The organism is Streptomyces lateritius, assembly GCF_014649715.1.
Taxonomy (GTDB): Bacteria; Actinomycetota; Actinomycetes; order Streptomycetales; family Streptomycetaceae; genus Streptomyces; species Streptomyces lateritius.
The window spans coordinates 1-56,803 of the sequence record NZ_BMTO01000024.1; the positions used below are offsets into that span (position 1 = coordinate 1).

The following is a 56,803-nucleotide window of genomic DNA, read 5'->3' on the forward strand; positions in this document are numbered from 1 at the left end:
ATGAAGGCGTAGACGTCCTTGGCGGAGCCGTCGATGTGGACGGAGTCCTCGAAGGAGAACGTCACGTCCGCCGTCGCGTGCGCCAGCTCCACGTTCTCCTTCAACGCCGCCAACTGCGCGACGGCGTCGCGCGCGACGCCGTCGGCGATCCGGTCGAGCGTGGCCGGATCGTCGTCGGCCGCGCGGAACTCCTGCAGGAGCCGTACCCGGGAGGAGTTCTCGTCGAGCGGCTCGACGAGCCACGCGCCGCCCAGCGAGGCGAGCGGCGGATCGGCGGCCAACAGCTCGAAGTTCACCCGTAGCTCGGCGTCCTGGACGATGCGCCGCAGGCCCCAGGACCGCGGCACGCCGCCGTCGCCGCCCTCGGCCGGGCCGGCGGTGTCCCAGACGCGCAGCCGCTGCTCGCCCTCGGGGGCCTCCTCATGGGCGACGTGGACGGTCGCGGGGAACGTCCGTGGCCAGTTCTCCACCTCGGAGATCAGCCGGTGGACCGTGGCGGCGGGCGCCGCGACGGTGGTCTCGTGTGCGCTTCGGCGCACTCCCGCTGGATTCATGCGCGGACTCCTCGTCCTCGAAGGGTTTCGAAGGGTGCGGGAATCGCGGGCTACGGCCCGCTTCGCCCGCAAGGGAAAGGGGGCAGGGGCGTAAAGCCAGAAGTGCCGCCGCCGGGTGGGGGGTCCCGGCAGCGGCACTCCGGCGGTGAGCGGCCGCCCGGGGGACGGGACGGCCGCTTCGCTCAGGGGGTCACTCGCCCGCGGAGCGGGTGTGGACGACGCGGTAGGTGTTCTCGTCCTGCCAGGTCGACAGGGCTGCGACGCGGGCGTCGACCTTCTGGCGCTCCGGGCTGCGGTGCGCCTCGGGGGCGCCGCGGAAGGCGTCGTACGCCTCCTTGCTGTCCCACTGCGAGTAGGAGACGACGAACTTGCCCTCGATGCCGCGGGCGCGCAGGCCGCGCAGCACGGTGTGGGTGCGGTAGCCAGGGACGTCCACGAGCCACTCCTGGGAGGTGCCCAGCGCGTCGATCAGGTCCTCCTGGTCGGCCTCGGCGACACCGAAGAGCTCGATGGCCGTGTAGTCGTCACGGTCGGGGGAGATCTCCGTGCCGCCCAGCTCCGGCTTCGCCTGGGTGAAGGCGATCTCGTTCTGCAGCAGGCGGATCGAGGTGGTGATCTCGCCGAAGAGCGGCAGCGTGCGGTGCTTGAACTCCTCACCGGCGTAACGGACCTCGAGGTCCTCCGTGCTGCGCCACTGGATGAAGTTGGCGGTGCCCGGCTTGTCCTGACCGGCGTGGACGGTGCTGGAGATCCAGCCCTCGTACGCCGCGGAGTCGACGATCTCGCGCATGGCGGCGAGCAGCTTGACCTGCTTCTCGGGAGCGTCGGTCGAGAACAGGTTGAGAACAGTCAGGTGCTGACCGTCGGCTGCAATCTTCGGCATTCTCTTCTCTTCCATTCGAGGAAATGGTGCACGAGCGGCGACGGCCATAACCACCGGGCCGGCGTTCTCGTCGCAGCATGGCAAGAGGAAAGCGGGCGGAGAAAGCCCCCGACGTTCAGAATTGGGCGCGGTTCTGTCAAGTTTTTCCGACCCTTTTAAGATCTTCCACAACTTCGTCAGGTCTCTGAAAGACGGGCTTGGTCGCCCATTGGAATGCGCGCCATGCTCGGGTAATGCATCCAGGACAGGCAATAGGCGACGACGTACGTTCCCAGGACGAGGTGCGCACTCGGGACGACGTACGCACTCTGCTGGACCGATATCTCATCGGTCTCGACGACGAGCAACCGACCGACGCGTGGGCGGCGCGGCTGTTCACCCGCGACGCCGAGGTGGCGTTCCCGATGAGCGCCCACCGGGGCCTCGAAGGACTCGCCGCGTACCACCGTGACGCCCTGGCGGCCTTCGCTGCGACGCAGCACCTGGGCTCGCCGGCGGTCGTGGATCTCCTCGGCGAGGGCCGGGCCCGGCTGCGCGCCAACCTCGTGTCGACCCACGTCCACCACCCCGGCGCGGCCGCCGGGCCGTTGTTCACCGCCGGCACCCTGACGACGGGCGAGGCGGAGCTGACCGACGACGGCTGGCGGCTGTCCTCGTTGTCGTTCCGGGTCCTGTGGACCGACGGCGCTCCGCCGTCGGCGAAGGAGTCCCGGTGAACGTACTGGCGGCGGGGGGCCTCAAGGAGTCGACCCTCGCGATGCTGCTCCTCGACATCGGGGTGGTGCTCCTCGCCGGCGCCGCGCTCGGCCGGCTCGCCCAGCGGCTGCGCCAGCCCGCCGTGGTCGGCGAGATCGCCGCGGGGATCCTGCTCGGCCCGAGCATTCTCGGCCTGCTGCCGGGAAACCTGACCGAGCGTCTCTTCCCCGCCGAGGTCCGTCCGCTGCTGTCGGCGGTCGCCCAGGTCGGCCTGATCCTCTTCATGTTCGTGGTCGGCTGGGAGTTCGAGAAGCGGCTGATCCGCCCGCACGCCGGTCTCGCGGCCGGCGTCTCACTGTCGTCCATCGCCACGGCCTTCGGCCTGGGCGTGGCGCTCGCGCCGTTCCTCTACCCCGACCACGCCACGGTGGCGGGCAAGGAGATCTCCTTCATCGCCTTCGCCACCTTCCTCGGTACGGCGATGTCGGTGACCGCCTTCCCGGTGCTGGCCCGCATCCTCACCGAGAACCGGCTGCTGGAGACCCGGGTGGGCACGCTGTCCCTGGCCAGCGCCGCCATCGACGACCTGCTCGCCTGGTGCCTCCTGGCGTACGTGTCGGCCCTGGTCACCTCCGGCGGCGACTACACCGACCTGGCATGGATCGGCCTGCTCAGCGTCGGCTTCGTCGCGCTGATGTTCCTGGTCGTCAAGCCGCTGGTGGCGCGCCTGGTGTGGCGCTGGGCCGCCGCGGAGCGCTGGCCCGCGCTGGTGGCCGTGCTGTGCGCGGGCGCGCTCGGATCGGCCGTGCTCACCACCTGGATCGGGATCCACGCGATCTTCGGTGCCTTCCTGTTCGGCTTCGTGATGCCGCGCGAGCCCGCCCGGGTCCTCGCCGAGCACCTGCGCAAGCCGATGGACAACGTGAGCGTCGTCCTGCTGCCCGTCTTCTTCATCGTCACCGGCCTCGGCGTGAACCTGGGCGCGCTGAGCGGCAAGGACTACGTGGCGCTCGCCCTGATCGTCACGGTGGCCTGCGCCGGCAAACTGATCGGCGCCATCGTGCCGGCCAGGATCGCGGGCCTTTCGTGGCGGGAGTCGCGGGACCTCGGCCTGCTCATGAACACCCGCGGCCTGACCGAACTGATCATCCTCAACGCGGCCGTCAGCCTCGGCGTCCTGGACGAGCGGATGTTCACCATGCTGGTGATCATGGCGCTGGTCACGACGGCGATGGCGGGACCGCTGCTGTCCCGGCGCTCCGCGGCCGAGACGCCGAAGACGTCCCAGGCGTCGAAGACACCACCACAGACACCGCAGGTGTCGGAGTCGGCCGCGGACTTCATCACCCCACGCACCTGAGAGAGGGCCTGTCGTGATACCCGTTCAGTCAGCAACCAGCAGGAACCAGGCGCCGGTCGATGGTCGCGCGCTGCGTGACGTGTGCGGCAAGTTCGCCACCGGCGTCACGGTCATCACCTCCGGCACCGGGCAGGACGCGGCCGGGACCACGGTGAACTCCTTCACGTCGGTCTCGCTGGATCCGCCGCTGGTGCTCATCTGCCTGCACCGCAACTCCCGCCTGCTGCCGGTGGTCCACCGGTCCGGCGGCTTCGTGGTCAACGTCCTGACGCAGCAGCAACGCGGCCCCGCCTGGGCGTTCGCGGGCCGTGAGTCGGCCCGGATCGAGGACGTTCCGCACCACCGCTCCGAGGCCGGCCTGCCGGTGCTCAGCGAGGCGCTGGCCTTCCTGGACTGCCGGCTGATCGCGGAGTACGACGGCGGCGACCACGCCATCCTGCTCGGCGAGGTCGTCGAACTGGGCGCCCCGGCGGCCGACGAGGAGCCGCTCATCTTCTTCCAGGGCGCCATGCGCGAACTGGACCGCGACGCGGCCTGACCCCCGCGTCCCGCCGGGCTCTAACGGCCCGGCGTCACCTCTTCCGCGAGGTCGAACTCCTGCCGCGCCCGCTCGACGCGGGGCAGGTTGTCGGCCGACCAGTCCGCGAGGTGGGCGAAGAGCGGCGCCAGGCTGAGACCGAGTTCGCTGATCTCGTACTCGACCCTGGGGGGCACCTCGGGGTAGTACGTCCGCACCACGAGACCGTCCCGTTCCATCTGCCGCAGGCGCTGCGTCAGCACCTTCGGCGTGATCGTGCCGATGTTGCGGTGCAGCACCACGAAGCGCTGGCGGCCGAACGCGTGGAGCGTCCACAGGATCGGCGTCGTCCAGCGACTGAAGACGATGTCGAGCACCGGGGAGATGGGGCAGGCCTGCTGCGAGCCGCCCTGCGCGGCGTGGGCTGCCGCGTCGGCCGACATGGCGGTGCTGCTGTTCATGGGAACCCTCCAGGAAGCCACTTTCCTCTAGGTACCTACTTTACTGAGGATGCTAGCTTCCTGAAAGTCGCTACGGAGCGCGGCCGTTGACCGGCCGTCGCCCCCCTGTTTTCCCTGCTGCGCACGCCCCCGCACTCCGCAAGCCCCCGCACTCCGCAGCCCCGTGCTCCGTGATTCCCGCAGTCCCCATCCGTTCATCCGTGCTCCGAGGAGTGACATGTCTGTCCAAGAGTCCCTGCGCACCACCGCGACGGAGTCGGCCTCAGGGCCCGCCCGCCGCCCCGGTCTCCTCCTGGCCTTCCTCTGTCTGGCCGGCTTCATGACCTTCCTCGACGTGTCGATCGTCAACGTCGCACTGCCGACCATCGAGGACGAGCTCCACATCTCCCAGACGGCCCTGCAGTACGTCGTCACCACCTACGGCATGCTCCTCGGCGGCTTCCTGCTGCTGGCCGGCCGGCTCGCCGACACCCTCGGCCGCCGCCGGATGCTCCAGACCGGTCTCGTCCTCTTCGCCCTCTCCTCGCTCCTCGCGGGCCTCGCGCAGAGCTCCGAGATGCTCATCGGCGCCCGTGGCGCGCAGGGTCTGGCCGCCGCCTTCATCGCCACCGCCGCGCTCAGCCTGCTGACCAACAACTTCGAGGAGGGCCCGGCCCGCAACAAGGCGCTCGGCGCATGGGGCGCCCTCAGCGGTGTCGCCGCCGTCGCCGGCGTGACCCTCGGCGGTCTGCTCACCGACGGTCCCGGCTGGCGCTGGATCTTCTTCATCAACGTCCCGATCGGCCTCATCGGCGCCCTGATCGCCCCGATGATCGTCGGCGAGAGCCGCGCCGCCGAGCGCACCCGCAGCTTCGACGTCACCGGCGCCGTCGTCCTCACCGCCGGTCTCATCCTGCTGATCTTCACCCTCGGCCAGACCGTCGACGACTCGGACGTCCCGGTCGCCCGCATCTACGGCGGATTCGCCCTGGCGGCCGTCCTGCTGATCGCCTTCCTGTTCATCGAGCGCCGCGCCAAGTCCCCGCTGATGCCGCTCACCATCTTCCGCCGCCCGTCCCTGCGGGCAGCCAACATCATCGCGATCCTGCTCCTCGGCACCTGTGTCAGCCTCTTCTTCTTCGCCAGCCTCTTCATGCAGCAGGTCCTCGACTACTCCGCGATCACCACCGGTCTGGCGTACGTCCCTCTCGCCCTGACCACCGCGGTCGGTGCGGGCATCGCCTCCCAGGTCGTCACCAAGGTCGCCGCCAAGCCCGTCCTGATGGTCGGACTGGCCCTGGTCGCCACCGGCATGATGCTGCTGTGGCGCGCCCCGTCCGACGCCTCCTACCTCGTCGACCTGCTGCCCGCGTTCGTGATCTGCGGACTGGGCCTGGGCGCCTCCTTCGTCCCGCTGCAGGTCTCCGCCTTCGCCGGCTCCGAGGAGCACGAGTCGGGCCTGGCCGCCGGTCTCATCAACACCTCGCAGGAGATCGGCGGCGCCCTCGGTCTCGCCGTCGCCGCCACCTTCGCCTTCCGCCGGATCCCCGAGCTGGAGGCCCAGACCCGCGGCGTTCCCGAGCTGGTCAAGGAGGCCCGTACGACGGTCTTCCACGACGCCTTCCTCATCAGCGCCGGCTTCGCCGCGGTGGCCCTCGTGGTCACCCTCGTCCTGCTGCCCCTCACCAAGGCCAAGGACATGCCGGCCGGCACCCCCGCCCACTGAGAACGGAACACCCTCATGGCACCGTCACCGCGACTGTCCGCAGAGGTCGAGGCCTTCCTCGACGAGAACCACCTGTGCACCTTCACCACGCTGCGCCCCGACGGCAGCCCCCACACCGCGCCGGTGCGCTTCACCTGGGACGGGGACGCGGGCCTCGCCCGGGTGATGACGACGGTCGCGCGCCGCAAGGCGCGGAACGTGCTCGCCGCCCCGGGCAGCCGGGTGTCGGTCTGCCAGACGGCCGGCTGGCGGTGGGTCACGCTGGAGGGCACGGCCGAGGTCTCCACCGACCCCGACCGGGTCGCCGAGGGGATCCGCCGCTACACCAAGCGGTACTGGGCCCCGCCGCCGATGCCGCCCGGCCTGGCCGTCGTCGAGATCCGGGTCGACCGGATCCTCGGCGGCTGAACCGGGCGACGTACGAGAAGACCTACGAGAAGACGTACGAAGGAAAGGGTGCCGGAAGCGTCGCTTCCGGCACCCTTTCGCGTCCCCCCGCCCCACTCCCTGACACACGTGCCGGAGATCTGACGGAACTTGTCATAACCCTGTACCGGAGCCCATTCAGCTGCCCCCGCTCCGTCGGAATACTGAAGAAAACGCCAGCGGGAGAGGGAACATGGACAGCTTTAACGCCGATGTCATTGTCGCCGGAGCGGGCCCCGCGGGGCTCATGCTCGCCGGTGAGCTCCGCCTTTCCGGGCTCTCCGTCATCGTGCTCGACCGTCTCACGGAGCCCATGCAGCAGTCGCGCGCGCTCGGTTTCTCCGCCCGCACCATCGAGGAGTTCGGGCAGCGCGGACTCCTCGCGGAATTCGGCGATCTGGACACCATTCCGGGTGGCCACTTCGGCGGACTCCCGATCGACTACCGGATCATCGAGGGCGGCAACTTCGGTGTCCGCGGTGTTCCGCAGTCCCGCACCGAGGCCATCCTGCACAACTGGGCCGTGGGCCTCGGCGCCGAGATACGCCGCGGCCACGAGGTCGTCGGCCTGACCGACGGCGCGGACGGCGTCGAGGTCGAGGTCGTCGGCCCGGAGGGCACCGAACGCCTTCGCGCCGCCTACGTGGTGGGCTGTGACGGCGCCCGCAGCGCCGTCCGCCGCCTCGCGGGCATCGACTTCCCCGGCATCAACGCCACCATCGAGATGCAGATGGCCGACGTGACCGGCGTCCCGCTGCGCATCCGTCCCACCGGCGAGATCGGCGAGGCCGGCATGGTCGTCGTCCTCCCGCTCGGCCCGCACGCCACCCGCGTCGTCGTCTTCGAGCGCGGCGCCGGAGTCCGCCCCACGCAGGAGCCGCCCACCTTCGAGGAGGTCGCCGCGTCCTTCCAGCGGGTGACCGGCGAGGACATCAGCGGCGCAACCCCGCTGTGGACGAGCTACTTCACCGACGCCAGCCGGCAGGCCGCCGAGTACCGCAAGGGCCGGGTCTTCCTGGCCGGCGACGCGGCCCACATCCACCTGCCCATCGGTGCCCAGGGCATCAGCGCCGCCGTCGGCGACGTCGTCAACCTCGGCTGGAAGCTCGCGGCCGTCGTCAAGGGCCAGGCCCCGGACAGCCTCCTCGACACGTACCAGGCCGAGCGCCACCCGGTCGGCGCCCGCATCGTCGCCAACACCCTGGTCCAGCGCTCCCTCTACCTCGGCGGCCCCGAGATGCAGCCGCTGCGCGACATCTTCGCCGAGCTGGTCCAGATCGAGGAGGTCCGGCGCCACCTCGTCGGCCTCGTCACCGGCCTGGACATCACCTACGGCGCCGCCGCCGGCGACCACCCGCTGCTCGGCCGCCGCCTGCCCGACCAGGAGCTGATCGTCGGCGACGAGAAGTCCAGCACCTACGAGCTGCTGCACCGCGGGCGCCCGCTCCTGCTCGACCTGCACGACAGCGCGGAGCTGCGCGCCGCCGCCGCCGGCTGGTCGGACCGGGTCGACGTCGTCACGGCGACCCGCGCCGACGCCGACGCGCCCTCCGCGAGCCTCCTGGTCCGCCCCGACGGCTACGTGGCCTGGGCCACCGTCGACGGCTCCGCCGAAGGACTCGAGCAGGCCCTGACCGACTGGTTCGGCGAGCCCCGCCGCGCCGCCTGACCCCGTTGACCGGCCGGCGTCCACGCAAGCGCCGAGTGAATCCGAGAAAGAGGAGTGCGGTCTTGCCCACCAAGGCTGAGGCAGTGAACGAGGCCCCCGAGGCCGAAGAGTGGAACGAGTGCGACGTCCTGATCCTGGGATCGGGCCTCGCCGGCTCGATCACCGGCGCCATCCTGGCCCGCCAGGGGGCGAACGTCGCTCTGATCGACGCCGGCCAGCACCCCCGGTTCGCCGTGGGGGAGTCCCAGAACCCGCAGCTCGTGGAGTGGCTGCACATTCTCGCCGCACGCTACGACGTGCCCGAGATCAAGCACATGCTGGACGTCAAGGCCATCACCGAGCACATGGGGCCGCACCACGGCCGCAAGCAGAGCTTCGGCTTCGTCTCGCACAAGAAGAACCGCGAGCCGGATCCGCGCGAAGCGACCATGTTCGTGATCCCCAAGATGCTCACCGAGGCCGTCCACCTCTACCGCCAGGACACCGACTCGTACTACCTGAACGTGGCCGCGAAGTACGGCTGCACCATCCGGCAGAACTGGCGCGCCACCGACCTCGACTTCGACGACGACGGCGTCACGGTCACCGGCCAGAGCGGTGAGGTGTTCCGGGCGAAGTTCCTCATCGACGCGAGCGGCTTCCGCTCCCCGCTCGCCGAGAAGTTCGACCTCCGCGAGAACCCGCCGCGCCACAAGCACCACGCGCGCTCGCTCTTCACGCACTACGTCGGCGTCAAGCCGTACGACGACGTCTGCAACTACCCCGAGGCGCTGCGCCCGCCCGCCGAGTCGCCCTTCCACGGCGGCACGCTGCACCACCTCATCGAGCGCGGCTGGTTCTGGATCATCCCGTTCGACAACTACAAGGACTCCAAGAACCCGGTCTGCAGCGTCGGCCTCACCTTCGACGAGCGGCTGTACCCCAAGCCGAAGGACATGACCCCCGACGAGGAGTTCAACCACTACCTCGACATGTACCCGGCGGTGAAGCGCCAGTTCGAGGGCGCCAAGCGGGTCCGCGAGTGGGTGTCCACCGACCGGATCCAGTACTCCTCCAAGCAGACCGTCGGCGACCGCTGGTGCCTGATGTCGCACGCGGCCGGCTTCATCGACCCGCTGTACTCGCGCGGTCTGTCCAACACCTTCGAGGTCGTCGACGCCCTCGCCTGGCGGGTCCTGGACGCGCTGCGCGAGGACGACTTCAAGGCGGAGCGCTTCGCGTACGTCGAGAAGCTGGAGCAGGGCCTCCTGGAGTACAACGACAAGATCGTCAACAGCTCCTACATCGCCTTCTCCCACTTCCGTCTCTGGAACGCGGTCTTCCGGGTCTGGGCCTGCTTCACCACCCCGGCCACCATGCGGCAGATCATGGCGCGGCAGAACTTCGAACTGGACGGCGACGACCGCCACTTCAAGGAGATGGAGAACGCCCCCTACACCGGGCTGTGGTGGCCGGACAGCCATGCGTTCAAGCACCTCTTCGACGTCACCGCCGAGACCTGCGAGCGGTACGAGGCCGGGGAGATCGACGGCGACAAGGCGGCCGACATCGTCTTCGACGCGATCCGCGACTGCGAGTCCGTCAATACGCCCTTCGGCTGGAAGGACCCCGAGGACCACCGGTTCTTCCGGGCGACCACGCCCACGATGGTCAAGTTCATGTGGTGGGCGAGCACCTCGGGTCCCAAGGAGATGCGCGACCTCGGGCGCTCCATGCTCAAGGGCGTCGTCAGGCAGGGCCTGCGCGGCCGCAAGGTCTCCTGACCTCCTTCCGTACCCGTACCTCGTACCCGGCGCCGGAGCCACCGGCCCCCCGCCCGTCCCTCCGGGCGGCGGACCAGGTGGCCCCGGCGCCGCCCTCCGCCCATCCACCGCATCGACCATGGGACGCCCCGTGATCACACGTAGAACCCTTCTCGGCGCCGGTACGGCCGCCGCCGGTCTCGCCGTTCTGCCCGCCACCCCCGTCGTGGCGAGCACCGACGGCGGCCGGATCCCCTGGAGCCAGCTGGACACCAACATGCATGGACGGCTCGTCCTGCCGTCCGACCCCTCCTACGGCGTCGCCAAGCAGCTCGAACTGGCCCAGTTCGACAGGGCCAACCCCAAGGCGGTCGCGTACTGCGTCAACGCCCGCGACGTCTCCGTCGCCCTCCGGTTCGCCCAGGACAACTGTCTGCCTGCCGCCGTCCGCAGCGGCGGCCACAGCTTCGGCGGCTATTCGACCACTCCCGGCCTGATCATCGACGTCTCCGGCCTGAACGGCATCACCGTCGGCAGCGGCGCGGTGAACATAGGTCCCGGCGCCAAGAACGTGGACATCCTGAACGCCCTGTCCCCGCACGGTCTCGTGGTCAGCGAGGGCGGCTGCCCGACCGTGGCGGCCGGCGGCTTCCTGCAGGGCGGCGGCTACGGCTTCCTCACCCGGCCCATGGGCATGGCCTGCGACGCCGTGACGTCGGCCGAGGTCGTCCTCGCCGACGGCAGGATCGTCGTCGCCTCCCCGACCCGTTACAGCGACCTGTTCTGGGCGATCCGCGGCGGCGGTGGCGGCAACTTCGGCGTCGTCACCCGCTTCACGGTGACCCCGCACGTCGGCGACCAGATGGCGATCGCCAACCTGATCTTCCCGTACGACCGTGCCGCCGACGTCCTCGACGCCGCGACCCGCTGGCTGGTGGACGCGCCGCGCACCATCGGCGGCGGCGGTTACGTCGTCCAGCCGGACGCCGCCGCGGGCTCGGTCCCGAACGTCAACATCATGCTGGCCTCCCGGGGCACACCGGCCGAACTCGCCTCCGAGACGTCCCGGTTGCTCTCCATGACCGGCGCTCCGGCGGCCCGCCAGGACGCCGTACTGACGTACCAGCAGCTGATGATGATGATCTTCGGTTGCGGCACGCTCAGCGCCGACCAGTGCCAGCGCTCGGAGAAGACCCCCACCGGCGTGCTGACCCGCCCCGAATTCGGCCTTGAGCGCACCCGCCTCGGCACCACGCCGTACAGCCGCGGCGGCTGGGCGGACGTGATGTCGGCCTTCGACGCGGACCGCGCGGCCGGCCAGGCCCGCTACCTCGACCTGCACTTCTTCGGCGGCGCGGCCAACGACCCGGCCCGCACCGACACCGCGTACGTGCACCGGGATTCGCTGTTCTCGGTGAACTACCGGGCCCTGATCAACGATCCGACGCGGAACACCGCCGAAGCCCGGGCCGTCGCCACCCGCTGGATCGACAACGGATTCGCGGTCATCGACCCGCTGTCGAACGGCGAGACGTACCAGAACTGGATGGACCCGGCTCTGACGGACTGGAAGCAGTCGTACTACGGCGAGAACTACTCCCGGCTGGCCACGGTCAAGGCCAAGTACGACCCCTGTCGCTTCTTCTCCTTCGCCCAGGGCATCGGATCCGCCGGCTGACCGGACCGGACCGCGGCACTGCCGCACGCCCGCGCGAGCGGGACGGAAAAGGGCCGCCGTCGCACGACGGCGGCCCCGGGCCCCGGAGCCGTCAGGGACGGCGGCCGTACCAGCCCACGAGCTTGTCGATGTCAGGAGCATCCTCGTGAACCTCCACCACCGGACCGAACGGCACCTGGCCGCCACGGGGCTCGGCGGGCACGGCGCGGCGCATGTTCGCCAGCGGCGCCGCCAGCATCTCCGGGTCCCAGAGGGGGCTCTGACCGGTGGCCTTCGCGAGGTCCCAGATGTGCAGCACGAACTCGTTGGTGTAGATGACGGAGGCGACCGCGCCGGGGACCGGACCCCACGGCAGGGCGATCTGCCGGCCCAGAACCGAGGGGTCGGACCAGACGGTGTGGAATTCCTTGGCGGACGCCTTCCAGGCCTCGGCCCAGTCGCCGTCGGCGACGTCCTCGGCGAAGTGCGGAACGCTCATGAAGGAGCCGCCTGCACCCAGCACGGCGACCCGGCGCAGCACCGACACGAGGTGGTTGGCCAGGTCACGGACCGTGTAGTCGGGACACGGCGTGACCGCGTCGTACTGGTCGGGGCGGAGGGCGGCGAGCACCTCCGCGGCCAGGTCCACGGCCTTGAACAGGCCGTCGCGAGGGTCGGCGGAGGGACGGGCGGAGGGGGCGCCGGAGGCGTGCGCGGTCTCAGTCATGACTCCATCGTCCCGGCGAAACAGGCCACCTCATGGCCTATTAGAAAGAGCAAGGCGAAATGAAGGCCGACCGCCTGATGGCGACACTGCTCTTCCTCCAGTCGCGGGGGCGCGTGACGGTGCGGGAGGTTGCCGCGGAGCTCGAGGTCTCCGAGCGCACCGCCCGCCGCGACCTGGAGTCGCTGACCGTCGCCGGTGTGCCCGTGTACTCGCAGCGCGGGCGGGGTGGCGGCTGGAGCCTGGTGGGAGGTGCCCGTACCGATCTGACGGGCTTCACCCAGCGCGAGATCGGGGCGCTGTTCCTGGCCGCGGGACCGCTCTCCGCCTCGCCGGAACTGCGCACGGCGTTACGCAAGTTGGTGCAGGCGGTCCCCGCTCCGATGCGGCGGCACGCCGAGGCGGCGGCGAAGGCGCTCGTCGTCGACGGCCTCGACTGGTCCCGCGCCGCGGTGCGGGCCGGCGGCGGGCCGCACCACCACGCCCTGGAACAGGCGGTCCTGGACCGGGTACGGATCACCCTCGGATACGCGGACGCCGAACCGGCCCCCGCCGCTGCCTCCGTTCCGGCCCGCGCCCCTGCCTCCGCGCCGGAGTCGCCCCCGGCTCCCGGACCGGAGCCGTCCCCGGACGCCTCGACGGTCCGTGAGTGGACCGTGGATCCCCTGGGCCTGGTCTGGAAGGCCGGGTGCTGGTACCTGGTGGCCGCCACGGAGGAGGGGCTTCGGTCCTTCCGCCACACCCGGGTCATCTCCGTCGTCGACACCGGCGAACCCGCGCGCCGGCCGGAGGGCTTCGATCTGGCGGCGGCCTGGCAGTCGCTGGCCGCCGACGTCGAACGGCGGCTGCGCACCACCACGGTCCGCGCGGTGGCCGACCCGTCCGCCCTGCCCGTCCTGCACGAGCTGCTCGGCGAGCGGCTGCGCACGGGTCGCGAACTCTCCGACGGGCGACGGCACTTCGAGGCCGATGGCCCTTCGCTCGACCTGCTCGCCGCCCAGTTGGCCGGCTTCGGCGCCCGTGTCGAGGTGCTCGGCCCACCCGAGGCGCGTGCCCGTATGGCGCGCCTCGGCCATGAACTCACCGCTGCTCACGCGGGGAGCGGTCGCCCGGAGGCTCATGTGCCCCCGAGCGAAAGCCACTTTCCTCTAGGTACCTACTATCCCGAGGATGCTAGCGTCGTTCACGGCACGGCGAGGAAGCCCGCCCGGCCATCGCGGCGACACCCCCGGCAGCGGCTGTCACCCACCAATTCCCTTGATGAAGGAGCCGTTTCATGATTGTTGTCACCGGAGCCACCGGCAACGTCGGCCGTCCGCTCGTCGCCGCCCTCTCCGCGGCGGGCGCCCAGGTCACGGCCGTCTCGCGGCGGCCGCTCCCCGTCGACCTGCCCGAGGGCGCCCGCCATGTGCAGGCCGACCTGAGCCGGGCCGAGAGCCTGCGGGAGGCGCTCGAAGGTGCGAAGGCACTGTTCATCCTGCTCGGCCCGGAGCTGCTCGGCCCCGGGGAGAGCCCCCACACGCTGCTCGGTCTCGCCAAGGAGGCCGGCGTACGCAAGGTCGTCCTGCTCTCCTCGCAGGCCTCCGGCACCCGCCCGGAGGCGGTCTCGCACGACCGGCTCCGGGAGTTCGAGGCGGCCGTCCGCGCCTCGGGCCTGGAGTGGACGATCCTGCGCCCGGGCGGCTTCGCCTCCAACGCCTTCGCCTGGGCAGAGTCGGTCCGTACCGAGCGCACCGTGATGGCCCCCTTCGCCGACGTGGCGCTCCCCGTGGTCGACCCGGCGGACATCGCAGCCGTCGCCGCGGTGGCGCTGCGCGAGGAGGGCCACGCCGGCCAGACCTACGTCCTGACCGGCCCGGTCGCCATCAGCCCGCGCGAGCAGGCCGCGGCACTCGCCGAGGCTCTCGGCGAGGAGGTCTCCTTCGTCGAGCTGACCCGCGAGTCGGCCTTCGCCCACATGTCGCGGTTCATGGAGGAGGCCGTCGTGAACGGCACGCTCGACATCCTCGGCCTGCCGCTCCCGTCCGAGCAGCAGGTCAGCCCGGACGTGGAGAAGGTCCTCGGCCGCCCGGCCGCGCCCTTCTCCGCCTGGGTCGAGCGCAGCCTGCCGGCCTTCAAGTAGGTCCGGAGCGGTGGCCGCCCCCGGGAGGGGGCGGCCACCGGCCCTTGTCCCTCCGTCCGCTTCCACGGTCCGCACCCGCGCGGGCGCGGGTTGACGCTCCCCGAGGGCGGACATAGCGTCGGCCGCCGGTACCGAGCGAGTGCGGGGAAGAAGAGATGACGGCGGCCGTGCCACACACCGATCCGGACGGAGCCACGGGGACGGCGGCGATGGTGGCCGCACGCCTCGCGGCCCCCGGCGCGCCCTTCGCCGTCGAGGACGGCGTGTACGTCGAGGGTCCCCGCACCCTGCGCGAGTTCGTCGAGGCGACCTGGGCGTACGGCGAGCGGCCGTTCCTGGTGTCCGGGGACGGTGACGGGGGCGAGGCCCGGGTGGTGACCTACCGGGAGTTCTTCGACGCCGCCTGCGGACTGGCCCGGCGCTTCGTCGACGACCACGGGCTGCGCCCCGGGGACCGGGCCGTCGTCGCCATGCGGAACCACCCCGAGTGGCAGATCGCCTTCTGGGCCGCCCAGCTCGCCGGCCTCGTCGCCGTCCCGCTCAACGCCTGGTGGACCGAGGAGGAGTTCTCCCACGCCCTCGACGACTGCACGCCCGGGATCCTCCTCGTCGACGGGGAGCGGGTCGGGCGGGTCGAGCGCTGGGCGCGCGAGCACCGGGTGCCGGGCATCGTCTTCCACCCCGAGCGGAAGGCCGAGCCCGGCCCCGCGAGTTCTTCGGGGCCCGCGCACGCGGCGCGGCTCCCGGACGGATTCCGGGTGTACGTGCCCGACACCGATCCGTACCTCGGTCCGCCGCCCGTCGACGTCCTGCCCGAGCACGACGCCACCATCATCTACACCTCAGGCACCACCGGACGCCCCAAGGGCGCCGTCGCCACCCACCTCGCGCAGGCAGGGGCGGCGATGAACCCGCGGTACTACGCCGCCGCCTCCGCCCTCGGCCGCGGCACCGTCCCCGGCCAGGGCCCCACGCCCGTGTCGCTGACGACGTTCCCGTTCTTCCACGTCGCCGCGTTCACCTCCTTCTACTCCGTCATGGCCGCCGGCGGCTCCCTCGTCCTGATGCGGAAGTGGGACGCGGCCACGGCCCTGGAGCTGATCCGGCGCCACGGCGTCACCCACTACGCCGGCGTCCCCACGACCGCCCTCGGACTGCTCGACCTCGCCGAGCGCGTCGGCGACCCCCTCGCGAGCCTCGTCATGTTCAACACCGGCGGCGCCGCCGCCCCGCCCGAGATCGTCGCCCGCCTCACCGCCGCGTACGGCGAACGCGTCGAACCGCGCAACGGGTACGGCCTGACCGAGACCTGCGGCGGTGTGCTGGCCAACTTCGGTGCCGAGTACCGCGCGCACCCGAGGAGCGTGGGGCGGCCGACGCCCGCGACCGAGGTGCGGATCGACCGGCCCGACGCCGACGGGATCGGCGAGCTCTGGCTCCGCGGCCAGTCCCTGGTCCGCGGCTACTGGGGGGACGAGGCCGCCACCCGGGAGGCGTTCACCGAGGACGGCTGGTTCCGCACCGGCGACCTCGCCCGGGTCGTCGACGGCCGCGTGACCGTCGTCGACCGGCTCAAGGACATGGTGATCCGGGGCGGCGAGAACGTGTACTGCGTCGAGGTCGAGGCCGTTCTCCATGACCACCCCGACGTGCTGGACGTGGCTGTCCTCGGCGTGCCGCATCCCGCCCTCGGGGAGGAGGTCGCGGCGGTGCTGCGGCTGCGGGAGGGGGCGGCCGTCACCGTCGAGGAGCTGCGGGCGCACGTCGGGGCGCGCCTCGCCGCCTTCAAGGTGCCCGCCCACGTCCACGTACGGCAGGAGCCGCTGCCCCGGAACGCTACGGGCAAGATCCTCAAGCGGGAGCTCAGGGAGCGGATCGGGAAGCGGGCGGGGGAGCGGATCAGCTGCGGGTGACGCGGACGCGGTAGGCGCCCGCGTCGTCCTCGTCCACGACCGTGATCCGGATGCCGTTCATCCGGTCCGTGAAGGTCTCGCCCGGCCGGTACGGAGCGTCCGACAGCTCCGCGTGGACGTTGGGCCTGCGGGTGCAGCCGCCGCTGTCCTGGTCGCTGTCCGACACCGTGACGGGGCCGTGCCCGGTGTCCACGTCCGACTCGACCCGGTAGATCAGGACGCCGGGCTCGCAGACGGCCTCGTCGTTGCCGTCCCGGGTGCGGACCTCGACGGCGTACCCCGACCGCTCCGACAGCGGTACGAAGGCGAGCTTCCGGCCCCCCTTGGTGGCCAGCGGGGTCAGCGTGTATTCACTGGTGCCGGTCCTCGACGCGCAGCCGATCTGGCTGTCGTCGAGCCAGCCGAGCTTCCACTTGTGCCAGCCGAGGAAGTCGTTGTTGGCCCCCCAGTCCTCGGACATGATGTCCCAGTGGCCGACCGTTCCGCCGCCTTCGACGGTATAGAGGTCGGGCAGCCCGAAGACGTGCCCGTTCTCGTGCGGCAGGACTCGGTAGCCGGTCTCGGCGTAGGTGCCCGAGCCGTCGTCCTGGCGGCTGTAGACGAAGGACGTGTTGGAGAGCGGGACGCCGTCCGCGTAGGGCGCCTCCGCGTTGCCGGAGAAGGTGACGGACAGGACGGTGTCCAGGGCCGAGGGTCCGGCGTTCGGGGTGACCAGGATGTTGACCAGGTCGTAGGCGCTGAAGTCCACCTTCGCGTCGGCGGCCTTCACGATGTCCTCGACGAGCCCGCGGTAGCCCGGTTCGTACGGTGAGCCGCGCTCTATCCCGTACGAGGAGAACGCCTGCGGCATCCGCAGCCAGTCGGATATCGGGGCCTCGGGAGTGTAGTGGAGGCGCCCGTACGAGCTGGTGCGGAACCAGTCGGCCGTCTTCGGGAAGAACTCGGACAGGCGCCCGAGGGCCGTGCCGTCCCCGGGCGCGTCCGGGAAGTCGATCATCAGGTTGAGAGCCTTGATCCGGCCGGTGGAGCGGACATACCCCGGGGCGGTCGGCAGCCCCTCCGACATCTGCACACCCATCGTCGTCGCGATCCTGCACGGGGAGAGCGGCGCCTCACCCGGGGCGGAGGCCACCGGTCCCGCCGAGGCGGGGGCGGATCCGCGCAGGTTCGAACTGGCGGAGGCCAGGGCGGCGAGCGCGAGGGCCGCCACCGCTCCGAGGGCGAGGGGGCTGCGAATCCGCCGGCGGGTCTGCTGCATGCGGTCGCCTCCCTGATCGCTCTGTCCGATCAGCCTGTGTCGACCGCTCCGGGGGCGCGCGCCGGATTGGACCGATCGTGGGTATCCGGCCGACGGGCAGGGCTGTGACTCAGGTCACAGTCGCAGTGGGAAATAACCGGGGAGACGGTCCCCGTTTACGCCTGTGTTCCAGGAAGTGGGGACTCGCTCCCCGGATGACTCGAAGTGAAGGAGAGGTGGCGTGAGCATCACCGCCGACACCGCGGCCGGCACCGCGCCCACCCGCCGCGCACCCCGCCCGCGCGCCGACGCCCTGCGCAACCGCGAGCGGATCGTGACGGCGGCCCGCGAGATGTTCGTCGAGTTCGGCCCCCAGGTGCCGCTCGACGAGATCGCGCGCCGCGCCGGAGTGGGCAACGCCACGCTCTACCGCAACTTCCCCGAGCGCGCCGACCTCGTCCAGGAGGTCGTCCTCTCCGTCATGGCCCGCACCACCGACCGGGCCGCGGAGGCGGCGGCGGAGGAGAGCGACACCTTCGAGGCGCTGCGCCGCTTCACCCATGCCGCCGCCGACGAGCGGATCGGCGCCCTGTGTCCGATGCTCGACGGCGCCTTCGACCGCGACCACCCCGAACTGTGCGCCGCGCGCGAGGGCCTGGAGGGGGCCGTGCAGGGCCTCGTCGACCGCGCGCAGCGGGCGGGCCGGCTCCGTACGGACGTCGGCGTCGGCGACCTGATGGTGGCCGTCTCGCAGCTGACCCGCCCCCTGCCGGGCACCGCCTGCGTGAACATGGACCGCTTCGTCCACCGCCATCTGCAGCTGTTCCTGGACGGCCTGGAGGCGCCCGCGCGTTCCGTGCTGCCGGGCTCGGCCGCCACCCTGGAGGACTTGCGGAGGGACTCCCGCATCGAGTGACCGTCCCTGGACCGCCCGCCGAGCCCGCCCTGATCTCGCACTGACTCTTCCGTAATTCCGTTACCCCGTACGTCCGTTCTTTCCCTTACGCACCAAGAGGTGGCTACCCCCATGCCCGAAACGGATCCCAGGCGCTGGAAAGCGCTGGTCTTCATAGCCCTCGCCCAGCTGATGGTCGTGCTGGACGCGACGATCGTGAACATCGCGCTGCCCTCCGCCCAGCAGGATCTCGGGATCTCGGACGGCAACCGGCAGTGGGTCATCACGGCCTACGCGCTGGCCTTCGGCGGACTCCTGCTCTTCGGCGGCCGTATCGCCGACCTGTGGGGCCGTAAGCGCACCTTCGTGGTGGGTCTCATCGGCTTCGCCGCCGCCTCCGCACTGGGCGGCGCCGCGACCGGCGAGGCGATGATGCTCGGCGCCCGCGCGCTCCAGGGCGCCTTCGGCGCGCTGCTCGCCCCGGCCGCGCTGTCGCTGCTCGCGGTGATGTTCACCGACGCGAAGGAGCGCGCCAAGGCATTCGGCATCTACGGCGCGATCGCCGGTGGTGGCGGCGCCGTCGGCCTCATCCTCGGCGGCTTCCTCACCGAGTACCTGAACTGGCGCTGGACCTTCTTCGTCAACATCCCGTTCGCGATCATCGCCGCCGCCGGCGCGTACTTCGTGATCCGTGAGCCGGCCGGCGGCCGCAACCGCTCCCCGCTCGACATCCCGGGCGTGGTCCTCTCCACCCTCGGTCTGGTCACGCTCGTCTACGGCTTCACCCGCGCCGAGTCCGAGGGCTGGTCCGACGCGACGACGATCGCCCTCTTCGTCGGCTCGGCCGTGCTGCTCGCCGCCTTCGTCCTCACCGAGTCGAAGGTCAAGTCCCCGCTGCTGCCGCTGCGCGTCCTGACCGAGCGCAACCGCGGCGGTGTGTACCTCTCACTGGGGCTCGCCGTCATCGCGATGTTCGGCCTGTTCCTCTTCCTCACCTACTACCTGCAGATCGTGAAGGGGTACTCCCCGGTCAAGACCGGCTTCGCGTTCCTGCCGATGATCGTGGGCATGATCACCGGCTCGACCCAGATCGGTACGCGGCTGATGACGCGGGTCCCGCCCCGCTGGCTCATGGGCCCGGGCTTCCTGACCGCCGGTGCGGGCATGCTGCTGCTCACCCAGCTGGAGATCGGCACCTCGTACGCCGGACTCATCCTCCCCGCCCAGCTGCTGCTCGGCCTCGGCATGGGCACGGCGTTCATGCCGGCCATGTCGCTCGCGACGCACGGCGTCGACCCGCGGGACGCCGGTGTGGCCTCCGCGATGGTCAACACCTCGCAGCAGGTCGGCGGCGCCATCGGTACGGCGCTGCTGAACACGATCGCCGCCTCTGCCACCACCGCGTACCTCACCGACAACGCGGCCGGGGCGACCACCCCCGCCGCCCAGAAGCTGCTCCAGCTCCAGGGCATGGTCGAGGGCTACGCGGCGGCCATCTGGTGGGCGGTCGGCATCCTGGTCGTCTCGGCCCTGATCGCCGTCACCTTCATCAACACGGGGAAGCCGGGCGGCGGGCAGGTCGCCGGCTCGGGCTCGGGCGACGGCTCAGGTGAGGACGCGGGCGTCGAGGACGCGGTGAAGATCCCCGTCATCGCGCACTGACCGTTCCCGGCCGGCGGTGATCCTCCCGCCGGCTCCGTGCTCCGATCTGCCCTGGCTCCTCAGCGGAGCCAGGGCAGATCCGCGTTCGGGTCCGAGGGCTGGAGCCCCTCGGCCATCACCTTCATGATGTCGCCGAGCTGCGCCACCTGCTCGGGCGTCAGCCGGTCGAACATCGCCTGCCGTACGGCGGCGACATGCCCGGGCGCCGTCCGCTCCAGGACCGCGTACCCCTCGTCCGTGAGGTACGCGAACTGCCCGCGCTTGTCGGAGGGGCAGTCCTCGCGCAGCACCCAGCCGTTCTTCTCCAGGCGCGCGACCGCGTGCGAGAGCCGGGAGCGGGTGATCTTCGCCCCCTTGGCCAGCTCGGTCATCCGCAGCCGCCGCCGGGGCGCCTGGGAGAGCTGGACGAGCAGACCGTAGTAGATGTGCGGCATCCCGGCGTCGCGCTGCAACTGGCGGTCGAGGTGGTCCTCGAGGAGGGTGGTGGCATGGAGGTACGCGCGCCAGACGCGCTGTTCCTCGTCGCTGAGCCAGCGGGGTCCGTCAATGGGTGCCATGGTCATGTATCTATCCTACGACTCATCCTTGAAAGTTGAACTACATCGGGTCTAAGCTCGTCATGTCAGATGAGCTTGAACTTTCAACGATGTTGTACGTCTGGAGGCGGTCGTCATGGACGCCACGCTCGCACGGATGCCCGCTCTCTATCTCTCCCACGGCGCTCCGCCGCTCGCCGACGACCCGCTGTGGCCCGCCCAGCTCGCCGCCTGGTCCGCCGACCTGCCCCGGCCGAAGGCGATCCTGATCGTCTCCGCCCACTGGGAGGAGGCTCCGCTCGCCCTCGGCGCGACCGAGACCATACCGCTCGTGTACGACTTCTGGGGCTTCCCCGAGCATTACTACCGTGTGCGGTACGACGCCCCCGGGGCGCCCGAACTCGCCGCGTCCGTGCGCAAGCTGCTGCAGGCGCCCGGCACGCCGGTGCAGGACATCCCCGACCGGGGCCTCGACCACGGTGCCTATGTGCCGCTGGTGGAGATGTTCCCGGACGCCGACATCCCCGTTCTCCAGATCTCCATGCCCACCCTGGACCCGCGGCGGCTGATGGACATCGGCCGCAGGCTCGCGCCGCTTCGGGACGAGGGCGTCCTGATCGTCGGCAGCGGCTTCTTCACCCACAACCTGGCCGCGCTGCGGCACGTCGGGGAAGGGGTTCCCGGCTGGTCGGCGGAGTTCGACGACTGGGGCCGCCACGCACTGGAGGCGCGGGACGTGGACGCGCTCCTCGACTTCGCGCACAAGTCCCCCGCGGGCCGGCTCGCCCACCCGCGCACGGAGCACTTCGCCCCGCTGTTCGTCACGCTGGGCGCGGCGGAGGCGGCGGGGGACCTGGACGACGGGCGCAGCGTGATCGACGGGTTCTGGATGGGGCTGGCCAAGCGGTCGGTCCAGTTCGGCCAGGGCGTGTTTCGAAAGTAGCGTCGTCCGCCCGCAGGGCGGCGCCCCCGGCCAGGCGGGACTTTCGAAACACGATTCAGGCCCCTCGACCCGCCTCGTGCGTCCGCGCGGCGGACTGCCCGAGGCCGGTGGGCGCGAGGCGCTTCTCGTACCAGGCCACGTCCCAGTACCGGCCGAACTTCCGGCCCACCTCCCGGTACGTACCGATGTGGCGGAAGCCGAACCGGGCGTGGAGGCGGGCCGAGGGTTCGTTGGGCAGTGCGATGCCCGCGTAGGCGCGGTGGACGTCCTCGCCGGCGAGTGCCCCGAAGAGCGCTTCGTAGAGCAGCGTCCCGACGCCCCGGCCCGCGGCGTCGGGGGAGAGGTAGACGCTCACCTCCACCGAGGTGGAGTACGCGGGCTTCGGGCGGAAGGCGCTGCTCGTCGCGTAACCGAGAACGCGGCCATCGGTTTGTTTCCGGTCGTTCCGGACATCATGAGCAACCAGGAGGCGGTGCGGGCCGTCTTCAGGGTGGGAGCGGAGCCAAGGAAGCCGCTGCTCCGGTGTGAAGGGTTCCGTGTCGAAGGTGATCGCGGTCTCTCGGACGTAGTGGTTGTACAGCTCCGTGAGCGACGCCAGGTCGCCCTCCGTGCCCGGCCTGACCTGCACCTCTGTGTGTCCGGACAGCATATGAACCCCCTCGAAGGCGCCACAGGGTACTGCATGATCGCGAAAATCGATGCGTCGTGTGGGAATTCTGTCCTGATTCCAGTCGTTGTTTCCGTCGGATGCAGGGCACCCGCAAGGGTGTCGCGACCTACTCAGCAAGGGAGCACGCATGGCAACCCGTGCCGTCGCCCGTCGTTCGTCCGCCACCAGCGGTAGCAGCAGCACGCGGGCCAGCAGCGTTCGCGCCGTGGGCGGGGAGATCGCCGACCGCGACCTGGTCGGCATGTACCTCGACGAGATCGCGCGCACCCCCCTGCTCGACGCCGCCAAGGAGGTCGAGCTCTCCCAGGACATCGAGGCGGGTGTGTACGCCCGGCAGATCCTCGACGGCGAGGTGGCCAGCGAGGCGGGCGGAGCGTCCCGCGAGGAGCTCGAAGCGCTGGTCGCCGCGGGCGAGCGTGCCAAGGACCTCTTCATCAAGTCCAATCTGCGACTGGTCGTCGCGGTGGCCCGCCGCTACCCGCGCAGCGGACTTCCGCTGCTCGACCTGATCCAGGAGGGGAACGCGGGCCTGGTGCGCGCGGTCGAGAAGTTCGACTACGCCAAGGGCTTCAAGTTCTCCACGTACGCCACGTGGTGGATCCGTCAGGCCATCACGCGTTCCATAGCCGACCAGTCCCGCACCATCCGGCTCCCCGTCCACCTGGTGGAGGAGCTCGGACGGATCCGCCGCGTCCAGCGCGAGTTCAACCGCGAGAAGGGCCGTGAGCCGGAGCCGGCCGAGATCGCGGCCGAGCTGGGTTCGACCCCGGAGCGGGTCGTGGACGTCATGGACTGGGCGCGCGACCCGGTCTCGCTCAACATGTCGGTGGACGACGAGGGCGAGACGCAGTTCGGCGACCTGCTGGAGGACACCTCGGCGGTCTCGCCCGAGCAGTCCGTCATGACGCTGCTGCGCAGTGAGGAGCTCGACGATCTGATCGACAAGCTCGACCACCGCACGGCCTCCATCATCCGGATGCGGTACGGCATCGAGGACGGCCGGGAGCGCACGCTGACGGAGGTCGGCAAGGAGCACGGCCTGACGCGCGAGCGGATCCGCCAGATCGAGAAGCACGCACTGCTGGAACTGAAGAAGATGGCCCGCGACACCGGCTTCGACGCGGTGGCCTGAGTCCGCGTCCTGAAGGCCGGGGCCCGAGGCCGGCTCTGAAGGCCGGGGGCCTGAGGCATGGTCATGAGGACGAGGTGCCAGGTCCGGGGCGTCCGGCCTCCCGGGCCCGGCGCCAGGCCGTCCGCGCCCAAAGCCTCAGGCCCCCGGTCACGCCGCCGCCGTCCGTAGGCGGGCCGACAGCTCCCGCACGTAGGTGATCAGCTGATCCGGCCCGTGGATCGTGAACGCGCAGTCCACCAGGGCCAGCCTGAGAGCCAGCCACTCGACGGAGTCCACAGCGCGGGCCCGGAGACGGCAGCTGTCCTCCGTGACCGGGGTCGGCGGCAGGTGGGAGGGCAGGCGCGCCGCCACGAACTCGGCGGGAGCCGCGAAGCTCACGTCCAGGTCCAGTTCCGGCTGGGCACGGGACATCGCGCGCGTCATGATGGCCGCCGCCCCGCCCGTCGGCAGCTCCCGCGCCGCGTACCGCGCCCCGGTCGCGAACGGATCCGAGACCCGGTCCACCCGGAACGTACGCCAGTCCGACCGCTCCAGGTCGTACGCCACGAGGTACCACCGCCGCCCCGTCGACACCAGCCGGTACGGCTCGACCAGCCGCTTCGACTCGGTACCGTCGCCCGCCCGGTAGCCGAACCGCACCTTCTCCTGCCCCGTCACCGCTCCCGCGAGCGCCGTCAGCGTCTGCGGCGCCACCGTCGCGCCGTCCCCGCGCGTCAGCGGGAGCGTCGCGTTCTGCAGGGTGGAGACCCGGTGCCGGAGCCGGGACGGCAGCACCTGCTCCAGCTTCGCCAGCGCCCGTACCGACGCCTCTTCCACGCCCTCGATCGCGTGGCCCGCGCCCGCCCGCAGGCCCACCGCGATCGCCACCGCCTCCTCGTCGTCGAGGAGCAGCGGCGGCATGGCCGCCCCGGCGACCAGGCGGTACCCGCCGACGGCGCCGCGCGAGGCCTCCACCGGATATCCCAGGTCCCGGAGCCGGTCGATGTCCCGGCGGATCGTGCGCGGCGAGACCGCGAGCCGTTCGGCCAGTTCGCTGCCCGGCCACTCGCGCGGCGTCTGGAGGAGCGAGAGCAGATTCAGAAGGCGTGCCGGAGTGTCCGTCATACGTCCCAGCATGCCGTTCATCTAGGACGCGACCTGACCTATACGGCTTCTAGATTCCTCATATGAGTTCACACGACGCCGTCACGGAGGCGGCCACCGACCGCAGACGCTGGATCGCACTCGCCATCGTCATGACCGCCGCCTTCATGGATCTGGTCGACGCCACGATCGTCAACATCGCGATCCCGAGCATCGAGCGCGACCTCGGCGCCTCCTTCGGTGCCATCCAGTGGATCACCGCCGGCTACGCCCTCGCGTTCGCCGCCGGCCTGATCACCGGTGGCCGCCTCGGTGACATCTACGGCCGCAAGCGGCTCTTCCTCTTCGGTACCGCGGGCTTCACCGTCGCCTCCGCGCTGTGCGGCTTCGCGGCCAACTCGGAGATGCTGGTCGCCTCCCGCCTGCTCCAGGGCGCGGCCGCGGCGATGATGGTGCCGCAGGTCCTCTCGATCATCCACGTCACCTTCCCCGCGCACGAACGCGGCAAGGTCTTCGGCATGTTCGGCGCGATCATCGGTCTGGGCGCGGTCTCCGGCCCGCTGCTCGGCGCCCTGCTCACGCAGTGGAACATCGCGGGCCTGGAGTGGCGGCCGATCTTCCTGATCAACCTGCCGGTCGGCATCGCGGGTCTGCTCCTGGGCCGGAAGTTCATCACCGAGTCCAAGGCTCCGAAGGCGCTCCGCCTCGACCTGGTCGGCGTGCTGCTGGTGACGCTGGCGCTGCTGATGCTCATCTACCCGCTGACCCGGGGCCGCGAGCTGGACTGGCCGCTCTGGGGCCACCTCTGCATGGCCGGCAGCCTCGCCGTCTTCGGCGCCCTCGTCGCGTACGAGAAGTACAAGACGAGGAAGGACGGCTCCCCGCTGGTCGAGCTGTCGCTGTTCCGGGTGAAGAGCTTCGCCGCGGGCATCGCGGTGCAGCTGACCTTCGGCGTCGTGATGGGCATCTTCTTCCTGGTCTGGACGCTGTACATGCAGATCGGGCTCGGCTGGAGCCCGCTGAAGGCGGGTCTGACGGGGGTGCCGTTCTCGATCGCCGTCTCGGCGGCGGCCGGCCTGTCGGTGCAGAGCCTGGTCCCGCGCTTCGGCCGGAAGGTGCTGCAGGCGGGCGCGCTGACGATGGCCGCCGGCGTGCTGCTCTACATCTGGGAGGCCGGACGGTACGGCACGGCCATCCACTCCTGGCAGATGATCCTGCCCCTGGTCGTCATGGGCCTGGGCATGGGGCTGATCGTCGCCCCGCTGACGGACGCGGTCCTCTCCGACGTACCGCGCGAGCACGCCGGTTCCGCCTCGGGCCTCATCAACACGACCGGGCAGATGGGCAACGCGCTCGGGCTCGGCCTCGTCTCGGTCGTCTTCTACGGAGTGATCGACGAGGAGCGTCTCGCGGGGGCACCAGGCGAGGTGGGGGCGGCGTTCACGGACGCGTTCCAGAACGCGCTGGGGTGGGCGGTCGCCGTGCTCGCCGGGATCTTCCTGGTGATGTTCGCGCTGCCGGCGAAGCCGAAACAGCACGTGGAAGGCGCGGACGCGGAGGCGGACGATCCTGCTGGTGAGCCGATGCCGCATCAGGAGCCCGCTCTCACCCACTGAGCGCGACGGCGGCATCGCCTGACGACGGCGACAGGGCCCGGCCCCGGGATCACACCCGGGGGCGGGCCCTTCTCCGTGCCCGGGTCTGTTTACTTTCCGGACATGTGAACGTAGCCTGCTGCTGAAACCACAGGTTCGGGCATGGAACGGATGTAAAACCACATGTACGCACCCGAGCGACAGCAAGAGATTCTGCGGCTCGCCCGCGAGAGCGGACGTGTGGACGTCCTCTCCCTCGCCGAGGAGTTCCAGGTCACCGCCGAGACCGTCCGGCGCGACCTCAAGGCCCTCGACCGGGCCGGGCTCGTACGCCGGGTGCACGGCGGTGCGATACCGGCCGGGCGGCTCGACTTCGAGCCCGACCTCGCCGAACGCGAGTCCACCGCCGCCGACGAGAAGGACCGGATCGTCCAGGCCGCCCTCGGCGAACTCCCCGACGAGGGAAGCGTCCTCCTCGACGCCGGGACCACCGTCTCCCGCCTCGCCGCCGGTTTCCCCCTCGAATGCGGGCTGACCGTCGTCACCCACGCCCTGCCCGTCGCCGCGCGTCTCGCCGACCACCCCGGCATCGACCTCCACCTCGTCGGCGGCCGCGTCCGCCATCGCACCCGCGCCGCCGTCGACGCGTGGGCGCTGCGCGCGTACGGAGAGATCCGCGCCGACGTCGCCTTCCTCGGTGCCAACGGCTTCTCGCCCGAACACGGGCTCACCACCCCCGACCTCGCCGAGGCCGCCGTCAAACGGGCCGTGATCGCCGCCGCCCGCCGGGTCGTGCTGCTCGCCGACTCGGCCAAGCACGGCGAGGAGCACTTCGCCCGCTTCGGCGACCTCACCGACGTCGACCTGCTCATCACCGACAGCGGGCTCAGCCCCGAGGACGCCGCGGCGATCGAGGCCGCGGGAACGGAAGTCGTACGCACATGATCCTCACCGTCACCCCGAACCCGTCGCTGGACCGGACGTACGAGGTCCCGGCCCTGGAGCGTGGCGAGGTGCTGCGTGCCACCGCCGAGCGCATGGACCCCGGCGGCAAGGGTGTCAACGTCTCGCGCGCCGTCGCGGCCGCCGGACACCGCACCGTCGCCGTCGTCCCGCTCGGCGGCGCGCCCGGCGCGCTCGTCGCCCAACTCCTCGCCGGCCAGGGCATCGAGGTCGCCCCGGTGCCGGTCGCCGGACACACCCGCTCCAACATCGCGCTCGCGGAGCCGGACGGAACGCTGACGAAGGTCAACGCGCCGGGTCCGGAGCTGACCTGGGAGGAGTCGGAGACGATCCTGACCACGGTGGGCGCGTACTCGCCCGCGGCGGACTGGATCGCCTGCTGCGGCAGCCTGCCGCGGGGGCTGGCGCCCGAGTGGTACGCCGAGCTGGTCACCCGCGCCCACGGAGCGGGCGCCCGGATCGCCCTCGACACCTCGGGGCCCTCCCTCCTCGCGGCCCTCGCGGCCCGCCCGGACGTCGTCAAGCCGAACGCGGAGGAGCTGGCGGAGGCCGTCGGCCGCCCGCTGGCCACGATCGGCGACGCGGTCAAGGCGGCGGAGGAGCTGCGGGAGCAGGGCGCGGGCGCCGTCCTGGCCAGCCTGGGCGCGGACGGCCAGCTGCTGGTCTCGGCCGCCGGCACCTGGTACGGCACGGCGGCCGTGGACCTCGTCCGCTCCGACGTGGGCGCCGGTGACGCGTCCCTGGCCGGCTTCCTCGCGGCGGGCGGCGAAGGCCCCGACGCGCTGGCGGCGGCGGTCGCGCACGGCGCGGCGGCGGTCGGCCTGCCGGGCAGCGAGATGCCGAGCCCGGCGCACCTGAACCCGTCGGCGGTCACGGTGACCGCGGACGTTCCCCTCGACCGATCACTCAGCGAGCAAGGGAGCCCGCGATGAGCAAGACGATCACCGCGGACCTGGTCGACCTCGACCTGTCCGCCGGCACGAAGGAAGCGGCGGCCCGCTCGCTCGCGGAGCGCATGGTCGCGCTCGGCCGGGTGACCGACCTCGACGGCTTCCTCGCGGACGTCGCCGCCCGCGAGGCCCAGATGCCGACCGGCCTGGACGGCGGCATCGGCATCCCGCACTGCCGCAGCCCCCATGTCGTCGCCCGACCCTCGCCTTCGGCCGCGCCCCCCAGGGCATCGACTTCGGCGCCCAGGACGGTCCGGCGGACCTGATCTTCCTGATCGCGGCACCCTCGGGATCCGACGACGCCCACCTGACGATCCTCTCCTCCCTGGCCCGCCGCCTGATGAACGAGGACTTCACAACGGCCCTGCGATCGGCGGCCTCGGCGAGCGAGGCGGCGTCCCTCATCTCGGGCGAGGAACCCCCTGCGGGAGCGGTGCCCGCGTCGAAGGTCCCGTCTCCGCCGGAGGCTGCGCCCGCCCCGGGCGAAACGGTCGAGCTCGGTGCCGAAGTCCCGCCCACACCGGTCGGCGCCACCGGCCCTGCCGGGCCGTCCGCTGAGGCTTCGCCGGAAGCGGCGCCCGTGGTCGGCGGCTCCACCGCGACGGCGGGAGACGGCACCGGTCCGTCCGCCTCGGCTTCGCCGGCCGGGGGCGCCGGGGGAACTCCCGGTGACGGCGACCGGCCGGGGTTCCGGGTCGTGGCCGTCACCTCCTGTCCGACCGGGATCGCCCACACCTACATGGCCGCCGAAGCCCTCGAGAAGGCCGGGCGGGCCGTCGGGGTCGAGGTCGTCGTCGAGACGCAGGGGTCCGCCGGGTTCGCGCGGCTCGACCCCGCGGTCGTCGCCGCCGCCGACGGCGTGATCTTCGCGCACGACGTTCCCGTACGGGAGAAGGAACGCTTCGCCGGGAAGCCGACCGTCGACGTCGGCGTCAAGGCCGGGATCAACCGGCCCGCCGCCCTCATCGACGAGGTCCGCGCCAAGGCCGAGCGCGGCGAGATCACCCAGCCCGCCAGGGCCGGGACTCCGGTCGAGAACGCCGGCGAGGCCGGTGAGGGCTACGGCACCAAGCTGCGCAAGTGGCTGATGTCCGGCGTCAGTTACATGGTCCCGTTCGTCGCCGCCGGTGGTCTCCTCATCGCCCTCGGCTTCGCCATCGGCGGCTACGACATCGACAAGGCGCCCTCCGTCGCCGAGCACTTCGTGTGGGGCCAGGCCGACAGCTGGGCCGCGCTGCTCTTCCAGATCGGCGGGCTCGCGTTCAGTTTCCTCGTCCCCGTCCTCGCCGGGTACATCGCCTACGGCATGGCCGACCGGCCCGGTCTCGTCCCCGGATTCGTCGGCGGCGCCATCGCGCTCACCGTCAACGCCGGTTTCCTCGGTGGTCTCGCCGCCGGCCTCATCGCGGGCGGCACCGTCCTCGCCATCCAGAAGGTGAAGGTGCCCGCGGCCCTGCGGGGCATCATGCCGGTGGTGGTGATCCCGCTGCTCGCGTCGATCGTCGTCGGCTTCCTGATGTTCCTGGTGGTCGGCAAGCCGATCGCGAGCCTTCAGCAGGCGATGACCGACTGGCTGTCCGGCCTGTCCGGCGCCAACGCGGTCATCCTGGGCGTGATCCTGGGCCTGATGATGTGCTTCGACCTCGGCGGCCCGGTCAACAAGGTCGCGTACGCCTTCGCGGTGGGCGGTCTCGCCAACCCCAACGAGGGTTCGCTCAAGGTCATGGCCGCCGTGATGGCCGCCGGCATGGTGCCGCCGCTCGCGATGGCGCTGGCCACGGCCGTCCGCGGCAGGCTCTTCACCCGGACCGAGCGGGAGAACGGCAAGGCCGCCTGGGTGCTCGGGGCCTCGTTCATCAGCGAGGGCGCGATCCCGTTCGCCGCCGCGGACCCGCTGCGGGTCATCCCGGCGGCGATGGCGGGCGGCGCGGTCACCGGCGCCCTGTCGATGCTCTTCGAGTGCACCCTGCGGGCCCCGCACGGCGGTGTCTTCGTCATCCCGCTGATCGGCAACCCGCTGCTCTACCTGCTGGCCATCCTCGCGGGAACGGTCGTCAGCGCGGGCCTGGTGATCCTGCTCAAGGGGGCGCGCAAGCCGGCCCCCGGGGCCGGGAACGGGGAGCCGGAAGCGGCCGAGGCCGAGGCGAGGGTGGCTGTGGCGGCCTGACCTCACCGAAGAGGGGCGGTGCCGTCACGAGCGCACCGCCCCTCAGCGGAATCAGGGCACTTCCTCGCCTTCACGGCGTGGTTCAGCTTGCCGGCGCTCCTCTGCCGGCCCAGGAACCTGCTGACGCTGCCGGTCGCCGAGGTGGCGTCCGGCCCCGTCAGCTGGAACCACACGCCGATGTCGGCGTCGTCGGGGTCGACAGACACGGCGCACGCGCCCTCAGCGGCCCCGGGGAGGCGCCGCCGTTCACCTGACCCGGGCGCGGTGTTCCATCGCCTCACGCGCCGCGTCCTCGTTCTCGTACACCTCACACATGTGCCGGCCGTCCGGCGTGGCGGTGTGCTCCACCTCCCACAGGCTCAGCTCACCACCGTCGAGCAGCAGGAACGCGTGTTCGTAGAGCGTGAATCCGGCGTCCCGGCCGCCGCTCTCCACCACGCACGGGCGCCCGAACGCCTGTGTGATGTGGTGGGCGAACGCCACCCGCAGCCGCCGCGCCGTCTCCTCGCCGGGCCGGTCCGCGTTCTCCGCGCGCCGCAGCACGCGGCGCGCGTGGTCCGCCGAGTCGTCCGGCACGTACATCCGGGGCTGCGTCGGTATCGGACGGGAGAGCAGGGCGCTCAGCAGCTCCAGGTCCGCGTCCTCGCCGAAGTCCGGTCCAGACACGGGCTCGGCGCCCCAGCCCGGGTCATGGCCGGCCGGCAGGCGGGACGCGGCGAGCCGGGCCTCCGCCTCCTCGGTGTACACCTCGTGCTGGCGCCCGCCGTCCCGGCCGGAATTGTGCACCAGCTCCCACAGGCTGAGCGCGGTGCCGTCGGCGAGCAGGTAGGTGTGGCGGTGGGTGGTGCGGTGCAGGGTCGCGCTGTGGTGCGAGGAGTGCAGAGCGCTGGAGTGGGCGAGTGCCGTCTCCAGGCGCTCCACCGTGCTGTCGGGCAGGTCGAAGGAGTTGAGCGCCCGGCCGAGGAGCCGCTCAACGTGCGTCTCGGTCGTCTCGTACGGATCGTGAGGATCCTGCGGATCGTTCAAGAGGGTCTCCAGGCCGTCGCCGCATGTCACTTGGTGCTTGCTTAACGTAGTCCCTGGGTCCGACATCGTGTCCGGGGTTCGGCAAAACGAAGTGGGTGCACGGGAAGTTCCCGCCCTTCGGGCACCGCGTCGGCTCAACTTCCCTCAGGCTTACGGGAGTCGGCGCCGCGATCGGGTCCGTACAGCTCCCGGTACGAGGGGAAGTGCCCGGCCGGGCCCGTGACGCCCTCCGCGGTCTCCAGGACCGCGCGCACGATCGCCCGGGTCACCGTGTCCGCGCCCGCCGCCAGGATGTCGTTCAGGGCGAGCGGGCCCGCCTCCGCCGGCAGCTCCCTTTCCCCGGTGGCGAGGGCGAAGACGGTGTCCCCGTCGTTGAGGAGGTGCACCGGGCGGACGGCGCGCGCGATGCCGTCGTGCGCCGTGCCCGCGAACTTCTGCGCCTGCGCCCGGGTGAGCACGGCGTCCGTGGCGACGACCGCGAGCGTGGTGTTCAGGGGAGGGGCGGGGGACGTGGCCACGGCCTCGGCGAGGCGCCGCCGCGCCGCCTCGTGGACGGCCGGCTCCGGATAATCCGGGCGCCCCTGGAAGTACCGCCCGTACAGCACGCCCGTCTCCGGATCGACCGCCGAGCCGACCGCGTTGGCCACGACCAGGGCGCCGACCGTGACGCCCGACGCCAGGACCGTGCTCGCCGTACCGACCCCGCCCTTGAGCCCGCCGACCACGGCGCCGGTCCCCGCGCCGACCGCGCCCGTCTCCACGCGCGCGTGGAGCTCCGTCGCCGCCGCGGCCTCCACCGCCGCCCGGCCGGTGCCCGCGTCCGGGCGGGCCGCGAAGTCACCGCCCCTGCCGAGGTCGAAGACGCAGGCGGCCGGGACGACGGGGACCACGTGCGAGGGGTCGGGCCCCACGCGCACCCCGCGGCCGCGCTCCTCCAGCCAGGCCATGACGCCGGCCGCCGAGTCCAGTCCGTACGCGCTGCCGCCGGTCAGGACCACGGCCTCGATCCGCTGGACGACGTTGCGCGGGTCGAGCGCGTCGGTCTCCCGGGTGCCGGGGCCTCCGCCGCGTACGTCCACGGCCGCCACGGCCCCGCCCGGCGGGGCGAGGACGACGGTGGTGCCGCTGAGGGCCCCGGGCCCCGCCACGCGCGCGTGCCCGACCCGCAGACCGCTCACATCCGTGAGCCCGTCGCGCGGTCCGTCGTACGGTTCCTCAGGGCGCCGCCCCTCATGCTGTGTCATGGCCCTTGCGTACCACGGCCGTCGGCGCGGTGCCCCGGGTTCCGGGTCGCGGGGTTGCGGGCGGTCAGGGTCACGCCGACCGCCACCGTCGCCGCGGCGACGACACCCGCCGCGAGGACCGCCCAGCGCCCGGCGAACGAGCACATGAGGATGGCCAGCGACGAGAGGGGCAGCACGAGTTGCTGCGCCGTCCCGACCTTGAAGTAGCGGGCGTGCAGCGCCCAGACGCACAGGAGGAAGAGCGCGGCCGGGATCGTCACCGCCGAGGAGGCGGCGAGCGTCGAGATGTGGGCCTTGCCGACGGCCTGCTCGACGGCGATCTCGATCCCGGCGCCGATCGCCGCGGCGGATGCGAGGATCAGATAGTGGCCGTACCCCCACAGGAAGGCCTGCCGGTTCGAGACGAGCCGGTCGTGGGCGGGGACGACGAAGTAGATCCACCAGGCGGCGAAGACGATCAGCAGACCGCCGGCCGCGATGGGGAGCAGCTCGCCGAGCGCGTCGTTCTCACTGATCCCGGACTTCACGGCGACGGTGGCCGCCGCGATCGTCTCGCCGAGCACGATGATCGTGAACAGGCCGTAGCGCTCGGCGATGTGGTGCGGGTGCCACTGCGTGGTCGCGTCCTTCTCCGCGTACACCGGTACGGCCATCTCGACGATCGCCATGACGAGGAAGACCCAGGGACGGGCGGACTCGTGCGGGAGGAGCAGCGCCGTCCAGCCGACCTGGCAGAGCAGGACCCCGCCCGCGTACCGGCGGCACAGGGTGCGCTCGGCGGGGGAGGCGGCGTGGTGGGCGGCGCGCAGCCACTGGGTGGCGAGGGCGCACCGCATGACGACGTAGCCGAGCCAGACGACCAGGAAGTCGTGGTCCTCGAAGCCGCGCGAAACACCGGCGGCGAGGATGAGGACGCCGGCGATCTGGACCAGGGTGACGACACGGTAGAGGACGTCGTCGTTGTCGTAGGCGGAGGCGAACCAGGTGAAGTTCATCCAGGCCCACCAGATCGCGAAGAACACCATCGCGTAGTTGACGATGCCTTCGGCGGTGTGGGCCTCGGCGACGGCGTGCACGAGTTCGGCGCCGGCCTGGGCGACGGCGACGACGAAACAGAGGTCGAAGAAGAGCTCGAGCGGGGTCGCGGCGCGATGCGCCTCGTCGCGTGAGCGTGCGGTGAGCGGCAGGAACGGTCGGGTCATGCGTCCCAGCACATCAGAGCCGCGGGCCCCCGGAGTCATCGGCGCACCCGTGCCGCCGCCCTCGCTGCCCACCTGCGCCTGCCCCGTCCTCGCTGTGCGCCGTCGCCGGCCCCCGCCGCCGCCTGAACGCCACCCGAGGACTCCCTCACTCAGGCGCTCCGCGAAACAGGATGAAAAGCGCCGTACCCCCTACCGCGACCGGGTGACCGAGCCACTGCGGGCCCCGGGGCCGTCGTCCAGAGCCCCCTGCGGCCGTTCGCACCGACGGGGCGCCCTCGCGGGGGCCCTCGTCTCCGGGGTCGGCGTCCTGGCGGCCTGACCACCCGGCCTGACCACACGGCGCGTCGTCGGCCAGTTGTGGGGGCTGACGATCGTGGTCGACGAGTGGATGTCCGGCGACACCGCCACAGCTTGGTGGGGAGCGTCGGCTTCCCGGTCCTGTCGTTCCTCGTCGTACCCGGACTGTGGCCGCTCGACCCGATGGACCGCTGAACCCGCGAAGGATCAGGGGGCGCGGCGAGAGACGCCCGGCGTACCCTGAATACATGAGCACCGCCCCCGCCCACGGCCCGCGAGATGCGAAGCAGTCCAGCCGTGATCCACATCCCGCATCCACCCCCCGGCCGGCACTGATCTTCGACGATCCGCTGGACCAGCAGTCCGCGGACGACACGGACCGCGGGTGGGGCGAGCGGCCTCCGGGCGGCGACAGCGCCGCCGATCTCGCGCGCTTCCTGGATGAGAAGCCGCCGCACCACCTCTGACGCCGGCGCGAGCCGTCGGCTAGGGGGTGGAGTGCGTCCCCGTACCCGTAGCCGCCCCTGTCCCGGCTCCCGTACCGGCGCCCGAGGCCGGGCCGCGCTGGGCGACGAGGTGGTCGCGGATCTCCTTGAGCACCTCCAGTTCGCTGACCTCCATGGTCTCCTTGACGCCTTCCCGCGCCTTCTCCGCTTCCGCCCGCCTGGCCAGGTACTTCGCCATCGGCAGGACCATGAGGAAGTAGACGACGGCTGCCGTGATCAGGAAGCTCAGAGTGGCGCTGAGGACCAGGCCCCACTCGATCTGGATGCCCTGCACCTCGCCGTTCACGATCTCGCAGGTGCCCTTCAGGCAGGACTTGTAGCCCTCCAGGTCCTTGGTTCCGAAGGCACCGACCACCGGGCTGATGACACCCTTGACCAAGGCGTTGACGATGTTGGTGAACGCGGCTCCGATCACGACCGCGACCGCCAGGTCGATCACATTGCCGCGCATGAGGAAGGCTTTGAAGCCCGCCATCACGCTTTCCTTCTTCGGGGTCACCCGGCTGCCTTTCGTCGCGTGTGCGGTTGGTGGAGTCATTACGCCGTGAACGGCGCAGAGGCGTCCAATCCGCACACACGGGGCAGTGACCAGGCAGGCACTCCGTGCGAATCAGTACAGCGTCACCGCCAGTTGGGACGTGACACCCGCACCGGCCAGAGCCGTCGCCGCCGTCCGTGGAACGGAGAGGACGACCAGCGCCCCACCGTCCGGACGAGTCTCGCCCACCGGCGGAATCTCGGCCACTCGGGCCCCCGTGGCGACCACGCGCGCCGTACCGCCCCCGCCCATCGATGAGTTGGGTGCGGCGATCACGTCGACCCGGTCGCCGGGCCGCAACAGCCGTACCGTCGCCGCGTCCGCGATCCGTACCGGTGCCGACACGAGGCGCACCGGGGCGGCTCGGCGCTGTTCCTTCACCACCGGGTGCGGCGGCGGGTCCGGGGAGACCTCGCCCGACCCACCGGCCACCGCGAGAGCGGCCGCGGCCATCGTGAGGATCGCGGCCGGCGCCCGCCGCCTGCGTGCGAGCGCCCGGCGCAGGCGCTGCCGCCCGCCCCGTACCCGTAACGGCTCGAACCGCGGTACGGCGCACCCCTCGGGAAGCAAGGCGGGGGAGTGGGTGGGATGGGTGGAGTGGGGGGTCATGGAGGGGGAGTGGGTGGAGTGGGAGTGCGTGGGGAGGGAGTGGGAGGGCGTCATCGCGAACACCGCCTGTCCGGAGCCGAGTGCCGTGCCCCGGACCGTCCGGGGAACCGCTTCCACCTTCCCGGCTCCGCGCCCGTCCCGCTCGCGCCTGTGGATGAGTCGCCGCCTGTGGACAACTCCCTCACCCCTCAGGGGGATTTACGGAAGCTCGATCCCCAGGTCCCAGCCGTCGTGCGCATGCGTGCACAGGCAGTCGCGGTCGGCCGTCTCCGGCAGCGCTCCCACCGCGTCGAACAGCACCTCCCGCAGCCGTCCGACGTTCTCGCCGAACACCCTCAGCACCTCGGTGTGCGACACGCCCTCGCCCGTCTCCGCGCCCGCGTCCAGATCCGTGACCAGGGCGAGCGAGGTGTAGCAGAGCCCCAGCTCCCGGGCGAGGACCGCCTCCGGGTGTCCGGTCATCCCGACCACCGACCAGCCCGCGGCCGCGTGCCACCGCGACTCCGCCCGGGTCGAGAACCTCGGCCCCTCGACGACGACCATCGTGCCGCCGTCGACCGCGTCCCAGCCCCGTCCGCGCGCCGCCTTCAGGGCCACGCGCCGCCCGTCCGGGCAGTAGGGGTCGGCGAAGGTGGTGTGCACGACGTTCGGGACCGCCCCACCCCAGGAGTCAGGCAGCGGCTCCCCGTCGAAGTACGTCTGCGCGCGGGTCTTCGTACGGTCGACCAGCTGGTCCGGTACGAGCAGGGTCCCGGGTCCGTACTCCTCCCGCAGGCCGCCCACCGCGCACGGCCCGAGCACCTGCCGCACGCCCACCGAGCGCAGCGCCCACAGGTTGGCGCGGTAGTTGATCCGGTGCGGCGGCAGCGTATGGCCGCGGCCGTGCCGGGGCAGGAACGCGACCCGCCGTCCCGCGACCTCGCCCAGGAAGAGGTCGTCGCTCGGGCTGCCGTACGGGGTGTCCACGGACACCTCCGTCACGTCCTCCAGGAAGGAGTAGAAGCCCGAGCCGCCGATCACGCCGATGTCCGCGAAAGCGTGGTTTGCCTTGCTCGCCTTGGTCACCGTGACGATCACACTAACGGCCGAGGTGAACGCCGGAAGCCCTACCGCGACGGCGGTAGGGCTTCCGTGAAAACCTGGGTCGGGTCAGGCGGCCGAGCTGGAGCTCGTCGAAGCCGACGTCGTGGACGCGGACGAACTCGACGAAGCGGCCGGCTTCGCGTCCGAGGAGGACGACGAAGAGGCGGTCGCCGACTTGGACGTCGAGGCGGGCGAGCTGCTGGACGAGGAGCCGCGGCTGTCGTTCCGGTAGAAGCCGGAACCCTTGAAGACGATGCCGACCGCCGAGAACACCTTCTTCAGGCGTCCCTTGCAGGCCGGGCACTCGGTCAGCGCGTCATCGGTGAACTTCTGCACCGCCTCGAGGCCCTCGCCGCACTCGGTGCACTGGTACTGGTAGGTCGGCACTTGTCTTCCTCCTGGCACTCACACTCATCGAGTGCTAACGACGATCCATAGTGACGTATTCCGCCGGATCAGTCCACCGTCACCGGCACTCGGTGACCGATACCACGCGTCCCACGCGCCGCGACCCGCCCCGCCGCGCGCGGCGACAGCCGGGAGCGCAGTGCCACCAGGGTGGCCAGAGCGAGCGCGGTGCCCACCAGCGGCACCAGGAATCCGGTGCTCGCGCCGTGCTCGTCGGCCAGCCGTCCGGCGACCGTCACGGCCGCGGCCTGGCCCAGCGCCACGGCGCCCGTGAGCCAGGTGAAGGCCTCGGTACGGGCGGAGGCCGGGACGAGGGTCTCGACGATGGTGTAGCCGGTGATCAGGGCCGGGGCGATGCACAGGCCGACGACCAGACCGAGGGCGCCGAGCAGCAGCACGGAGTGCGCGGACCAGAGCAGCGAGGCCGCCACGGTGAGTCCGGCGTAGCCCAGGATCAGGCGGCGGCGGGGGCCGATCTTCCAGGCGACGGCGCCGCACGCGATGCCCGCGAGCATGTTGCCCGCGGCGAAGATCCCGTACAGCAGGCCGTTGGCGCCGGGGTTGCCGATCTCCTCGGTGAACGCGGTCAGCGAGACCTGCATGCCGCCGAAGACGGAGCCGATGCCCAGGAAGGCGATGGCCAGGACGCGGACGCCCGGGATGGACAGCGCCGAGACGCGCGGCTGGGACGCGTTCGCCGCGATCGTGCCGTGGGCGGGCTGGGTGGCGCGCTGGGCGGCGAAGAAGAGGCCGCCGAAGAGCGTGAGCGCCGCTTCGGCGATCAGGCCGGCCGCCGGGTGCACGCCGGTGCAGAGCGCGGTCGCGAGGACCGGACCGACGACGAAGGTGAACTCGTCGGTGACCGACTCGAAGGCCGCGGCGGTCGGCATCAGCGGCGAGTTGTCGAGCTTGGCGGCCCAGCGGGCCCGGACCATCGGCCCGATCTGCGGGACGGAGGCGCCGGCCGGTACGGCCGCGAGGAACAGGGCCCACATCGGGGCGCCGGTCAGGGCGAGCACCACCAGCAGGGAGACGGCGGCGGAGTGGATGAGGACGCCGGGGACCAGCACGGCACGCTGGCCGAAGCGGTCGGCGAGCTTGCCGCTCTGCGGGGCGAACAGCGCCATCGAGACGCCGGTGGCGGCGGCGACGGCACCGGCGCTGCCGTACGAGCCGGTGGTGTGCTGGACGAGCAGGACGATGCCGATCGTCAGCATCGCGAACGGCTGCCGGGCGGCGAAGCCGGGCAGCAGGAAGGACAGCGCTCCGGGGGTACGAAGGAGCCGGCCGTAACCGGCGGCCCGCTTGCCGGCCTTGCCCTGCGCCTTGTCCGGCGCGGCGTCGTGCGCCTGCGCCTGGGCCTGCGCCGCGTCGTGCGCCCGCGCCTTGCCCGTCGTCGTGCTGTTCTCCTCGGACGCGCGAGACGTGTCAGAAGTGACCGTGGACACCACGGTCCTTGCCTTTCTGCCGCCTGGTAGCGCGCCCGTGCACGGTGGTGCGGGTGCCGCCGAGAGCTGTCCTCATGCGCGGAACTGCGGTAGATACCGGGCCCCACTGCGAGGGCGCCGCGGCCGCCATACGGTCGCGCCAGCTCTGCGTCAGGCAGAGTTGGTTCGATCAAGTGTGCCTTCATGGTACAGGGAAAGGCGCCTTCCCGCCTGGGAAAACGCCCACCTGTGTCAATCGATGCCTGTGATCAACCGGACGTTCGCTTGCGCGTCCCCTTTTTCGTCGGCTTGTGCGGGCGTCGCAGGTGCCGCGGAGGCGCGGCCACCGCCGTCGCGCCGCCCGTGCCGAGCCAGCCGGCCAGCTTTCCGCCCTGCCCGACGGCCCGCAGCCGCCGCTCCGTGGCGTCCCGTACGGGGTCGGTCGCGACGACGAGCAGTTCGTCCCCGCGCCGCAGCACGGTCGCCGGACCCGGTACGAAGCTCTTGTCGTCCCGTACGACGAGCGTGACCGCCGCCCCGGGCGGCAGCCGCAGCTCCCCGACCTCCACGCCGTGCATCTTGGAGCCGGCCGGAACGGCGACCGACAGCAGGTGCCCGCGCAGCCGCTCCAGAGGGGCCGACTCGACGCCCAGGTCGGCCGCCTCCGAGGAGTCGCCCAGCTTCAGCGCCTTGGCCAGCCAGGGCAGCGTCGGGCCCTGCACCAGCGTGTAGACCACGACGAGGATGAAGACGATGTTGAAGACCCGCTGGCTGCCCTCGATCCCGGACACCATCGGGATCGTGGCGAGGATGATGGGCACCGCTCCGCGCAGGCCGGCCCAGGACATCAGGGCCTGCTCCTGCCAGGGGATACGGAACGGCATCAGGCTGACCAGGACCTCCATCGGCCGCGCCACCATCGTCAGGACCAGGCCGATGACGACCGCGGGCCAGAAGTCGCCGACCAGCTTGCTCGGGGTCACCAGCAGACCGAGCAGGACGAACATGCCGATCTGGGCGATCCAGCCGAGGCCCTCGGCGAAGCCCCGGTTGGCCGGCGCGTGCGGGAGCTTGGCGTTGCCGAGGACCATCGAGGCCAGGTAGACGGCGAGGAAGCCCGAGCCGTGCGCCATGGCACCGGCCGCGTACGCCACCACGGCGATGGCCATGACGGCGATCGGGTAGAGGCCGGAGGCGGGCAGGGCCACGTGCCGCAGTCCGAAGGAGCCGAGGAAGCCGACCGCGAGGCCGATGGCCGCGCCGATGGCCAGTTCCAGGACGATCGTGCCGACCAGGACGTACCAGGAGTCGACCGGTCCGACGGTCGAGAAGGCGACGACGAGGATCACGACGGGGGCGTCGTTGAAGCCCGACTCGGCCTCCAGGACGCCGGTCACCCGCGTGGGCAGCGGGACCTTGCGCAGCACGGAGAAGACGGCGGCGGCATCCGTCGAGGAGACGACCGCGCCGATGATCAGCGCCTGGCGCCACTCCAGGCCGACCAGGTAGTGGGCGGCCGCGGCCGTGATGCCCACGCTCACCGCGACGCCGACGGTCGACAGGACGACCGCCATCGGCAACGCGGGTTTGATCTCCTTCCACTTGGTGCCCAGGCCGCCCTCGGCCAGGATCACCACCAGTGCGGCATAGCCGATCACCTGGGTCAGTTCGGCGTTGTCGAAGGCGACGTTGCCGATGCCGTCCTGCCCTATGGCGACCCCGATCCCGAGATACAGCAGCAGGCTGGGGAGCCCGCTCCGGGACGAGATCCGCACCGCCGCGACAGCGATGAGCAGCACGAGCGAGCAGATGAGCAGGAGTTCGTTGAGCTGGTGGACAGTCAGTGGCCGATCCTTCCCCTCGCATGCAGCCGGATCGTTCCTCCAGCAGCCGACACTTCGTTACCTTACCTAATCTTTAACGCTTTCTTGACGCCTTCTTTGTGCTTCCTGCGAGGCCTCCCGCCCAGCCGGAGCGGTCCCGGACCGGTGCCGGAGCGGTCCCGCGGCGGCCCCTCTTACCGGCACCGCGTCCGGGCGGCCACGGCGCTGCGCCTAAGGTTGCTCCCGTACTCCAGGATCACCCTGCCCCTCGAAGGACAGCGATGCCCTCCAACACGACCGCGCCCCCCGCCAAGAAGAAGGGGCGACGCGCCCGACTGATCGTCCTCGTCCTGGTCCTCGCACTGGTCGCGGGCATCGGGTACGGCGGGTACTGGGGCGTCAGCACCGTCCGGGGCTCGTTCCCGCAGACCACGGGCACGATCCGGCTCGACAGGCTCTCCGGCGAGGTCGAGGTCAAGCGGGACGCCTACGGCGTTCCGCAGATCTACGCCGACACCGAGGCCGACCTCTTCCGCGCCCAGGGCTTCGTCCAGGCCCAGGACCGTTTCTACGAGATGGACGTCCGCCGCCACATGACGTCGGGCCGCCTCTCCGAGATGTTCGGCGACAGCCAGGTCGACACCGACGCCTTCCTGCGCACCCTGGGCTGGCGTCAGGTCGCCCAGCAGGAGTACGACAAGGTCCTGTCGGCGGAGACGAAGAAGAACCTCCAGGCGTACGCGGAGGGCGTGAACGCCTATCTGAAGGACCGGGACCCCGCCGACGTCTCGGCCGAGTACGCGGCGCTCGCCTTCTCCCACGACTACGAGATCGAGCCCTGGACGCCGGTCGACTCGGTGGCCTGGCTCAAGGCGATGGCGTGGGACCTGCGCGGCAACATGCAGGACGAGATCGACCGCTCCCTGATGACGAGCCGGCTGACCACCGCGCAGATCAAGGAGCTGTACCCGAAGTACCCGTACGACCTGCACCAGCCGATCGTCGACGGCACCGGCACCAACGGCTCGACCGACGGTTCCGGCACCAACGGCTCCTCGAGCAGTTCCGGCGGCGGATCCCAGAACGACGCCCTCCAGGGCATGCAGTCCCAGCTCGGCGCCCTCTCCGACTCGCTCGACGAGATCCCCGCCCTGCTCGGCCCGAACGGCAACGGCATCGGCTCGAACTCCTGGGTCGTCTCCGGGCGGTACACGACCTCCGGCAAGCCGCTGCTCGCCAACGACCCGCACCTCGCGCCGATGCTGCCCTCCCTCTGGTACCAGATGGGCCTGCACTGCCGCTCCGTCTCGGCCACCTGCCGCTACGACGTCGCCGGCTACACCTTCTCCGGCACGCCCGGCGTGATCATCGGCCACAACGACACGATCGCCTGGGGCCTCACCAACCTCGGCGCCGATGTCACCGACCTCTACCTCGAGAAGGTCAGCGACACCGGGTACCTCGTGGACGGCCGGACCAAGCCGTTCACGACCCGCGACGAGACGATCAAGATCGCGGGCGGTGGCACCCGTAAGATCACCGTCCGCTCGACCGGGCACGGCCCCGTGGTCTCCGACCGCTCCTCCGAGCTGGAGAAGGTCGGCCAGAAGGCCCCCGTCGGCAACGCGGCCCCCGACCGGGGCACCGGCTACGCCGTCTCCCTCCAGTGGACCGCCCTGCAGCCCGGCAAGTCCATGGACGCGATCTTCGAGATCAACCGGGCCAAGAACTTCCGGCAGTTCCGCGCCGCGGCCGAGCACTTCGAGGTCCCCTCGCAGAACCTGATCTACGCCGACGCCGAGAACATCGGCTACCAGGCCCCCGGCAAGATCCCCGTGCGCGCCAAGGGCACCGGCACCGTGCCCGCGCCGGGCTGGGACTCCTCGTACGGCTGGAAGGGGTACGTCCCCTACGACGAGCTGCCGTACGAGGAGAACCCGAAGCGCGGCTACATCGTCACCGCCAACCAGGCGGTCGTCGGCGCGAAGTACCCCCACCTCCTGACGGAGGACTGGGGATACGGCTCGCGCAGCCAGCGGATCAACGACCTCATCGAGTCCAAGATCAAGGACGGCGGGAAGATCTCGCCGGACGACATGCGGACCATGCAGATCGACAACCGCAGCGAGATCGCCACCCTGCTCAACCCGCTCCTGCTGAAGATCGACATCTCGGACCCGTACGTCCGCGAGGCGCAGAAGCTGCTGGAGGGCTGGGACTACACCCAGGAGCCCGACTCGGCCGCCGCCGCGTACTTCAACGCGGTCTGGCGCAACGTCCTCAAGCTCGCCTTCGGCGACAAGCTGCCCAAGGAGCTGCGGGCCGAGGGCGACTGCATCAACGTCCGCCCGGCCGACCCGACCGGGCCCGTCGACGAGCAGAACAGGCTGGTGCGGGAGTGCGGTCAGCGCGACGCCGACTCGGCGCAGCCGGACGGCGGCGACCGCTGGTACGAGGTGGTCCGCCCGCTGCTCAAGAACGAGACCAGCCCCTGGTGGAAGACCGAGGCCAACCGCACCGACCAGGCCACCGAGAACCGCGACCAGCTCCTCGCCCGCGCCATGGAGGACGCCCGCTGGGAGCTGACCGCCAAGCTCGGCAAGGACGTCTCCACCTGGAGCTGGGGCCGGCTGCACCAGCTGACCCTGGAGAACCAGACCCTCGGCACCGCAGGACCCGACTTCGTCAAGAAGGCCCTCAACCGCGGCCCCTGGAACCTGGGCGGCGGCGAGGCCGCGGTCAACGCGACCGGCTGGAACGCGGCCGGCGGCTACGAGGTCATCTGGGTGCCCTCGATGCGGATGGTCGTCAACGTCGGCGACTGGGACAGGTCCCGCTGGATCAACCTGTCCGGCGCCTCGGGACACGCGTACCACGCGCACTACACCGACCAGACCGACAAGTGGGCGAGCGGCGAGCTGCTCGACTGGTCCTTCGGCAAGGCGGCGGTCGACGCGGCGACCAAGGACACGCTGGTGCTCAAGCCGTAGGTGATCTTCCCAGGGCTACGGCGTGAAGCGCCGGACGCCCTCGGGGGTCACCACCGCGTGCACGGGGTGGTCGTGCGGTTCCTCCGGGACCCGGGCGACCACCTCGTTCGCGTAGAGGAGCACGACGAGGGCCGGGCGGGCGTCGGCCCGGGCGAGGCGGGCGAGGACCCGGTCGTACGAGCCGCCGCCCCGGCCGAGCCGCATGCCGCGCTCGTCGACCGCGAGGCCGGGCAGCAGCACCACGTCCGCCCCGCACACGGCCTCCGGCCCGAGCCGCGGCCCGGTCGGCTCGAGGAGGCCCCGGCCGGCCTTCGCCAGACCCTCCGCACCCTCGTACGCGGCCCAGTCGAGGTCGTTGTCGGGCAGCAGGACCGGCAGCAGGACGCGTACGCCCCGCGCGCGCAGCACGTCGAGCAACGCGCGCGTGCCCGGCTCCCGGCCCACCGACACGTACGCGGCGACGGTCGACGCCTCCGCCAGTTCCGCCAGCTCCCACGCCCCCCGGGCGAACAGCTCGGCCGCGGCCCGCACGTCCTCCGGGGCAAGCAGCGCGCGAGCGGCGAGCAGCTGCCGCCGCAGGGCGGTCTTTTCGGACATGTCGGCCGTCACCGTCGCCTCACCTGAATTCACCAACCCTCTCGTAACTGTCTTTATCCACAGGAAGTTAATGCGAGGCCCATCTTCCTCTCATACCGAACGGCTATGGTGCTCCGCATGACTCAGTCGTCCCCCAGGATCAGCAAGGCTGTCATCCCGGCCGCCGGCCTCGGCACGCGCTTCCTCCCGGCCACCAAAGCGACGCCGAAGGAAATGCTGCCGGTCGTCGACAAGCCAGCGATCCAGTACGTCGTAGAGGAGGCCGTCGCGGCCGGACTCTCCGACGTTCTCATGATCACCGGTCGGAACAAGCGTCCTCTGGAGGACCACTTCGACCGGAACTACGAGCTGGAGGAGGTGCTGGCCCGCAAGGGGGACGACGAGCGCCTCTCCAAGGTGCAGGAGCCCAGTGACCTCGCCACCATGCACTACGTGCGTCAGGGCGCCCCGAGGGGGCTCGGTCACGCCGTGCTCTGCGCGGCTCCGCACGTCGGGGACCAGCCCTTCGCCGTGCTGCTCGGCGACGACCTGATCGACCCGCGCGACCCGCTGCTCTCCCGGATGGTGGACATCCAGGAGCAGGAGGGCGGCAGCGTGATCGCGCTGATGGAGGTCGAGCCGTCCCAGGTCCACCTCTACGGCTGCGCCGCGGTCGAGGCGACGATCGACTCGGACGTCGTGAAGGTGACGGACCTGGTCGAGAAGCCGTCCCCGGAGGAAGCGCCCAGCAACTACGCGATCATCGGCCGCTATGTGCTGGATCCGGCCGTCTTCGAAATACTGCGCGAGACCGAGCCGGGCCGCGGCGGCGAGATCCAGCTGACCGACGCCCTGCAGAAACTCGCCAAGGACGAGTCGATCGGCGGGCCGGTCCACGGCGTGGTCTTCAAGGGCCGTCGTTATGACACCGGGGACCGTGGGGACTATCTGCGTGCCATTGTCAGACTCGCGTGCGAACGTGAAGATCTGGGACCGGACTTCCGGGCCTGGCTCCGCAGGTATGTCAGCGAGGAGATGTAGCACCTTGAGCAGCAGTACGGCACCGGCGTCCAGCGACCCGTCCCACGAGGTTCCGTCCGGCGAGGACCTCTCCCGCGAGGAGCCGTCCCGCGAGGGTGGCCTGTCCCAGGACCCCTGCGACGGGCCGTCCCAGAGCCTGTGGTCCGTGGACGGGCATCTGGACGACATCCTCGCGACAGTCTCCCCGCTCGAGCCCATCGAGCTGCAACTGCCGGACGCCCAGGGCTGTGTCCTGGTCGAGGACGTCACGGTGCCGGTCGCGCTGCCCCCCTTCGACAACAGTTCCATGGACGGGTACGCGGTCCGGGTCGCCGACGTCGCCGGGGCCACTGAGGAGTACCCGGCCGTGCTGACCGTGATCGGTGACGTCGCGGCCGGGGCCGGCGGCCTGCCCGTCGTCGGTCCCGGGCAGGCCGCCCGGATCATGACCGGTGCCCCGCTGCCGCCCGGTGCCGAGGCCGTCGTCCCGGTCGAGTGGACCGACGGCGGTACGGGCGGGGGAGCGGCGAGCGGGATGCGCGCCGCCAGCGCCGCGCCCGAGGGGGCCGGCGGCGAGGTCCGCGTCCACCGGGCGGCCGAAGCCCGGGCGCACGTCCGGGCGCGGGGCAGCGACGTCCAGGCCGGCGACCTGGCCCTGGAGGCGGGCACGGTCCTCGGGCCGCCCCAGATCGGGCTGCTCGCCGCGATCGGCCGCGGCGCCGTGCGGGTGCGCCCCCGCCCGCGCGTGGTCGTGATCTCCACCGGCAGCGAACTGGTCCAGCCCGGCGGGGAGTTGGGCGAGGGCCAGATCTACGACTCCAACAGCTTCGCGCTTGCCGCCGCCGCGCGCGACGCCGGGGCCATCGCCTACCGGGTCGGCGCCGTCACCGATGACGCCGAGACGCTCCGCGCCACCATCGAGGACCAGTTGATCCGTGCCGACCTGCTGGTCACCACGGGCGGGGTGAGCGTCGGCGCGTACGACGTCGTCAAGGAGGCGTTGACCACCGAGGGCCAGTTCGAGGGCCAGGTCGACTTCCGCAAGCTGGCGATGCAGCCGGGCAAGCCGCAGGGCTTCGGGACGATCGGCCCCGAGCACACCCCGCTGCTGGCCCTGCCCGGCAACCCCGTCTCCTCGTACGTCTCCTTCGAGCTGTTCGTGCGCCCGGCCATCCGGGCCCTCATGGGGCTCGACGACCTGCACCGCCCCCGGGTCACCGCCGCGCTCAAGGCGGACAAGGCGCTGACCTCGCCGTCCGGTCGCCGCCAGTTCCTGCGCGGGACGTACGACGCCGAGTCCGGCACGGTCACCCCCGTGGGCGGCGCCGGGTCCCACCTGATCGCCGCGCTCGCCCACGCGGACGCGCTGCTCGTCGTCCCCGAGGAGGTGACCGAGGTGGCACCCGGCAGCACACTGGAAGTGGTCCTCCTCGGCTGAGGAGGCCCTGGTGGCGGTACCGTGTCGTCCCACACAGCGACCGGGAGTGTCACGGCCATGAGCACGCAGCAAGGACTCACCCACATCGACGAGGCGGGTGCGGCCCGCATGGTCGACGTCTCCGCGAAGGACGTCACGGCGCGGACCGCGCGCGCCAGCGGCCGTGTCCTCGTCTCGCCGGGCGTGATCGAGTTGCTGCGCGGCGAGGGGGTGCCCAAGGGTGACGCCCTCGCCACCGCCCGGATCGCCGGGATCATGGGCGCCAAGAAGACGCCGGACCTCATCCCGCTCTGCCACCCGCTGGCCGTCTCCGGCGTGACGCTCGACCTGACGGTCGCGGACGACGCCGTGGAGATCCTGGCGACCGTCAAGACCACGGACCGTACGGGCGTGGAGATGGAGGCCCTGACGGCCGTGTCGGTGGCCGCCCTGACGGTCGTCGACATGATCAAGGCGGTCGACAAGGGCGCGGTCATCTCCGACGTAAGGGTGGAGGAGAAGACGGGCGGCAAGTCCGGCCGCTGGAGCCGGACGGCTTCCGGGACGGAGGCCGGGGCGTGACGGCGGAGGCAGGACTGCGCGTCGAGGCACGCGCCCGGCAGGTGGCCGGGGCGCACGAGACGCACGGACACGAGCCGGCGCGCGAGACCGCGCCACTGGCGCCGGAGCCCGCGCCCGCGGCGCACGGTCCCGAAACGGGCGGGGCGCTCTCCGCCCCGTACAGTGCCCTCGTCGTCACCGCCTCCAACCGCGCCGCGGCCGGGGTGTACGAGGACAAGGGCGGTCCGCTGCTCGCCGAGGGCCTGGCGCGGATGGGCTTCGCGGTCGACGGCCCGCAGGTCGTCCCGGACGGGGCGCCGGTCGAGGCCGCGCTGCGGGCCGGCGTCGAGGCCGGGTACGACGTCATCCTCACCACCGGCGGCACCGGCATCTCGCCGACGGACGCCACCCCCGAGGCCACCCGCCGGGTCCTCGACCACGAGATTCCCGGTATCCCCGAAGCGATCCGCGCGTACGGCCGGGAGAAGGTCCCGACAGCGGCCCTCTCCCGGGGCCTCGCGGGCGTCGCGCGGGGGACGCTGATCGTGAACCTGCCCGGTTCCACGGGCGGGGTGCGCGACGGGCTCGCCGTCCTGGAGCCGCTGCTGCGCCACGGGGTCGACCAGATCCGCGGCGGCGACCACCCCAGACCGTCATGATCCCGTCCTGGCCCGTGGTCCTCGTCGACGGAGACATCGTGCTCCGCCCGATAAAGCTGCGCGACCAGCGGGCCTGGCGTGAGGTGAACCGGCGCAACCGCGACTGGCTGCGCCCCTGGGAGGCGACCGTCCCGCCGCCCGCCCCCGGCGCGCCGCTCGCGCAGCGCCCCACGTACCGGCAGATGGTCCGCCATTTGCGGGCGGAGGCGCAGGCCGGGCGGATGCTGCCGTTCGTGATCGAGTACCGGGGCGAGCTGGTCGGCCAGCTCACCGTGGCCGGCATCACCTGGGGCTCGATGTGCTCGGGCCACGTCGGCTACTGGGTGGACAGCGCGGTGGCCGGGCGCGGTGTCATGCCGACGGCGGTCGCGCTCGCCGTGGACCACTGCTTCCGCACGGTCGGCCTGCACCGGATGGAAGTCTGTATTCGGCCCGAGAACGGCCCCTCGCGGCGGGTCGTGGAGAAATTGGGATTCCGGGAGGAAGGGCTCCGTCCCCGCTACCTCCACATCGACGGGGCATGGCGTGACCATCTCGTCTACGCGCTCACGGCGGAGGAGGTGCCGGAGGGCCTGCTGCGCCGCTGGCACCGGTCGAGGCCGCCCCATCCCGCGCAATGAAATAAGTGTTCGAATTCGATCGGTAGTTGACGCCCAATCGATCGGAACAATCACAAAAAATTTCAGTGATATCAGCCAGATCGTGCGACACACCGGCTCAATTGGCCGATGGCCTCACGTGAACCCCTCTACGGTGTGAGGCGTGAGCAGCAGCGGCCTCATCTACGCAGTCATCGTCGGGGCCTGGGCCGCCTACTTGGTGCCGATGTGGCTCCGCAGGCAGGACGAGCTCAACGAGGCCCGTCCGACGGAACGCTTCAGCACCGCCATCCGGCTGCTGTCCGGACGGGCGGGAATGGAGCGCCGGTACGCCAAGGAGCTGAAGGAACGGGACCGAGGGGTGGACGACGGCCGGCCCGACGTGGATCCGGACGCCGAGACGGAGCATTTGAGCTCGGTCGACGTCCGGGCCTTCTCCGCGCCCGCGGCCAGGACGGAAGCCCGTCTCGAGCTCCCCGAACCGGAACCCGCCCCGGCTCCGGCGCCCTCCTCTCCGGCTTCGCCGGACCGGCGGCCCTCGAAGGCGGCGGCCGAGCGCGCCCGGCGCGGCAAGGTCCTCGCCCGGCGCCGGCGCACCACGGTCGTCCTCTTCCTCGCCTTCACCCTCGGCGCGGTCGTCGCCGCGGTCGGCGGCCTCGCGTTCCTGTGGGCGCCGGCGGCCCCGGCGGTGCTCCTGAGCGCGTACATCGTGCACCTGCGGACGCAGGAGCGGCGGCGTTTCGTCTACGTGATGGACCGCAGGCGCGCGGAGGCGGCGGCCGCCCGGCTGCGGGAGAGCCGCCCGCCGCGCCGGCAGCCCGCCGCGCAGGAGGGCGGGGAGACGGCCCGCCCCGAACCCGAGCCCGCTCCCGCCCTCTCCCCCCAGGAGGCCGGCCGCCGGGCGCTCGTCGAGCAGACGGACCACGCCGAGTGGGTGGACCAGCAGCGCGACCGCGGCCCGGCCCGCGGCGACAGCTGGGACCCGGTCCCGGTGCCGCTGCCCACCTACGTCACCGCCCCGGTCGCCCCGCGGGCGACCAGCGGCGTCGACATCACGGACCCGGAGACCTGGAGCTCGGCCCGCTCCTCCACGGCGGCGGACCCGGCCCCGGCCCCGGCGCCGACCCCACCGCCGGCCCCGGCCCCGGCCCCGCGCCAGCGCCCGGCCCCGAAGTCCCGCACCCGCGACCACGGCCGCACCCCGCTCTTCGACCAGTACGCGGACGACGACCGCCCCCGCGCCGCCAACGAGTGACCCGGCCGGGGGCCCGGTACGGGCGCCTCGGCTGACCTGCGGGGGAGCGGATTTCCAAGTACCCCGATCGGGATGCTAATGTTTCACACGTCGCAAGGGCCTGTGGCGCAGTCTGGTAGCGCACCTCGTTCGCATCGAGGGGGTCTGGGGTTCAAATCCCCACAGGTCCACAGACAATGAGGATCCCGTCCGATCGAAAGATCGGACGGGATCTTCGCGTTTCCCGGCTCAGTGCCGCGTCAGGACGCCTGGGCCCGGTCGTAGAGCGTCTTCGCGTCGTTGCCGAAGTAGGGGCCGAACATGCGGTTGGGCAGGAAGGTGTAGCCGAAGCTGTTCACCGAGACCTGGAGGCCCGTGCCGGTGGCCTCACTGAAGCCGGTGAACCAGGGTCCGCCGCTGGAGCCGCCCGTCATGTTGCAGGCGAGGCCGTGGTCCTGGGAGAAGAGGAAGTCCTTCGAGGAGTTCCCCGCGCAGTGGATCAGCTTCGAGCCGTCGTACGGGGAGGCGGCCGGGAAGCCGAAGGCGTACATCGGCTTGTTGTAGCCGCCGTTGAACTGGATGCCCTGGGCGCCGGTGACGGCGGTCAGTTTCTGACCGTTCAGCGGGGCGACGACCGCCGCGCCCACGTCGTAGTTGATGTCCTCACTCGCTTCCCACTGCGGGGTGGTGAGCGTCTTCGTCGCCGTCCAGCGGCCGTACGGCGCGCTGCCGTTGTCGTACGCCGGGACGAAGACCCAGTCGGTGTGCCAGGAGCCCTGGTACTTCACGCAGTGGCCGGCCGTGATGACCGTGCTCGCGTTCTGGCTGGTGACCGCGTTGCCGGAGCAGGAGGCCGTGCGGCCCTGGAAGGTGAAGAACACCCGGCCCGAGGTCTTCACGACCGCGCCGCCGCCGGTCCACGGCCCGCCCGGCTGCGGGAAGGCGGTAGGGGCGGCCGTGGTCGGGGCGACGGTGGTGGCCCGGGGTGAACGGGCGACGTCCTTCGAGCGGGCGATGTCCTTGAAGGTGCCCGGGGTGATCCGGAGGTCGAGCGGGGTGGCCGAACGCATGCGGTCGGCGGTCCAGAAGGCGGCGGCCCGCCGCTGTTCCGCGGTGGTGACGGTGTGGCCGGGGGGCTGTGCCGCTTGCGCGGTGGTCGTGGTCAACGCGCCGGTGAGCAGGGCTCCGACGACCGGCAGGACGGCCGTGACTGTGCGATGGCGTCTCACGCATGTCTCCTTCTGCCGAGGCAGGTGGGGGATGAGAACGGTGCGGATCGACGTGCGTGAGAAGGGTGCCAGAGAGAACGGTGATTTGTCAGGGGCGCGTCAGCAATTTGGCGAAGCAGCGGCTGTTCTCGTACTCGCGGTAGAGGCCGAACTTCGCGCACGGTTCGTAGCCGCTGGAGGTGTACAGCCCGATCGCCTCCGGCTGCGCCGTCCCCGTCTCCAGGACCATCCGGATGCGCCCGGCCGCCCGGGCGTCCTCCTCCAGTGCGGCGAGGATGCGACGGGCGAGGCCGAGACCGCGCGCCTCCGGGACGACGTACATGCGCTTCAGTTCGGCGTCGCCGTCCGCGTAACCCTTGTCGTTCGCGTCCTGTGTGCGCCAGCCGCCCGACGCCACGGGACGGTCCTCGGAGTCGTACGCGAGGAGGTAGAGCCCGCGCGGCGGCACGAACATGCCGGCGTCGAGCGGTGTGGCGTCGCCCTCGTCCTCGTAACGGGCGGCGTACTCCAGCTGCACGGCGTCGTCGAGTTTGACCGCGTCGGGGTGGTCGTAGGGGATGTGGCGAATACGCATGCGATGTATCGTACATGTATGCGACGGGATGGTGTCGGTATTCTCCCGGGATGCTCACCGTGACGACCGTCAATGTCAATGGCCTCCGCGCCGCAGCCAAGAAGGGCTTCGTGGAGTGGCTCGCCGGCAGCTCCGCCGACGCCGTCTGCCTCCAGGAGGTACGCGCCGAGGAATCCCAGCTCCCCGCTGAGGTGCGGGCGCCCGAGGGCTGGTTCACCGCCCACGCCCCGGCCGCCGCCAAGGGCCGGGCGGGCGTCTCCCTCTACACCCGGCGCGAGCCCGATCAGGTGCGGGTCGGCTTCGGCTCCGGCGAGTTCGACGGCAGCGGACGCTACATCGAGGCCGACCTGCCCGGCGTCACCGTCGCAAGCCTCTACCTGCCCTCCGGTGAGGTCGGCACCGAGCGGCAGGACGAGAAGATCCGCTTCATGGACGCCTTCCTGCCGTACCTGAAGGAGCTCAAGGAGCGCGCCGCCGCCGACGGCCGCGAGGTCGTCGTCTGCGGCGACTGGAACATCGCCCACCGCGAGGCCGACCTCAAGAACTGGAAGGCCAACCAGAAGAACGCCGGCTTCCTGCCTGAGGAGCGCGCCTGGCTCGGCCGCGTCTTCGACGAGACCGGATACGTCGACGTGGTCCGCGCCCTCCATCCCGACCAGGAAGGGCCCTACTCGTGGTGGTCCTACCGCGGGCGTGCCTTCGACAACGACAGCGGCTGGCGTATCGACTACCAGGTCGCGACGGAGCGGCTCGCGGGGCGGGCCGTGAAGGCGTACGTCGAGCGGGCCGCCACCCACGGCGAGCGCTGGAGCGACCACGCGCCCGTCACGGCGGTCTACGAGCTGTAGCGGCGAAGGGCGGGGCCGGCAGGGGGGCTTGGGGGATCGCGCCGCCGGCAGGGGTTCGGGGAATCGCCGGCGCGCGCAGCCACGCGATGCCGCGCTCGTCGACGGGCCCCGACGTGTGCCGTGTCCTGCGCGCCGACGCTACGGGTGTTCGCGCAGCCGCCGGTCCAGGGCCATCGACAGCTCCGCGTCCACCACGCTCTTGGCGAGCGGGCGCAGCCGCTGGATGTCCTTCTCCTCGGCGTGCTCGCGCAGCAGCTCGGTGAAGAGCCCGGCCAGCGCGTCCGCGTGTTCGCGGACCGCCCGGCCCGCCTCCAGGACGGCCGCCAGCGGGATGCCCTCCCTGACCAGGGCGGCGGAGACGTCGAGCAGGCGGCGGCTGATGTGGACGATCGCGTCGCCGTCGGTGGCGAGGTAGCCGAGGTCCAGGGCGGCCAGCAGGTTCTCGGGGGTGACCTCGCCGGCGAAGTAGTCGGCCAGTTCCTGCGGGGTGAGCCGTACCGGCTCCTCCTCGGTCGGTTCGCCGAGGCCGAGGACCTCGCTGACGTCCTTGCCGCTCTCGAAGGCGGTGTTGAGGTCGGCGATGCCGTTGAGGGTGTGACCGCGTTCCAGCAGGGCGGCGATCGTGCGGAGTTTGGCCAGGTGGTGGTCGTCGTACCAGGCGATCCGGCCCTCGCGGCGGGGCGGCGCGATCAGGCCGCGCTCGCGGTAGAAGCGGAGGGTGCGCACGGTGATGCCGGCGGCCGCGGCGAGTTCCTCCATGCGGTACTCGCGTACGCCGTTCCGCCGTGCGGTTTCCCGGTCCGGCTCCCGCGTCGTCCGTCGCGCCGTCTCCCGTGCCGCCTGCCGTCCCACTTGTCCCGTCACGTCGTCCGATCGGTCTGCCACGTCCGCAAGCCTATGTTGTACCGCCGGTAACTTTCCCGCGCCCGACCCCTACCGCTCGGTATGCCGCTGCTCTACAGTCCCGATTGTGCCAGTGATTGCTGGCGGAATCTTGGCCGGGCGCACGGGAGGCGGCATGGCGAATCACGAGCATGTACGAGTGGCGGTGATCGGATCGGGGTTCGGCGGCCTGGGTGCCGCCGTGCGGCTGCGCCGGGAAGGGATCACCGACTTCGTCGTCCTGGAGAGGGCCGGCTCCGTCGGCGGCACGTGGCGGGACAACAGCTACCCGGGCTGTGCCTGCGACGTCCCCTCGCACCTCTACTCCTTCTCCTTCGCGCCGAACCCCGACTGGCCCCGTACCTTCTCCGGGCAGCGCCACATCCGCGCCTACCTGGAGCACGTCACCGACACCTTCCGGCTCCGCCCGCACCTGCGGCTGAACCAGGAGGTGCGGATGATGCGCTGGGACGGCGACGCGCTGCGCTGGGAGATCGAGACCAGCCAGGGCTCCTTCAGCGCCGACGTGGTCGTCTCCGCGACCGGCCCCCTCTCCGACCCGAAGATCCCCGAGATGCCGGGGCTCGCCGAGTTCCCCGGCAAGGTCTTCCACTCCGCGCGGTGGGACCACGACTACGACCTCACCGGCAAGCGCGTCGCCATGGTCGGCACCGGTGCCTCCGCCATCCAGATCGTGCCCGCGATCCAGCCGAAGGTCGGGAAGCTCACCCTCTTCCAGCGCACGCCCCCGTGGGTGATGCCGCGCATGGACCGTGCCATCACCGGTCTCGAGCGCCGGCTGCACCGGGCGCTCCCCGCCACCGGGACCCTGCGCCGAGGGCTCCTCTGGGGCATCCGCGAACTGCAGGTCAGCGCCTTCACCAAGCGCCCGAACGAGCTCGGCCTCGTCGAGTCGCTCGCCAAGGCCAACATGGCCCGGGCGATCAAGGACCCGGCGCTGCGCGCCAAGCTGACCCCGTCGTACCGCATCGGCTGCAAGCGCATCCTGCTCTCCAGCGAGTACTACCCGGCGCTCGCCCGCCCCAACGTCGACGTCGTCGCCTCGGGTCTGAAGGAGGTCCGCGGCAACACGGTCGTGGCGGCCGACGGCACCGAGACCGAGGTCGACGCGATCATCTTCGGTACGGGATTCCACGTCACCGACATGCCGATCGCCGAACGGGTCGTCGGCGCGGAGGGCCACACGCTGGCCGAGTCGTGGAAGGACGGCATGGAGTCGCTGCGCGGTGCCACCGCCGCCGGCTTCCCCAACTGGATGACGATCATCGGCCCGAACACGGGCCTGGGGAACTCCTCCATGATCCTGATGATCGAGTCGCAGCTGAACTACCTCGCCGACTACATGCGCCAGCTGAACCTGCTCTCGCACGACGGGCCCGGCGGGCGCGCCGCCCTCGCCGCCCGGCCGTCCGCCGTCGGGGCGTGGAACCGCAAGGTGCAGGCCCGCATGGAGCGGACCGTCTGGAAGGCGGGCGGCTGCAGCAGCTGGTACCTCGACGCCAACGGGCGCAACACCACGCTGTGGCCGGGCACGACGTCCGAGTTCCGGCGCGAGACACGGCAGGTCGACCTGGCGGAGTACGAGGTGCTGCGCGCCCCGGCCGCCCCGCAGGGGTCCGGTTCGCAGGAGTCGGCCGCGCAGGGGCCGGCGCCGCTCACCCCCTCCCGTGAGAAGGAGACGGTCAAGTGAGCCGGCTCGCGAACGACGGCCGCAGGAGCCGGCCCGGGCGGGACGGCGGCGGTCGGGTGAGACTGGTCGCGAACCCCCGCGAACTCACCGCCGTCTCCGCCGACGGATCGCCCATCCATGTCGAGGTGTACGGGCCCGAGGGCGCCCCCGCCGTGGTCCTGGCCCACGGCTGGACCTGCTCGATCGCCTTCTGGGCCGAGCAGATCCGGGCGCTCTCCACCGACCACCGGGTCATCGCCTACGACCAGCGGGGCCACGGCCGCACCCCCGGCGTCGGCCGCCCCGGCTACTCGACGCGCGCGCTCGCCGACGACCTCGAAGCCGTGCTCGCCGCGGCCCTCGCACCCGGCGAGAAGGCCGTGCTCGCCGGGCACTCCATGGGCGGCATGACGCTCATGGCGGCCGCCGGCCGGCCCGGCTTCCGCGAGCACGCCGCCGCCGCGCTGCTGTGTTCCACGGGCCCCGGCCGGCTGACGGCCGAGTCCCTCGTCGTACCCCTGCGCCCCGGTGGACTGCGGACCCGGCTGACCAGGGGGATCCTGGGAGCGAGAGCGCCGCTCGGGCCGGTCACGCCCGTCTCCCGGAAGATCCTCAAGTACGCCACGATGGGGCCGGGATCGGCGCCCGAGCGGGTCGACACCTGCGCCCGGATCGTGCACGCCTGTCCCCGGGCGACGCGGGTGGCCTGGTCGCACGTGCTCGCGGAGCTGGATCTCGACGCCGGTGTACGGGAGTTGAGCCTGCCGGTGGCCGTGCTCGTCGGCACGGCGGACCGGATGACCCCGCCCGTCCACGCGCGGGAGGTGGCGCGGGCGCTGCCCCGGTGCGTGGGGCTCGTCGAACTCGCCGGGATGGGACACATGACGCCGGTGGAGGCCCCCGAGGCCGTCACCGCGCAGATCCGTCAACTGGCCGTCATGTACCTGGGTGTGAAGGAGGACGCATGAGCAGGGTGAGTCTGGAAGGACAGGTGGCGGTCGTCACCGGAGCGGCCCGGGGCGTCGGTGAACTCCTCGCCCGCAAGCTCTCCGCCCGGGGCGCGAGGATCGCGCTGGTCGGCCTGGAGCCGGAGGAGCTGAAGCAGGTCGCCGCCCGGCTGCACACCGAGGCGGACTGGTGGCACGCGGACGTCACCGACCATGAGGCGATGGCCCGGGTGGCGGTCGAGGTCAAGGAGCGCTTCGGCAAGGTCGACATCGTCGTCGCCAACGCGGGCGTGGCGGCGGGCGGTCCGTTCGTGGACTCCGACCCGGTCGCCTGGCGCCGGGTCATCGAGGTCAACCTGATCGGCGGGGCGGTGACCGGCCGCGCGTTCCTGCCGGTCCTGATGGAGTCCCGCGGCTACTTCCTGCAGATCGCCTCGCTCGCGGCCATCACCCCGGCGCCGATGATGACGGCGTACTGCGCCTCCAAGTCGGGCGTCGAGGCCTTCGCACACAGCCTGCGCGCCGAGGTCGGCCACAAGGGGGTGAGGGTCGGCGTCGGCTACCTCTCCTGGACCGACACCGACATGGTCAGGGGCGCCGACCAGGACGACGTGATGAAGGAGCTGCGGCAGCGGCTGCCCTGGCCGTCGAACCGGACGTACCCGCTGGGCCCGGCCGTCGACCGGATCGTCGCGGGCATCGAGCGCCGCTCGCCGCACGTCTACGCCCAGTGGTGGCTGCGCGGGATGCAGTCGGTCCGCGGCTACCTGCCGGGGATCATCGCCACGGTCGGCCAACGCGAGATGAGGCGCTTCGAGCCTCGTCTGGCCGGTGTCTCCAAGGGCCTGGTGGGCGCGGGAGGGGCGGCCGACGAGCAGGCGCGTACGGAGCGTATTTGATCGAAATGCGCAGAGTGTCCGGCCGTGCCACGCTGGTCGAGGCCCCAGGGGCGACCCGCCCCTCACCCCTCACACCCCATCTAGGAGTGAACCTTCATGGGCAAGGCAGAACAGTTCAAGGACAAGGCGCAGCAGGCCGCTCAGCAGGCGAAGCAGAAGGTGGGCGACGCCAGGGACGAAGCGTCCCAGCGAGCCTCCCAGGCCAAGGGCCGCCCCTCCCCCGAGGAGGCGCGCCGGGCCCGCCAGGAGGAGC

Annotated in this window: 52 protein-coding genes, 1 tRNA gene and 1 pseudogene (1 of these 54 cut by a window edge); 33 read left to right on the top strand and 21 right to left on the bottom strand. The window is 71.6% G+C overall.

Features of this window, described 5'->3' with window-relative positions:
* Together IE136_RS33335 and IE136_RS33340 are read right to left on the bottom strand one after the other, a co-directional pair.
* A partial coding sequence (locus IE136_RS33335; RefSeq protein ID WP_189602359.1) for an aromatase/cyclase occupies positions 1–554 on the bottom strand: 554 nt, incomplete at its 3' end.
* A 190-nt stretch (positions 555–744) separates the two neighbouring features.
* Positions 745–1,437, bottom strand: coding sequence for an antibiotic biosynthesis monooxygenase family protein (locus IE136_RS33340; protein ID WP_158988087.1), 693 nt, complete (start codon positions 1,435–1,437; stop codon positions 745–747).
* A 233-nt stretch (positions 1,438–1,670) separates the two neighbouring features.
* Here IE136_RS33340 and IE136_RS33345 point away from each other — a divergent pair, with 233 nt between their 5' ends.
* From IE136_RS33345 to IE136_RS33355, 3 genes are read left to right on the top strand one after another with little or no spacing between them, the layout of a single operon-like run.
* The gene (locus tag IE136_RS33345) at positions 1,671–2,153 is read left to right on the top strand and encodes a nuclear transport factor 2 family protein (protein WP_189602360.1); all 483 of its coding nucleotides are present in this window, start codon (positions 1,671–1,673) and stop codon (positions 2,151–2,153) included.
* Positions 2,150–3,493 (top strand): cation:proton antiporter, encoded by a 1,344-nt coding sequence (locus tag IE136_RS33350; RefSeq protein ID WP_158988085.1) that lies wholly within the window; start codon positions 2,150–2,152, stop codon positions 3,491–3,493. The genes IE136_RS33345 and IE136_RS33350 overlap by 4 nt, the downstream gene beginning before the upstream one ends.
* A 13-nt stretch (positions 3,494–3,506) precedes the next feature.
* The gene (locus tag IE136_RS33355; RefSeq protein ID WP_229819435.1) at positions 3,507–4,031 is read left to right on the top strand and encodes a flavin reductase family protein; all 525 of its coding nucleotides are present in this window, start codon (positions 3,507–3,509) and stop codon (positions 4,029–4,031) included.
* 20 nt (positions 4,032–4,051) lie between these two features.
* On the opposite strand, the gene IE136_RS33360 is transcribed toward IE136_RS33355, so the two are convergent.
* Positions 4,052–4,453 carry a winged helix-turn-helix transcriptional regulator gene (locus IE136_RS33360; RefSeq protein WP_158994378.1) on the bottom strand — a complete coding sequence of 134 codons (402 nt, stop codon included), beginning with the start codon at positions 4,451–4,453 and terminating at the stop codon, positions 4,052–4,054.
* A gap of 235 nt (positions 4,454–4,688) precedes the next feature.
* On the opposite strand from IE136_RS33360, the gene IE136_RS33365 reads away from it, so the two are divergent.
* The 5 genes from IE136_RS33365 to IE136_RS33385 all read left to right on the top strand — a co-directional run bounded on the left by IE136_RS33365 (position 4,689) and on the right by IE136_RS33385 (position 11,691).
* Positions 4,689–6,176, top strand: a complete 1,488-nt coding sequence (locus IE136_RS33365; protein ID WP_189602361.1) for an MFS transporter — start codon at positions 4,689–4,691, stop codon at positions 6,174–6,176.
* Between the two features lie 15 nt (positions 6,177–6,191).
* Positions 6,192–6,584, top strand: a complete 393-nt coding sequence (locus IE136_RS33370) for a pyridoxamine 5'-phosphate oxidase family protein (RefSeq protein ID WP_158988083.1) — start codon at positions 6,192–6,194, stop codon at positions 6,582–6,584.
* Between the two features lie 211 nt (positions 6,585–6,795).
* A complete protein-coding gene (locus tag IE136_RS33375; protein WP_158988082.1) occupies positions 6,796–8,271 on the top strand; it encodes an FAD-dependent monooxygenase in 1,476 nt (491 codons plus the stop codon).
* Between the two features lie 62 nt (positions 8,272–8,333).
* On the top strand, positions 8,334–10,034 hold the full coding sequence (locus tag IE136_RS33380) for an NAD(P)/FAD-dependent oxidoreductase (RefSeq protein WP_158988081.1): 1,701 nt from the start codon (positions 8,334–8,336) through the stop codon (positions 10,032–10,034).
* Between the two features lie 130 nt (positions 10,035–10,164).
* On the top strand, positions 10,165–11,691 hold the full coding sequence (locus IE136_RS33385) for an FAD-binding oxidoreductase (protein ID WP_189602362.1): 1,527 nt from the start codon (positions 10,165–10,167) through the stop codon (positions 11,689–11,691).
* A gap of 91 nt (positions 11,692–11,782) precedes the next feature.
* Here IE136_RS33385 and IE136_RS33390 read toward each other — a convergent pair whose 3' ends face one another.
* On the bottom strand, positions 11,783–12,397 hold the full coding sequence (locus IE136_RS33390; protein WP_158988079.1) for a TIGR03086 family metal-binding protein: 615 nt from the start codon (positions 12,395–12,397) through the stop codon (positions 11,783–11,785).
* Positions 12,398–12,456: 59 nt separating this feature from the next.
* On the opposite strand from IE136_RS33390, the gene IE136_RS33395 reads away from it, so the two are divergent.
* The 3 genes from IE136_RS33395 to IE136_RS33405 all read left to right on the top strand — a co-directional run bounded on the left by IE136_RS33395 (position 12,457) and on the right by IE136_RS33405 (position 16,429).
* Positions 12,457–13,674: a helix-turn-helix transcriptional regulator gene (locus IE136_RS33395; RefSeq protein ID WP_189602363.1), complete on the top strand. Its 1,218-nt coding sequence runs from the start codon at positions 12,457–12,459 to the stop codon at positions 13,672–13,674.
* Positions 13,671–14,516, top strand: a complete 846-nt coding sequence (locus tag IE136_RS33400) for an SDR family oxidoreductase (RefSeq protein WP_189602364.1) — start codon at positions 13,671–13,673, stop codon at positions 14,514–14,516. Before IE136_RS33395 ends, IE136_RS33400 begins: the two co-directional genes overlap by 4 nt.
* A gap of 155 nt (positions 14,517–14,671) precedes the next feature.
* The gene (locus tag IE136_RS33405; protein ID WP_189602365.1) at positions 14,672–16,429 is read left to right on the top strand and encodes a class I adenylate-forming enzyme family protein; all 1,758 of its coding nucleotides are present in this window, start codon (positions 14,672–14,674) and stop codon (positions 16,427–16,429) included.
* Here IE136_RS33405 and IE136_RS33410 read toward each other — a convergent pair.
* Positions 16,416–17,687: a M6 family metalloprotease domain-containing protein gene (locus IE136_RS33410; protein WP_189602366.1), complete on the bottom strand. Its 1,272-nt coding sequence runs from the start codon at positions 17,685–17,687 to the stop codon at positions 16,416–16,418. The genes IE136_RS33405 and IE136_RS33410 overlap by 14 nt on opposite strands.
* A gap of 220 nt (positions 17,688–17,907) precedes the next feature.
* On the opposite strand from IE136_RS33410, the gene IE136_RS33415 reads away from it, so the two are divergent.
* Positions 17,908–18,582: a TetR/AcrR family transcriptional regulator gene (locus IE136_RS33415; RefSeq protein ID WP_229819437.1), complete on the top strand. Its 675-nt coding sequence runs from the start codon at positions 17,908–17,910 to the stop codon at positions 18,580–18,582.
* Positions 18,583–18,693: 111 nt separating this feature from the next.
* Positions 18,694–20,223: an MFS transporter gene (locus tag IE136_RS33420; protein ID WP_158988074.1), complete on the top strand. Its 1,530-nt coding sequence runs from the start codon at positions 18,694–18,696 to the stop codon at positions 20,221–20,223.
* 59 nt (positions 20,224–20,282) lie between these two features.
* Here IE136_RS33420 and IE136_RS33425 read toward each other — a convergent pair whose 3' ends face one another.
* Positions 20,283–20,786: a MarR family winged helix-turn-helix transcriptional regulator gene (locus IE136_RS33425; protein ID WP_158988073.1), complete on the bottom strand. Its 504-nt coding sequence runs from the start codon at positions 20,784–20,786 to the stop codon at positions 20,283–20,285.
* 109 nt (positions 20,787–20,895) lie between these two features.
* Here IE136_RS33425 and IE136_RS33430 point away from each other — a divergent pair, with 109 nt between their 5' ends.
* On the top strand, positions 20,896–21,702 hold the full coding sequence (locus tag IE136_RS33430) for a dioxygenase family protein (RefSeq protein WP_189602367.1): 807 nt from the start codon (positions 20,896–20,898) through the stop codon (positions 21,700–21,702).
* A gap of 55 nt (positions 21,703–21,757) precedes the next feature.
* Here IE136_RS33430 and IE136_RS33435 read toward each other — a convergent pair whose 3' ends face one another.
* Complete coding sequence (locus IE136_RS33435) at positions 21,758–22,351, bottom strand: GNAT family N-acetyltransferase (RefSeq protein ID WP_158988071.1); 594 nt, start codon at positions 22,349–22,351, stop codon at positions 21,758–21,760.
* 148 nt (positions 22,352–22,499) lie between these two features.
* Between IE136_RS33435 and IE136_RS33440 the strand changes: the two genes are divergently transcribed.
* Entirely contained in the window at positions 22,500–23,504 is a 1,005-nt protein-coding gene (locus tag IE136_RS33440; RefSeq protein WP_158988070.1) for a sigma-70 family RNA polymerase sigma factor, read from the top strand.
* Between the two features lie 147 nt (positions 23,505–23,651).
* Here IE136_RS33440 and IE136_RS33445 read toward each other — a convergent pair whose 3' ends face one another.
* Positions 23,652–24,608, bottom strand: a complete 957-nt coding sequence (locus IE136_RS33445; RefSeq protein ID WP_158988069.1) for a helix-turn-helix transcriptional regulator — start codon at positions 24,606–24,608, stop codon at positions 23,652–23,654.
* A gap of 62 nt (positions 24,609–24,670) precedes the next feature.
* Between IE136_RS33445 and IE136_RS33450 the strand changes: the two genes are divergently transcribed.
* The 4 genes and pseudogenes from IE136_RS33450 (at position 24,671) to IE136_RS33465 (ending at position 30,262) form a co-directional block, all read left to right on the top strand.
* A complete protein-coding gene (locus IE136_RS33450; protein ID WP_158988068.1) occupies positions 24,671–26,203 on the top strand; it encodes an MFS transporter in 1,533 nt (510 codons plus the stop codon).
* Positions 26,204–26,365: 162 nt separating this feature from the next.
* Positions 26,366–27,127: a DeoR/GlpR family DNA-binding transcription regulator gene (locus IE136_RS33455; protein WP_189602368.1), complete on the top strand. Its 762-nt coding sequence runs from the start codon at positions 26,366–26,368 to the stop codon at positions 27,125–27,127.
* Positions 27,124–28,077: a 1-phosphofructokinase gene (pfkB, locus tag IE136_RS33460; RefSeq protein ID WP_158988066.1), complete on the top strand. Its 954-nt coding sequence runs from the start codon at positions 27,124–27,126 to the stop codon at positions 28,075–28,077. Before IE136_RS33455 ends, pfkB begins: the two co-directional genes overlap by 4 nt.
* Positions 28,074–30,262 (top strand): annotated as a pseudogene (locus IE136_RS33465) (PTS fructose transporter subunit IIABC). Before pfkB ends, IE136_RS33465 begins: the two are co-directional and overlap by 4 nt.
* 246 nt (positions 30,263–30,508) lie before the next feature.
* Here IE136_RS33465 and IE136_RS33470 read toward each other — a convergent pair.
* From IE136_RS33470 to IE136_RS33480, 3 genes are all read right to left on the bottom strand, one after another.
* Complete coding sequence (locus IE136_RS33470) at positions 30,509–31,354, bottom strand: DUF6227 family protein (RefSeq protein ID WP_373309200.1); 846 nt, start codon at positions 31,352–31,354, stop codon at positions 30,509–30,511.
* A 68-nt stretch (positions 31,355–31,422) separates the two neighbouring features.
* Complete coding sequence (locus IE136_RS33475) at positions 31,423–32,532, bottom strand: P1 family peptidase (RefSeq protein WP_158988062.1); 1,110 nt, start codon at positions 32,530–32,532, stop codon at positions 31,423–31,425.
* Positions 32,529–33,734 (bottom strand): low temperature requirement protein A, encoded by a 1,206-nt coding sequence (locus IE136_RS33480; RefSeq protein ID WP_189602369.1) that lies wholly within the window; start codon positions 33,732–33,734, stop codon positions 32,529–32,531. The genes IE136_RS33475 and IE136_RS33480 overlap by 4 nt, the downstream gene beginning before the upstream one ends.
* Positions 33,735–34,279: 545 nt before the next feature.
* On the opposite strand from IE136_RS33480, the gene IE136_RS33485 reads away from it, so the two are divergent.
* Positions 34,280–34,498 (top strand): hypothetical protein, encoded by a 219-nt coding sequence (locus tag IE136_RS33485; protein ID WP_158988060.1) that lies wholly within the window; start codon positions 34,280–34,282, stop codon positions 34,496–34,498.
* Between the two features lie 19 nt (positions 34,499–34,517).
* Here the strand turns inward: IE136_RS33485 and mscL are convergent, their stop codons facing one another.
* The 6 genes from mscL to IE136_RS33515 form a co-directional block, all read right to left on the bottom strand.
* On the bottom strand, positions 34,518–35,036 hold the full coding sequence (mscL, locus tag IE136_RS33490; protein ID WP_158988059.1) for a large conductance mechanosensitive channel protein MscL: 519 nt from the start codon (positions 35,034–35,036) through the stop codon (positions 34,518–34,520).
* A 111-nt stretch (positions 35,037–35,147) separates the two neighbouring features.
* Positions 35,148–35,801, bottom strand: a complete 654-nt coding sequence (locus tag IE136_RS33495; protein WP_308432513.1) for a CpaB family protein — start codon at positions 35,799–35,801, stop codon at positions 35,148–35,150.
* Between the two features lie 81 nt (positions 35,802–35,882).
* Entirely contained in the window at positions 35,883–36,749 is an 867-nt protein-coding gene (locus IE136_RS33500) for an S-methyl-5'-thioadenosine phosphorylase (protein ID WP_189602370.1), read from the bottom strand.
* Positions 36,750–36,833: 84 nt separating this feature from the next.
* Positions 36,834–37,154: an FmdB family zinc ribbon protein gene (locus IE136_RS33505; protein WP_189602371.1), complete on the bottom strand. Its 321-nt coding sequence runs from the start codon at positions 37,152–37,154 to the stop codon at positions 36,834–36,836.
* Between the two features lie 68 nt (positions 37,155–37,222).
* Positions 37,223–38,437, bottom strand: coding sequence for an MFS transporter (locus tag IE136_RS33510; protein WP_158994372.1), 1,215 nt, complete (start codon positions 38,435–38,437; stop codon positions 37,223–37,225).
* 434 nt (positions 38,438–38,871) lie between these two features.
* Positions 38,872–40,401: a potassium/proton antiporter gene (locus tag IE136_RS33515; protein WP_229819441.1), complete on the bottom strand. Its 1,530-nt coding sequence runs from the start codon at positions 40,399–40,401 to the stop codon at positions 38,872–38,874.
* A gap of 305 nt (positions 40,402–40,706) precedes the next feature.
* Here IE136_RS33515 and IE136_RS33520 point away from each other — a divergent pair, with 305 nt between their 5' ends.
* Positions 40,707–43,415 carry a penicillin acylase family protein gene (locus IE136_RS33520; protein ID WP_189602372.1) on the top strand — a complete coding sequence of 903 codons (2,709 nt, stop codon included), beginning with the start codon at positions 40,707–40,709 and terminating at the stop codon, positions 43,413–43,415.
* A 15-nt stretch (positions 43,416–43,430) separates the two neighbouring features.
* On the opposite strand, the gene IE136_RS33525 is transcribed toward IE136_RS33520, so the two are convergent.
* Positions 43,431–44,012, bottom strand: coding sequence for a 5-formyltetrahydrofolate cyclo-ligase (locus tag IE136_RS33525; protein ID WP_229819443.1), 582 nt, complete (start codon positions 44,010–44,012; stop codon positions 43,431–43,433).
* Between the two features lie 117 nt (positions 44,013–44,129).
* Here IE136_RS33525 and galU point away from each other — a divergent pair, with 117 nt between their 5' ends.
* From galU to IE136_RS33560, 7 genes are all read left to right on the top strand, one after another.
* The gene (galU, locus tag IE136_RS33530) at positions 44,130–45,032 is read left to right on the top strand and encodes a UTP--glucose-1-phosphate uridylyltransferase GalU (protein WP_158988055.1); all 903 of its coding nucleotides are present in this window, start codon (positions 44,130–44,132) and stop codon (positions 45,030–45,032) included.
* The gene (glp, locus tag IE136_RS33535; protein WP_189602373.1) at positions 45,013–46,449 is read left to right on the top strand and encodes a molybdotransferase-like divisome protein Glp; all 1,437 of its coding nucleotides are present in this window, start codon (positions 45,013–45,015) and stop codon (positions 46,447–46,449) included. The genes galU and glp overlap by 20 nt, the downstream gene beginning before the upstream one ends.
* A gap of 57 nt (positions 46,450–46,506) precedes the next feature.
* Positions 46,507–47,010: a cyclic pyranopterin monophosphate synthase MoaC gene (gene moaC / locus IE136_RS33540; RefSeq protein WP_189602374.1), complete on the top strand. Its 504-nt coding sequence runs from the start codon at positions 46,507–46,509 to the stop codon at positions 47,008–47,010.
* 95 nt (positions 47,011–47,105) lie between these two features.
* A complete protein-coding gene (locus IE136_RS33545; protein WP_158994368.1) occupies positions 47,106–47,648 on the top strand; it encodes a MogA/MoaB family molybdenum cofactor biosynthesis protein in 543 nt (180 codons plus the stop codon).
* A complete protein-coding gene (locus IE136_RS33550; RefSeq protein ID WP_189602375.1) occupies positions 47,645–48,268 on the top strand; it encodes a GNAT family N-acetyltransferase in 624 nt (207 codons plus the stop codon). Before IE136_RS33545 ends, IE136_RS33550 begins: the two co-directional genes overlap by 4 nt.
* A 142-nt stretch (positions 48,269–48,410) precedes the next feature.
* Positions 48,411–49,502, top strand: coding sequence for a divisome protein SepX/GlpR (sepX, locus tag IE136_RS33555; protein WP_158988052.1), 1,092 nt, complete (start codon positions 48,411–48,413; stop codon positions 49,500–49,502).
* A 96-nt stretch (positions 49,503–49,598) separates the two neighbouring features.
* Positions 49,599–49,672 (top strand) — tRNA-Ala (locus tag IE136_RS33560).
* A 69-nt stretch (positions 49,673–49,741) separates the two neighbouring features.
* Here the strand turns inward: IE136_RS33560 and IE136_RS33565 are convergent.
* Positions 49,742–50,710, bottom strand: coding sequence for a trypsin-like serine peptidase (locus IE136_RS33565; RefSeq protein WP_189602376.1), 969 nt, complete (start codon positions 50,708–50,710; stop codon positions 49,742–49,744).
* 88 nt (positions 50,711–50,798) lie between these two features.
* A complete protein-coding gene (locus IE136_RS33570) occupies positions 50,799–51,284 on the bottom strand; it encodes a GNAT family N-acetyltransferase (protein WP_158988050.1) in 486 nt (161 codons plus the stop codon).
* Positions 51,285–51,334: 50 nt separating this feature from the next.
* Between IE136_RS33570 and IE136_RS33575 the strand changes: the two genes are divergently transcribed.
* The gene (locus tag IE136_RS33575) at positions 51,335–52,132 is read left to right on the top strand and encodes an exodeoxyribonuclease III (RefSeq protein WP_158988049.1); all 798 of its coding nucleotides are present in this window, start codon (positions 51,335–51,337) and stop codon (positions 52,130–52,132) included.
* Positions 52,133–52,270: 138 nt separating this feature from the next.
* Here the strand turns inward: IE136_RS33575 and IE136_RS33580 are convergent, their stop codons facing one another.
* Positions 52,271–52,891, bottom strand: a complete 621-nt coding sequence (locus IE136_RS33580; RefSeq protein ID WP_158994366.1) for a MerR family transcriptional regulator — start codon at positions 52,889–52,891, stop codon at positions 52,271–52,273.
* A gap of 259 nt (positions 52,892–53,150) precedes the next feature.
* On the opposite strand from IE136_RS33580, the gene IE136_RS33585 reads away from it, so the two are divergent.
* The 4 genes from IE136_RS33585 to IE136_RS33600 all read left to right on the top strand — a co-directional run.
* Positions 53,151–54,725, top strand: a complete 1,575-nt coding sequence (locus IE136_RS33585; RefSeq protein ID WP_189602377.1) for a flavin-containing monooxygenase — start codon at positions 53,151–53,153, stop codon at positions 54,723–54,725.
* Positions 54,726–54,781: 56 nt separating this feature from the next.
* Complete coding sequence (locus tag IE136_RS33590; protein ID WP_158994364.1) at positions 54,782–55,672, top strand: alpha/beta fold hydrolase; 891 nt, start codon at positions 54,782–54,784, stop codon at positions 55,670–55,672.
* Positions 55,669–56,550, top strand: coding sequence for an SDR family oxidoreductase (locus tag IE136_RS33595; protein WP_189602378.1), 882 nt, complete (start codon positions 55,669–55,671; stop codon positions 56,548–56,550). Before IE136_RS33590 ends, IE136_RS33595 begins: the two co-directional genes overlap by 4 nt.
* Before the next feature lie 96 nt (positions 56,551–56,646).
* A protein-coding gene (locus IE136_RS33600; RefSeq protein WP_189602379.1) for a hypothetical protein crosses the window boundary here: on the top strand, positions 56,647–56,803 show its 5' portion. The gene runs 32 nt beyond the window's last position; 157 of the gene's 189 nt are visible here — the first part of the coding sequence; its start codon is at positions 56,647–56,649; the stop codon falls past the right edge of the window.

Coding starts and splice junctions, on each gene's coding strand:
- IE136_RS33345 (WP_189602360.1), top strand. CDS start 1,671: ATGCATCCAGGACAGGCAATAGGCGACGACGTACGTTCCCAGGACGAG.
- IE136_RS33455 (WP_189602368.1), top strand. CDS start 26,366: ATGTACGCACCCGAGCGACAGCAAGAGATTCTGCGGCTCGCCCGCGAG.
- IE136_RS33375 (WP_158988082.1), top strand. CDS start 6,796: ATGGACAGCTTTAACGCCGATGTCATTGTCGCCGGAGCGGGCCCCGCG.
- IE136_RS33520 (WP_189602372.1), top strand. CDS start 40,707: ATGCCCTCCAACACGACCGCGCCCCCCGCCAAGAAGAAGGGGCGACGC.
- IE136_RS33595 (WP_189602378.1), top strand. CDS start 55,669: ATGAGCAGGGTGAGTCTGGAAGGACAGGTGGCGGTCGTCACCGGAGCG.
- IE136_RS33435 (WP_158988071.1), bottom strand. CDS start 22,351: ATGCTGTCCGGACACACAGAGGTGCAGGTCAGGCCGGGCACGGAGGGC.
- IE136_RS33340 (WP_158988087.1), bottom strand. CDS start 1,437: ATGCCGAAGATTGCAGCCGACGGTCAGCACCTGACTGTTCTCAACCTG.
- IE136_RS33360 (WP_158994378.1), bottom strand. CDS start 4,453: ATGTCGGCCGACGCGGCAGCCCACGCCGCGCAGGGCGGCTCGCAGCAG.
- IE136_RS33475 (WP_158988062.1), bottom strand. CDS start 32,532: ATGACACAGCATGAGGGGCGGCGCCCTGAGGAACCGTACGACGGACCG.
- IE136_RS33390 (WP_158988079.1), bottom strand. CDS start 12,397: ATGACTGAGACCGCGCACGCCTCCGGCGCCCCCTCCGCCCGTCCCTCC.
- IE136_RS33405 (WP_189602365.1), top strand. CDS start 14,672: ATGACGGCGGCCGTGCCACACACCGATCCGGACGGAGCCACGGGGACG.
- IE136_RS33480 (WP_189602369.1), bottom strand. CDS start 33,734: ATGACCCGACCGTTCCTGCCGCTCACCGCACGCTCACGCGACGAGGCG.
- galU (WP_158988055.1), top strand. CDS start 44,130: ATGACTCAGTCGTCCCCCAGGATCAGCAAGGCTGTCATCCCGGCCGCC.
- pfkB (WP_158988066.1), top strand. CDS start 27,124: ATGATCCTCACCGTCACCCCGAACCCGTCGCTGGACCGGACGTACGAG.
- IE136_RS33575 (WP_158988049.1), top strand. CDS start 51,335: ATGCTCACCGTGACGACCGTCAATGTCAATGGCCTCCGCGCCGCAGCC.
- IE136_RS33550 (WP_189602375.1), top strand. CDS start 47,645: ATGATCCCGTCCTGGCCCGTGGTCCTCGTCGACGGAGACATCGTGCTC.
- IE136_RS33395 (WP_189602363.1), top strand. CDS start 12,457: ATGAAGGCCGACCGCCTGATGGCGACACTGCTCTTCCTCCAGTCGCGG.
- IE136_RS33440 (WP_158988070.1), top strand. CDS start 22,500: ATGGCAACCCGTGCCGTCGCCCGTCGTTCGTCCGCCACCAGCGGTAGC.
- IE136_RS33430 (WP_189602367.1), top strand. CDS start 20,896: ATGGACGCCACGCTCGCACGGATGCCCGCTCTCTATCTCTCCCACGGC.
- IE136_RS33365 (WP_189602361.1), top strand. CDS start 4,689: ATGTCTGTCCAAGAGTCCCTGCGCACCACCGCGACGGAGTCGGCCTCA.
- IE136_RS33585 (WP_189602377.1), top strand. CDS start 53,151: ATGGCGAATCACGAGCATGTACGAGTGGCGGTGATCGGATCGGGGTTC.
- glp (WP_189602373.1), top strand. CDS start 45,013: ATGTCAGCGAGGAGATGTAGCACCTTGAGCAGCAGTACGGCACCGGCG.
- IE136_RS33485 (WP_158988060.1), top strand. CDS start 34,280: ATGAGCACCGCCCCCGCCCACGGCCCGCGAGATGCGAAGCAGTCCAGC.
- IE136_RS33570 (WP_158988050.1), bottom strand. CDS start 51,284: ATGCGTATTCGCCACATCCCCTACGACCACCCCGACGCGGTCAAACTC.
- IE136_RS33450 (WP_158988068.1), top strand. CDS start 24,671: ATGAGTTCACACGACGCCGTCACGGAGGCGGCCACCGACCGCAGACGC.
- IE136_RS33400 (WP_189602364.1), top strand. CDS start 13,671: ATGATTGTTGTCACCGGAGCCACCGGCAACGTCGGCCGTCCGCTCGTC.
- IE136_RS33580 (WP_158994366.1), bottom strand. CDS start 52,891: ATGGAGGAACTCGCCGCGGCCGCCGGCATCACCGTGCGCACCCTCCGC.
- IE136_RS33425 (WP_158988073.1), bottom strand. CDS start 20,786: ATGACCATGGCACCCATTGACGGACCCCGCTGGCTCAGCGACGAGGAA.
- moaC (WP_189602374.1), top strand. CDS start 46,507: ATGAGCACGCAGCAAGGACTCACCCACATCGACGAGGCGGGTGCGGCC.
- IE136_RS33410 (WP_189602366.1), bottom strand. CDS start 17,687: ATGCAGCAGACCCGCCGGCGGATTCGCAGCCCCCTCGCCCTCGGAGCG.
- IE136_RS33445 (WP_158988069.1), bottom strand. CDS start 24,608: ATGACGGACACTCCGGCACGCCTTCTGAATCTGCTCTCGCTCCTCCAG.
- IE136_RS33470 (WP_373309200.1), bottom strand. CDS start 31,354: ATGTCGGACCCAGGGACTACGTTAAGCAAGCACCAAGTGACATGCGGC.
- IE136_RS33370 (WP_158988083.1), top strand. CDS start 6,192: ATGGCACCGTCACCGCGACTGTCCGCAGAGGTCGAGGCCTTCCTCGAC.
- IE136_RS33525 (WP_229819443.1), bottom strand. CDS start 44,012: ATGTCCGAAAAGACCGCCCTGCGGCGGCAGCTGCTCGCCGCTCGCGCG.
- IE136_RS33420 (WP_158988074.1), top strand. CDS start 18,694: ATGCCCGAAACGGATCCCAGGCGCTGGAAAGCGCTGGTCTTCATAGCC.